We start from the raw sequence: 55,623 nt of genomic DNA on the forward strand, positions 1-55,623 counted from the left end.
CTGTCGCCTTAGCCGGGCTACCGACTGTCGCCTTAGCCGGGCTACCGACTGTCGCTTTAGCCGGGCTACCGACTGTCGCTTTAGCCGGGCTACCGTTCGGGATTATCGTGGTAGCCCGGGGAAGGCGCATCGCGCCGCCCCCGGGACACGGCTAAATCGCCAGGGCCAGCTTCGTGCCCTGGGCAATCGCCCGGCGCGCATCCAGCTCCGCCGCCACGTCGCAGCCGCCGATCAAATGCACCGTTTTCCCCGCCGCGCGCAGCGGATCCGCCAGCTCGCGGCGCGGCTCCTGACCTGCGCAGATCACGACATGATCCACCGCCAGCAGCTGGCGCTCGCCGCCGATCGTCACGTGTAATCCCTCATCATCGATCTTCTCATAGCTGACCGCCGGGATCATTTTCACGCCGCGCGCCAGCAGCGTGGCGCGGTGGATCCAGCCGGTGGTTTTGCCGAGCCCGTCGCCCGGTTTGCTCGCCTTGCGCTGCAGCATCACAATCTGTCGCGGGCTTTGACTCAGCTGCGGGCCTTCAGGACGCAGCCCGCCCGCCGTCCGCAGGCTGGTATCGATACCCCATTCGCGACAGAACTCGCCGATATCCTGGCTGGTGGCCACCCCCGACTGGCTTAAATACATCGCGGTGTCGAAGCCGATGCCGCCGCAGCCGATAATCGCCACCTTCGCGCCAACCGGCGCTTTATCGCGTAAGACATCCAGGTAGCTGAGCACCTTGGGATGATCGATCCCGACGATCGCCGGCAGGCGCGGGGCAATGCCGGTGGCGAGGATCGTCTCATCGAACGCCAGCAGATCGTCTGCCGTGACGCGGGTGTGCAGACGTAGATCGACGCCGTTAAGATCGAGCATTCTACGGTAGTAGCGCAGGGTTTCATGAAACTCCTCTTTGCCGGGGATCTGTTTGGCGATATTAAACTGGCCGCCGATCTCCGGGAGGGCATCGAACAACGTGACGTGATGACCGCGGGCGGCGGCGTTAACCGCGAAGGCCAGACCGGCAGGCCCGGCGCCGACCACCGCCAGCCGCTTAGGGGCGTTGGCAGGCAGGACCGGCATCAGGGTTTCATGGCAGGCGCGCGGGTTGACCAGACAGGAGGTGACTTTGCCGACGAAGATCCGATCGAGACACGCCTGGTTGCAGCCGATGCAGGTGTTGATCTCATCGGCGCGATCGCTCTGTGCTTTCGACATAAATTCGGCATCGGCAAGGAACGGGCGGGCCATTGAGACCATGTCGGCATCGCCGCGGGCGAGGATTGCCTCCGCGACCTGCGGATCGTTGATGCGGTTGGTGGTGATCAGCGGGATCGACACCGCGCCCTTCAGTTTGCGGGTGACCCAGCTAAAGGCGCCGCGCGGTACCGGAGTGGCGATGGTCGGAATGCGCGCTTCGTGCCAGCCGATGCCGGTGTTGATGATCGTCGCCCCCGCCGCCTCGATGGCTTTGGCCAGCGCGGTGACTTCCGCCAGCGTGCTGCCGTCGTTAACCAGATCGAGCATCGACAGACGGTAGATGATAATGAAATCGTGACCGGCGCGCTGGCGCACGGCCTTGACTACTTCAACGGCGAAACGCATCCGGCGCGCGTAATCGCCGCCCCATTGATCGTTGCGCTGGTTAGTGCGCGCGGCGAGGAATTCGTTAATCAGATAGCCCTCAGAGCCCATCACCTCCACGCCGTCATAGCCTGCTTCCCGCGCCAGCTGGGCGCAGTGGGCAAAATCATCGATCAGCGAGAGGATCTCGTCGTGGCTCAGCTCATGAGGGGTGAACCGGTTAATCGGCGCCTGCAGAGGAGAGGGAGCGACCAGCGCGGGCTGGTAGCTGTAGCGCCCGGTGTGCAGGATCTGCAGGGCGATTTTACCGCCTTCCTGATGTACCGCGTCGGTGATCTGGCGATGATGCGCCAGATGGCTGACATCGTTGAGTACCGCGCCGCCGGCCATGGTCACCCCGGACGGGGCGGGCGCGATGCCGCCGGTGACGATCAGCGCCACGCCGTGCCGCGCGCGCTCGGCGTAAAAGGCCGCTAACCGTTGCGCGCCGTCGGGCAGTTCTTCCAGACCGGTATGCATGGAGCCCATCAACACGCGGTTTTTGAGGGTAGTGAAGCCCAGCTCAAGCGGGGCGAAAAGCGACGGATAGCGGCTCATAATGGCTTCCAATGTAAAATTATTGTTATGTGGTCGGATGAGTTACTAATTTAGCCGTCGTGAAGAAAAAGGGAAAAGGGGAGTGCGGTGATTGTGATGGGATTCAAAGAACGGCGAAGCGTTGCCCCTCTCCCAAAGGGAGAGGGGCGAGCGGGCACTGAAAATCAGGCTTCGCGCTGAACGGTCCCCTCTTCCTCAGGGAGAGGTTTAGGGGGAGGGGGAAGACACAGCGCGCTGGCGGCGTTCGAGGCCCGGCGCCTGCCACATCGACGTTGTCAGCCCGCTATCGACAAGACCAAGCTGATCGGCATAGACCGACTGCCATTTACTCATCATCTCCTGATACAGCTCGCGATGCTGCGGATTAGGGGTGAACTCGCGGTGCCAGCTCACTAACTTTTCTCCGGCGCTGGCCATGTCGCCGTACAGCCCGGCGCCAGCGCCGGCGGCGATGGCGCAGCCGAGGGCGGTGGCTTCGCGGACCACCGGCACCCGCACCGGCAGGCCGGTGACGTCGCTGAGGATCTGGCTCCACAGCGCTCCCTTCGAGCCGCCGCCGGCAAACACCAGGCTATCGAAAGTCACCCCGGAAAACTGCGATATCTGCGCCAGGTTGCAGGCGGAGACAATCGCCGCGTTCTCCTCCAGGGCGCGGAACAGAGTGGCTTTATTGCACTTCTCCGGATCGATGGAGAGGTTAATAAACGACGGCGCGGCGTGGTACCACTGCTTAAAGTGCATGGCGTCGGAAAAAATAGGCATCACGCCGTGGGAACCGGCGGGTACGCGGCTGGCCATCTCCTCCAGCAGCGAATAGGCATCGACGCCGAGGCGCTCGGCAATCAGCTTTTCTTCAGCGCAGAAGGCGTCGCGGAACCAGCGCATGGTCAGGCCGGTAAAAAAGCTGATGGACTCCGCCTGCGCCATGCCGGGAATGACGTGAGGGTTAACGCGAATATTCATCTGCGGGTCGGTGCGCACCTGCGGCAGATTCACCACCTGCTGCCAGAAGGTGCCGCCGAGCACTGCGCTTTGTCCGGCGCGCACCACCCCGAGTCCCAGGCAGCCGAGCTGCACGTCGCCGCCGCCCATCACCACCGGCGTCCCGGCGCGCAGGCCGCTCTGCTGGGCTGCCGCTTCGGTGACGGCGCCCAGCAGCGTGCCGGTCTCTTTCACCGGCGACAGCATATCGGCGCGCAGCCCGGCCATATCCAGCAGCGCCGGACGCCAGTCGCGGCTGAACAGATCGAGCATGCCGGTGGTGCCCGCGTTTGACGGGTCGACCGCCAGCTCGCCGGAAAGCTTCGCCGCCAGCCAGTCGCTGATCATGGTGATGGTCGCCGCCTTGCGGTAGATATCGGGCCGATGGTGCGCCAGCCACAGCAGGCGCGGCATCGCGCTGAGCGCCAGCGTTTGCCCGGAGACCTCGTACACCTCGGATTCAAAACGATAGTCGTGGATCTCTTTAAGCTCCGCGACTTCGCGGCTGGCGCGGGCATCAACGTTGGCGCAGGCCCAGATGGCCTCGCCGTTGCGGTCATAGAGGACGATCCCTTCGCGCATCGAACAGCAGGCGACGGACTGAATATCGGCGGGAGAGAGCCGGGCGGCGTCGAGCGCCTGGCGAATGCACTGGCAGGCCAGCTGCCAGTTGGTGGTAAGGTCGAACTCCATCGAGCCGGGGACGTTATCGACGCTCAGGTGTTTCCATTCGGCCTGGCCCACCGCCAGCTGGCGGCCATTGAGATCGAAAATGACCGCCCGAATGCTGCCGGTCCCGGCATCTAACGCTAACAGGTAACTCATGACATGCGCCTCGCTGTTGTCGCGCGGCGCCGGGCCTTCAGGAGGCCAGCGCGAGCACCGCGCGTGCTGTTGTCTCTTCCGTTACCAGGCCATTAATCCGCTTGCCAATCAGAGCGGCATGAATCGCCTGCGCTTTTTGTTCTCCTCCGGCGACGCCGACGATGGTCGGCAGCTGCGCCAGCTCATCCAGGGTCACGCCGAGCAGTTCCCGATGGATCTCCAGCCCCTCTACCGGCCGGCCGTCGGCCTGCAGGAAATAACCTAAAATGTCGCCGACCGCCCCTTTGCGGGCGTACATCAGCTGTTCGCCCTCGCTGATATAGCCGGAGCGCAGAATGGTCGCGTCGCGCCGCTGATCGATAGCGCCAATGCCAACCACCGCCGCGTCCGCCGCCGTCGCCGCCAGCATCACATCGCGCACGCTGGATTCGCGGCGCAGGATTTCGGCGACCTCCGCCGACGAGACCCGCAGCGGCGCCGGAATAATGCTCACGCTGCAGGCGGCATCCAGCTGACCGATGCCGGTCATATAGGGGCCGACGCCGCCGGAGAGGGTCACCAGCCGCACCTGCTGCGAGCCGATAAAGCCGCTGAGATGCTGCAGGCAGCTCATGGTGGCTTCGCCGAAGCCGACCGCCAGCAGCTGTCCCGGTTGCAGAATCCCCATCAGCGACTGCGCCGCGCCTATCCCCAGCCGGGTATTCATCGGCGGGGTGTTGAGCGCCGGCAGCACGCGAGCAATCTTGAGGCCAAAGCGCTGCTGGAGTTCGCTTTCCAGCGCCAGACAGCCTTCATAGCGCGAGTTGATCTGCACGCGGATCACCCCGGACTGGCGACCTTTCTCCAGCAGGCGGGAAATCTTCAGCCGCGGCAGCCCCAAACGCTCGCCGATGTCGTTTTGCGTCAGGCCGTCGTGGTAGTAACACCACGCCACCCGCGCCACCAGCTCTTCCTCGGCTAACGCCAGCCCGGCGTAGCGATGGTCTTCCGTAATGCGTTTTTCGCTCATAAATTGAACTCTTATAAAAATTTAGATCATATGTTCGCTATTGCGCGGCCGGAAAGTGTGAGCCGACTGGCAAAACGGATCTTTCCTCTCTGGCCCCTTTTTTCCGGACGATCTAAAGCGCCAAACTGTGATCTTCGCACGGTTGTAAATATAGTTCACCGTCTACGCTTTTGAACATTATTAAATTTAAAAATCATTTGTTCAAACGAGGCGCGACGATGAAGCCACTGCTTGAAGCTCGCCAGATCCGCAAACAGTTCTCCGGCGTTGCCGTGCTGAAGGGCATCGACTTTACGCTATGCGCGGGCCAGGTGCATGCGCTGATGGGGGGCAACGGCGCGGGTAAATCGACGCTGATGAAGATCATCGCCGGCGTCGAAACCCCGGATAGCGGTGAACTGACGATCGGCGAACGCGCGTTTGCGCGCCTTAACCCGGCGCTGGCCCACCAGCTGGGCATCTATCTGGTGCCGCAGGAGCCGATGCTGTTTCCCAACCTCAGCGTGCGCGAGAACATTCTTTTTCGTCTGCCGAAGCGGGCGGATACCGCCGCGCGGCTGCAGGAAAAACTGCAGCAGCTGAACTGCCAGATCAACCTGGACGCCAGCGCCAGCACGCTTGAGGTAGCCGATCAACAGATGGTCGAGATCCTGCGCGGCCTGATGCGCGAGGCGCGGATCCTGATCCTTGATGAACCCACCGCCTCTTTAACGCCGGGCGAAACGGAAAGGCTGTTTCAGCAGATCCGGGCATTGCAGGGGCTCGGCGTGGGGATCGTCTTTATCTCGCACAAACTGCCGGAAATCCGCCAGCTTGCCAGCCATGTGTCGGTGATGCGCGATGGGGCGGTAGTGCTCAGCGGCGAAACGGCGGGCTACGGCGACCAACAGCTTATCAGCGCCATGACGCCGGCCAGCCGCGACCATGCGCTGAGCGACACGCAAAAGCTGTGGCTGGCGCTGCCGGGCAACCGCCGCACCCAGGCGCAGGATTTTCCCGTTTTGCGGGTGGAGGATCTCACCGGCGAAGGTTTTATCGATCTCAGTCTGGAGATCCGCGCCGGGGAGATCGTCGGCCTCGCCGGGCTGGTGGGATCCGGGCGCACCGAATTTGCCGAAACCTTATACGGCCTGCGTCCGCCGCGCGCCGGGCGGATCTGGCTGGAGAACCGCGAGATTAGTCAGGAGAGCACCCGCGCCAGGCTGGCCAGCGGGCTGGTCTATCTGCCCGAAGACCGCCAGGTCTCCGGGCTGTTTCTCGATGCGCCGGTGCGCTGGAACACGGTGATGTTCAATCAGCCGTCGTGGTGGCAGCAGGGGAAACGGGAGGCGGCGGTGGTCGAACGCTATCACCGGGCGCTGGGGATCAAGCTGGCCGATGGCGATCAGCCGGTGCGTACCCTCTCCGGCGGCAACCAGCAGAAGGTGCTGCTGGCGCGCTGTCTGGAGGCTAACCCGCTGCTGTTGATTGTTGATGAACCGACGCGCGGCGTGGATGTCTCCGCCCGCGCCGATATCTATCAGTTGCTGAAAAGCGTTGCCGCGCAAAATGTGGCGGTGCTGATGATCTCCAGCGATCTGGATGAGTTCGTTGGCCTGGCCGACCGGGTGTTGGTGATGCATCAGGGCCGCTACAGCGGCGAGCTGGCGCGGCAGGCGGTGACCGTCGATCGTATGATGACCCTGGCCTTTGGAGGGCAGGCATGAAAACGTTACTCAAGAATCGCGAACTGAGCGCCTTCTTCGCCATCGTGGCGCTGTTTGCCGTGCTGGTGGCGCTCAATCCGGCCTATTTCAGCCTGCAGACGCTGGCGATGATTTTCGCCAGCTCGCAAATTCTGTGCCTGCTGGCGCTGGGGGCAACGCTGGTGATGCTGACCCGCAATATCGACGTATCGGTGGGCTCCACCGTTGGCCTGAGCGCCATCGCTGTTGGGGTGGCGCTGAACAACGGCTACGGGCTGGCGACGGCGATCGCCTTCGCGCTGGCGATTGGCGCGCTGGCCGGGGCTTTTAACGGCCTGCTGGTGGTGGGGCTGCGCATTCCGGCGATCGTCGCCACCCTCGGCACGCTGGGGTTGTATCGCGGGGTGATGTTGCTGTGGACCGGCGGGAAATGGATCGAAGGCTTGCCCGATAGCCTGAAATCGCTCTCGGAGCCGCTGTTTATCGGCGTCTCGCCGCTGGGCTGGCTGGTGCTGGCGCTGCTGCTGGCGGGAGCATGGCTGCTGTCGCGCACCGCCTCTGGGCGTGATTTCTATGCCGTTGGCGATAACCTCGCCGCTGCCCGCCAGCTGGGCGTGGCGGTCAACCGCACGCGGATGCTGGCCTTTACCCTCAACGGTATGCTGGCGGCCTGCGCCGGGATCGTCTTCGCCGCGCAGATTGGCTTTGTGCCCAATCAGACCGGCAGCGGCCTGGAGATGAAAGCCATCGCCGCCTGCGTGCTGGGCGGGATTTCGCTGCTCGGCGGCACCGGCACCCTGCTCGGCGCGTTTCTCGGCGCCTTCTTCCTCACCCAAATCGACACCGTGCTGGTGCTGTTCCGCCTTCCCGCCTGGTGGAATGACTTTATCGCCGGCCTGGTCCTGCTCGGGGTGCTGGTCCTTGATGGCCGCCTGCGCCAGGCGCTGACCCGCCATCAGCGGGCGCTGAAGTACAGCCGTTTCCAGCCCGGCAACAAAGGGGGCAAACAGGTTGCCCGCTTTCCCGAACGCAAAAGCAAAGAGGTGGCCTAAATGAAGCTGAAGCTTAACTGGGAAAGCGCGCTGCTGGCGTTGTTAGTCGTGGAAATCCTGCTGTTCGGCGCGCTGAATCCGCGCATGCTGGATCTCAATATGCTGCTCTTTAGCACCAGCGACTTTATCTGCATCGGCATCGTCGCGCTGCCGCTGACGCTGGTGATCATCAGCGGCGGGATCGATATTTCGCTGGGCTCGACCATCGGCCTGTGCGCCATCGCCCTCGGGGTGATGACCCAGGCGGGCTGGCCGCTGTGGCTGGCGGTGTCGCTGACGTTGCTGCTGGGGCTGCTGTGCGGGTTAATCAACGCCGCGCTGATCCACTACACCGGCATCAGCCCGCTGGTGATCACCCTCGGGACGCTGTATCTGTACGGCGGCGGCGCGCTGCTGCTTTCCGGCATGGCCGGCGCCACCGGCTATGAAGGGATCGGCGGCTTTCCCGACAGCTTCACCGCCTTCGCCAATTTAACCCTGGGCGGGCTGCCGCTGCCGCTGGTGCTGTTCGCGGTCATCACCTTTCTCTTCTGGCTGCTGGCCCATCGCGGGCGCTTTGGCCGCCATCTTTTTTTACTCGGGCAAAACTCGCGCGCCGCCCGCTATGCCGCGCTGTCGGTCAACGGCATCCCATATGTGCTGTATGGCCTGGTGGGCGTGGCGTCGGCAGTGGCGGCGCTGGTGATGGTCTCCTATTTTGGCTCGGCGCGTTCGGATTTAGGCCGTGACCTGCTGATGCCGGCGCTGACCGCGGCGGTGCTCGGCGGGGCCAATATTTACGGCGGCTCGGGATCGATACTGGGTACCGCGCTGGCGGCATTGCTGGTGGGGTATCTGCAACAGGGTTTACAGATGGTCGGCATCCCCAACCAGGTGTCGAGCGCGCTGTCAGGGGCGCTGTTGGTGGTGGTGGTGATGGGGCGTTCGCTGAGCCTGCACCGTGAATGGGTGCGCGCGACCTGGCGGCGTCTTTTCTCGCGTAAAACAATCGGAGCATAAACATACGATGAAAACCAAACGAATCCTCCAGACGAGCGTCCTGGCGCTGGCGTTAAGCGTGGCAACCGCCCAGGCGGCGGACCGCATCGCCTTTATACCTAAGCTGGTCGGCGTGGGCTTCTTTACCAGCGGCGGCAACGGCGCGAAAGAGGCGGGGAAAGCGCTGGGCGTGGATGTCACCTATGACGGCCCCACCGAGCCCAGCGTTTCCGGCCAGGTGCAGCTGATCAACAACTTCGTCAACCAGGGCTACAACGCGATTATCGTCTCCGCCGTCTCGCCGGACGGCCTGTGTCCGGCGCTGAAGCGGGCGATGCAGCGCGGGGTGAAGGTCCTGACCTGGGATTCCGATACCAAACCGGAGTGCCGCAGCATCTATATCAATCAGGGCACGCCGCAGCAGCTCGGCGGCCTGCTGGTGGAGATGGCGGAAAAGCAGGTGACCAGGCCCGCTGCCAAAGTGGCGTTTTTCTACTCCAGCCCGACGGTGACCGACCAGAACCAGTGGGTGAAGGAAGCCAAAGCCAAAATCGAAAAAGAACATCCGCAGTGGCAAATCGTCACCACCCAGTTCGGCTATAACGATGCCACCAAATCGCTGCAAACCGCCGAGGGGATCTTAAAAGCGTATCCGGATCTTGACGCCATTATCGCGCCGGATGCCAATGCCCTGCCGGCGGCGGCGCAGGCGGCGGAAAACCTCAAGCGCCAGGGCGTGGCGATCGTCGGCTTTAGTACCCCCAACGTGATGCGCCCGTACGTGGAGCGCGGCACGGTGAAAGCCTTTGGCCTGTGGGATGTGGTTCAGCAGGGCAAAATTGCGGTTAACGTCGCCGATCGTCTGCTGAAAAAGGGCGATCTTAACGTCGGCGACAGCGTTGAGGTGAAAGATATCGGCTCGCTGAAGGTCGAACCGAACAGCGTGCAGGGCTACCAGTATGAGGCGAAGGGCAACGGTATCGTGCTGCTGCCGGAGCGCGTGGTGTTCAGCAAAGAGAACATCAATAACTACGACTTCTGACGGAGGATGAGATGGCTGATTTAGACGATATCAAAGAGGGCAAGGACTTCGGCCTCGACCGCCCGCAGCAGAACACGCTGTATACCCTGAAAGGCTGCGGCTCGCTGGACTGGGGCATGCAGTCGCGGCTGGCGCGTATTTTTAATCCGCACAGCAACCGCACGGTCATGCTGGCCTTCGATCACGGTTACTTCCAGGGACCCACCACCGGGCTGGAGCGCATCGATCTGTCGATTGCGCCGCTGTTCGAGGAAACCGACGTGCTGATGTGCACCCGCGGCGTACTGCGCAGTCAGGTGCCGGCCGCGACCAACAAACCGGTGGTGCTGCGCGCCTCCGGCGGCAACTCGATCCTCAGCGAACTTTCCAACGAGTGCGTGGCGGTGGCGATGGAAGATGCGCTGCGCCTGAACGTCTGCGCAGTGGCGGCGCAGGTCTATATCGGCAGCCAATACGAACATCAGTCGATCAACAACATCATCAAACTGGTGGACGCCGGCAACCGCTACGGTATGCCGGTACTGGCGGTGACCGGCGTCGGCAAAGAGATGACCCGCGATGCGCGCTACTTCTCGCTGGCCAGCCGGATTGCCGCCGAAATGGGGGCGCAGTTTGTGAAGACCTATTTCGTTGAGGAAGGCTTTGAAAAAGTGACCGCCAGCTGCCCGGTGCCGATCGTCATCGCCGGGGGGAAAAAGCTGCCGGAGCATGAGGCGCTGGAGATGTGCTGGCGGGCGATCGACCAGGGGGCGTCCGGGGTGGATATGGGGCGCAATATCTTCCAGTCCAGCGCCCCGCGCGCGATGCTGAAGGCGGTGAAAAAGGTGGTGCATGAGAATCTGAACGCGCGCGAAGCGTACCAGTTCTGGCAGGAAGAGAAACAGGGAGAGCGGAAATGAATGTGACGCTGGTGGAGATCAATATCAAACCCGAGCGGGTGGATGAGTTTCTCGAGGTGTTCCGCGCCAACCACGAAGGGGCGCTGCGGGAGCCGGGCAACCTGCGCTTTGATGTTCTGCAGGATCCGGAGGTGAAGACCCGCTTTTTTATCTACGAAGCCTATAAAGACGATGAAGCGGTGCTGGCGCACAAGAAGACCCCGCACTATTTAGCCTGCGTCGAAAAGCTGGAAGAGATGATGTCGCAGCCGCGGCAGAAGCGCAGCTTTATCGGCCTGCTACCGCAGGTGTGAGGGAAATCCAGAGCAGAAGATAACCCCGGTCCTCTTCCATTGGGAGAGGACCGGGGGGAGGGGCAGTTTATTACGCCTCTTCAACCGAGACGCGCAGGGCCGCCAGCGCCTTACGCGCCGCCTTCAGCACCTGCTCGCACTGCTCAAGGGTGAGGGTCAGCGGCGGTTCAACGCGGATCGTCTTGGCGTTATTTAACGTCCCGGCGACCAGCACCCGCTGTCTGAACATCTCGCTGGCAAAGTCGTAGCCAATCTCGTTATCGACAAACTCGATGGCCATCAGCATGCCTTTCCCGCGCACTTCATTCACCAGGTCCGGATACTCCTGCGCCAGCAGGCGGAAACCGTCCAGCAGCATATCGCCTTTCTGCGCCGCCTGCGCCGGCAGGTTTTGCGTCAACAGCACGTTAATGGTCGCCAGCGCCGCCGCACAGGCCAGCGGGTTGCCGCCGAAGGTCGTGGTGTGCAGGAACGGGTTGTCGAACAGCACCGAGAAGACCTCTTCCGTCGCCACCGTCGCGCCGATCGGCATCACGCCGCCGCCGAGCGCTTTCGCCAGACACAGAATGTCGGGCTGAACGTTCTCATGCTCGCAGGCGAACATCTTGCCAGTGCGGCCCATGCCGGTCTGCACTTCATCGAGGATCAGCAGGGCGCCAAACTCGTCGCACAGCTTACGCACCGCCGGCAAATACCCCGTCGGCGGCAGGATCACGCCCCCTTCGCCCTGAATCGGCTCAAGGATCACCGCCGCGACGTCGTCGCCGGTTTTCTTGCACTCGCTCAGCATGGTGCGCATGGCGTTGATATCGCCGAACGGCACATGGCGGAAGCCCGGCAGCAGCGGCATAAACGGTTTGCGGAAAGTCGACTTGGCGGTGGCCGACAGCGCGCCCAGCGATTTGCCGTGGAAGGCGCCGCTGGTGGCGATGAAGGTGAATTTACCGCGCGGCGACTGATAGGCTTTCGCCAGCTTGATGGCCGCCTCTACCGATTCGGTACCGCTGTTGCAGAAGAAGCTGTACTTCAGTTTGCCGGGCGTTAAGGCCGCCAGGGTTTTCGCCAGCATCGCGCGTAGCGGATCCAGCAGTTCCTGACTGTGAAGCGGTTGTTTCGCGAGTTGATTCTCGACGGCGGATACCACAACTGGATTACGGTGCCCTACATTGAAGATGCCAAACCCGCCAAGGCAGTCGATAAACTCCTGTCCCTGGGTGTCGACAAGCGTATTTAACCCTCCCGCTTGCCACTCTACGGCTCCGTAATCCCCGCCGGCTGTGACCGATTTTCGATACTCTAAAAACCCCGGATTCACATGCTCTTTAAAGTATTCTCTGACCTCCTGGTTAAGTGCTTTCATTTCCTCATGGTCAAGCGTGCGCTTTTCAATGAGATTCAGTGCGTGTGCGCTGCAGGCCAGAGCCGATGCGCTGGAAGGTAACCTGTTCAAAATGTGCTCCTGGGGCGGACGTATCACACGATACTGGATTAAGTATTGCAGGGATTACGCCAGTTCGGCAGAAGCGGTGAAAATCGGGATAAATGCAAAGTAAAAGACGAAATGTGTAAAATTTAATCTCATGGCGCCATTATTGGCACGTTTTATTCCTGAGCTGACGAGATTTTCTGCCTGCGGCGTTGAGCGGCACGATCCGTCGTGGTGCGGGCTGCCCCAGCGCGGGGCAGCCGATGGTGAGAAAAGAGGCTTAGTCGAGCTGGGAGATCTCCATCGCCGCCCGGTCGATAATGCCGATGATCTGCTTGAGCTGGGCGGCGCTGCTGGCCTGCTGGTTCACTTTCAGGTCGAGGACCGCTTTGAAATTCTCCAGCGCGCGCTTCATCTGCGGATCGCGGCGCAGCTCACAGCCGACCATCCGCGCCTGCAGACGCTCCTGGATATGGGCCAGATGCTCCTGGTTCTCCGCGTGCAGCTGTTTCCCCTCTTCGCTGATGACGATTTTTTTGCGTCCGTTGTCGTCTTCCACGCTGATGAGACCCTGGTCCTGGAGCAGATCCAGCGTCGGGTAGATCACCCCCGGGCTGGGACTGTAGTTCCCCTGGGTGAGGGTTTCGATCTCTTTGATCAGCTCATAGCCATGGCTGGCGCTGCGGCTGAGGATGTCCAGAATAATCAGCCGCAGTTCGCCGTGGCCAAAGAAACGCTGGCGACGTCCGCCGCCGCGACGGCCATGGTCGCCGTGTTCGCTGGGGTCACCGTGGCGCCCGCGCGGCCCACGCCCGTCTTCATGATGATGTCGCATGGTTACCTCCTGCTATGTTTTGATATATCTAATTTATATCTAAAAAATGAATTCTCGCAATGCTGGTTGTGATTTATTTTTTAATTTGTTGATATTTATGTGTTTATTTTTGGTGCTGGTATTTTAATGCGGTTTGTTTTGACTATATCAAAAAAAGACTTGCATTCTTTTTAGATGGCAATCATTATCATTTGCATCGAGTTTAGATATATCTATTTACTGTTCACGAAGGCGATCGATGATGACAAAAACCAAAGCAGACAAGTACCCGCAGCGTGTCCGCAATGAGCTGCGTTTCCGTGAGCTGACGGTGCTGCGCGTGGAGCGCGCAGGCGCGGCTTTCCAGCGCATCGTGCTGGGAGGCGAGGCGCTGGAAGGTTTCGTTTCCCGCGGCTTTGACGACCACACCAAGCTTTTCTTCCCGGAGCCGGGCGCGGCGTTTGCCCCGCCGCAGGTGACCGAGGAGGGGATTGACTGGGGCGAGGGCGTGCGGCCTGCTACCCGCGACTATACGCCGCTGTACGATGCCGAACGCCATGAGCTGGCGTACGACTTCTTTATCCACGACGGCGGAATCGCCAGCCGCTGGGCGCTGGAGGCAAAAGCGGGCGATAAGCTGGTGATCGGCGGTCCGCGCGGCTCGCTGGTGGTGCCGGAGGATTACGCCTGGCAACTGTATGTCTGCGATGAGTCCGGTATGCCGGCGCTGCGTCGTCGTCTGCTGGGTTTGCGTCAGCTGGCGGTGACGCCGCAGGTGACGGCCATCGTCACTATCGCCGATGCGTCATATAAAGATTATCTGGCGGACCTCGACGGCTTTAACATCGAGTGGGTGGTGGGCCACCATCCGGCGTTCGTCGCCGAGCGTCTGGCGCAGGTGAAGGTGCCGGCGGAGGATTATTTCATCTGGCTGACCGGCGAAGGCGCGGTGGTGAAATCGCTGCTGGCGCGCTTTGAGGATGAGAGCATCGATCAGCAGCTGGTGCGCTCGCAGGCGTACTGGCACAGCAAGTAAAAAGCCATCGTGGTCAAACCCGGATAGCGGCGCGTAGCGCCTTATCCGGGCTACGGTTGGCGCCGATTTGTAGCCCCGGTAAGCACAGCGCCACCGGGGAAGGCTTATCGTTCCGCCAGCGCTTTAAGCACCATCGCTACCGCGTGGGCGCCGGGGTCCATGTTGCCGAGCAGGCTGTCGCTGTTGAGATAGGACGCTCGTCCGGCGCCGGCTTTGCCCGACTGGCAAGTGCGATCCGCGCCGGCCTGCGCCGCGGCAAAAGCGGCCTGCAGGTTCTCCGGTTCGGCGAGCAGCGCCGCCAGCGCTGGCTGCAGCGCGTCGATCATTGTCCGGTCGCCTTCCTCGGCGCCGCCGTAAAATTTCATCTGCTCCAGGCCGGCGTTCAGCGCCTCGGCCACGCTGGCGCCTTGCCCCAGCTTCTGCCCGGCAGCGGTGAAGAAGATCGACATCAATACCCCGCTGGAGCCGCCCATCACCACCGTCAGGCGTTCGCCCGTGAGCGCGAACAGCGTGGGCAGATCGTTCAGCGGCAGCTGCTGGCGCTGCAACAGGTCGGCAATCTCACGCGCCCCGGCGGCGAAGGTGGAGCCGGTATCGCCATCGCCCACTTTGGCATCCAGCGCGTTGAGATGGTCTTCAAGCCCGACGAGGGTGCCGGTCACCTGGGCCACGTAATCGCCCACCTGCGGGTTGGCCGAAGGCGTAAAGTTGACGCGCGGGCTGGCGAGAGTGGACGGCATGATGTTAACCGTCCGCGGCTGCACCGGCCGCGGCCAGCTGGCGGTTTCCACATCCGCCAGCAGCGCTTTCTCAATACTCTCTTCCAACACGATGGCGCTCAGCGAGAAACCCTTCATATCCAGGGCCGTCACCAGCGAGGCCGGGCCAATCAACCAGTCAATGCGCGCCTGCAGCGGCGTGTTGGCCAGTTCGCGGGTCAGGATCGCCATTTCGGCCACCGACACGCCGCCGAGATTATTGAGCATCACCGCCAGACGGCCGGTTTCCGGCAAGGCGGCGGTCAGTTTTTCCACCATCAGATTGACGATGTCCGCACTGTTTTGCGTGGCGATGGTGGAGGCGCCAGGTTCGCCGTGGATGCCCATTCCCAGCTCGGCATGGCCGGCCTGATGGCGCGGCGCGCTGTCCGCCTCCTGCGGCAGATGGCAGCTGGCCAGCGCCACCCCGATGCTGGCGGTGTGGTTGGCGGCATACTGCGCTTCGCGCAGAACGGTGGCGAGATTGCAGCCGCGCTCGGCAAAATAGCCCGCCACCTTATGGACGAACAGCGTACCGGCGATGCCGCGCGGCTGTTTGTTTTCCGGCAGCGAAATGTCGTCGCCGACGATCAGCATTTCCACGTTGTAGCCGAGACGGCGCGCTTTCTCCGCCGCGAGGCCGAAGTTCAGCCGGTCGCCGGTATAGTTTTTTACGATCAGCAGGCAGCCCGCCTCGCCGGTCACCGCCTGAATGGCGGTAAGCACCGCGTCGACGCTCGGCGAGGCGAACAGATCGCCACAAACCGCGGCGGTCAGCATGCCTTTACCAATAAAGCCGACGTGCGCCGGTTCGTGGCCGGCGCCGCCGCCGGCGATCACCGCCACGTTGTTTTTATTCAGGTCGCGACGGACCAACACCCGGATCGCCGGGTCGCTCTCCAGCCGGGCGAGGTTGTTCCACGGACTGGCGATGATGGTCCCCTCAATCACATCGTTGACGAGGCTGGCGCGCTGGTTAAAAAAGAATTGAGACATAGTGGTTCCTGAAGAGTAAGCGAAAACTCACCCTCCGGAGGCAGGCCTCCGGAGCGGTAACGGACAAAGTGGATTTAGTGACGGATAAGGCGCTGGCGGCGCATATCGAGCGCGATGGGCTCGCCGGGCTGCACGCTGTTCAGCGCCTCGCCCTGCTGACACAGCCAGGCGATCCCCGCCGCGCGGGCGATAATCGCGCCGTGGGCCTGTTCGCTGCCGTCGCGCAGGCACAGGCCTTTCACGCGGCTGGCATCCAGTTGCAGGACGGCCGACGGGAACATGTTGTCAGCGATAATAATGGTCGGCTCGCCGGGCGTCGGCAGCGTTTCCTGCACGTCCTGCAGATGGCGCAGGGTGCGCTGCAGAATATCTTCGATATCGATATAGCGCGCCTGGAGATAGGGGTCATCCAGCTGGCGATACTGCTGGCTGAGCTCCATCAGCACCTGATGCCACGCCCATTCCGCCGAGCACGGCTCGGTGAGCAGACGATCGTTGGCGGCATCAAACAGATCCTCATCGTCGAGCAGAGTGTGGTGCCCGGCGAAAATCGCCGCGATATCGGCGTTAAATTTATTCTCCGCCAGCTCGGTCAGGGCAGTGAGATCCGCCAGCGTCTGGTCGATAGCCCGGCGCAGCCGCTGCTGCTCGTGGGCGACATCGGCGGCGGCCGGGCGGACCGGCTGGATCAGGGCCAGCGGATAGCGCAGCGCGATGCCTTCGACGCGCTCGGGGGCGGCCGGGGCCGCTGCCGGTTGCGCCGCAGGCGATTCGCCGAAGTTATCGGCGGCCAGCGCCTGAAACGCCGCCAGCGCCGCATCGGCCTCTGGCCCGCGGGCCAGCAGGCGCAGCTTATCGTTGCGCCGCACCTGCAGCAGGGCGATTTGGTTGAGGCTGTCCGGTTTGACGCACTTCCCGTTTTTCTCCAGCAGCAGATCGGCGTTAAAGCCCGCCAGCGCGGCGACCAGCTTCGACGCCGGACGCACGTGCAGGCCGTTGTGGTTCTGTATGACGACCGCAAGCGACTTGCTGTCGCCATCGTCGGCAAGCGTCGGCGCCGGGGCGGCGTCAGGGGTTGGCGAAGGTAAACCCAGCTGGATCCGTTTGGCCTCCAGGGCGTTCATGGCGTCGGCGATCACTTTGTCGATCCCGGCGCCGGAGGCGGCGCTGACGGTGGCCGCCAGCGTCCCCTCCACCAGCGGCGCGGCGCACAGCCGCACCTTCGCGGCAATCGCCGGATCGAGCAGGTCGAGGGCGGTTTCGGCGCTAAGCAACGCGCTGCCAATATCCATCATCACCAGCACGTGGTCGGTATCGGCGACGGATTCGATCGCTTCCATGACCTTGATCGGATCGGTGCCGATCGGGCTGTCGGGATCGTCGATCCCGGCGGCGATCGCCAGCTTGCAGCCGTCGTTGATTAACATCTGCCGGGCCAGTTCTCCGACACCTTCGCCCAGCCGGGCGCTATGAGAAACAATAACCAGGTTTACCATCGCGATTTCCTTACTCTTTGGCCGCGGCGGCCAGCATCTGCATCATAAACATCACTGACGTGGCGCCCGGATCCTGATGGCCGATGCTGCGTTCGCCAAGGTAGCTGGCGCGGCCTTTGCGCGCCTGCATGGTGATGGTGCTGTGGGCGCCGGCCTCCGCTGCTTTGCAGGCGGCATCCAGCGCGGCGGCGATCGACAGATGCTGCTCGCTGGACTGGCGCAGGGAGTCCACCACCGGCAGCCAGACGTCGCACATGGTTTTATCCCCTGGCTCCGCTTTACCGCGGTTGACGACGCCGTCCGCGCCTTCGCGGATCATCAGGTATAGTTCGTCGAGGGTCAGGCTCTGGTGGGCCTGAGTGACCTGCGCGGCGCGAATGAAGAAGGTGCCGAACAGCGGGCCGCTGGCGCCGCCGACGTTGGAGAGCAGCGTCATGCCGGTGTTTTTGAGGATAAAGCCAATATCTTTATCGGCAATCGACGGCAGCTTTTCCACCACCTTGCTGAACCCGCGGTGCATATTCAGGCCGTGGTCGGCATCGCCGATCTCTTTATCGAGGCCGGTGAGAAAATCGCTCTCTTTGGTGAAGATATCGCCGCAGCGGTACAGCCAGTCGACGATTTGCGTTCTGTTCAGTGACATGTCGTGCTCCTTAGTTTCCCCAGTTCAGCGCCGGGGTATGAACCGGGGCGTCCCATAGCGCCAGCGTCTCATCATCCGCTTTCAGCAGGGTGATGGAGAAGCCCGCCATATCCAGCGAGGTGCAATAGCTGCCGACGAGGTTGCGTTCGATGATGATGCCGGACGCTTCGCAGCGCTGGGCGAGCCGGTGATAGACGCCGTACAGTTCGGACAGCGGCGTGGCGCCGAGGTTATTGACCATGGCGATGACCCGGTCGCCGTTTTGTAGCGCGGTTTTGCTCTGCTTCACTTCCTGCCACGCGCCCTTAACGGTATCCCACTGGCGCAGCGTGCGGCTGTAGGCGCCATTCTCCAGCAGGGTATCGAACATCTCATCGACGGTTTGGTCCAGTGAGCTGAAGCGACGGCGGTCGATGCCCGGCTCGCCGTGAATGCCGACGCCGAACTCCATTTCATCGTCCTGCAGGGTAAAGGAGGGTTGTCCGGCGGCCGGTACGGTGCAGGCGCCGAGGGCGATGCCAATGGAGTGGCCGAGATTATTCAGGCGGCGCCCCAGTTCAGCGCAGGCCTCCAGCGAATCGCCGCGCTCGGCGGCGGCGCCGACCAGTTTTTCGATCAGAACGGTATTGGCGACGCCGCGGCGGCCTGCGGTATAGAGACTGTCTTTCACCGCCACGTCGTCGTCGACCACCACGGTGGTGACTTTAATGCCGCTCTCATGCAGCAGCTCGGTGGCGGTTTCGAAGTTCAGGATGTCGCCGGTGTAGTTTTTGATAATCAGCAGGACGCCTTCGCCGCCGTCAATCTGCATCGCGCATTCGAACATTTTATCCGGCGTCGGCGAGGTGAAGATTTCCCCCGGGCAGGCGCCAGAGAGCATCCCCTGGCCGATATAGCCGCAGTGCATCGGCTCATGGCCGCTGCCGCCGCCGGAGAGGAGGGCGACCTTGCCGGCCACCGGCGCGTCGGCGCGGGTGACGTACAGCGGGTCCTGGTGCAGGGTCAGCTGCGGGTGGGCTTTAGCCAGCCCCTGTAATTGTTCATTCAGTACATCTTCAACACGGTTAATCAGCTTTTTCATTATTCAGTGCTCCGTTGGAGAAGGTTCGATGCGGCCTCTCTGCTGGCGGAGGCGGTCATCGCGTAGGGGTATCGTCTGACGGTGCAGCGTGCCTGGCGATATGATGATTCTGGCTGAGCGGACGAAAAAAAGAATGCCCCGGCGATCGGGTTTCATTACGAAACATCACCTGCTGATTTTGTTTCTTTATGGAACGTTTTTGCTGAGGAAACGGTGAAAATGCGAGCTGGCGCGCTTTTTTTCCTCTGCCTTAAGCGCCGGTCATCGCGGCTGGCGCAGCGGGCTGAAAAAAATTTTTTGCTAAATTTCCCCCGGCTGTGGGGAAAAAGCCTGCCGCTAAAGGGGGATGGTAAGGGAATTATGCGGCAGAGGAGCGGATCGGGATCGCAATCCTGACGAAGACTAGGGTTTTTTGTTCCAATATGGAACGTAAAAATTTAACCTGTGTTTCAAATCAGAACAAAAAGGCGAAAGATTTTTTTGTTCCGTGCCGGCCCTACAGTGATCGCACTGCTCCGGTACATTCCGTTGAGGCCGCGCTTTACCGGCCGGCGCGGATAACGCCAGGGCTCATCATGTCTACATGCGCACTTATTTGAGGGTGAAAGGAATGCTAAAAGTTATTCAATCTCCAGCCAAATATCTTCAGGGTCCTGATGCTGCTGTCCTGTTCGGTCAATATGCCAAAAACCTGGCGGAGAGCTTCTTCGTCATCGCTGACGACTTCGTGATGAAGCTGGCGGGGGAGAAAGTGGTGAATGGCCTGCAGAGTCACGATATTCGCTGCCATGCGGAACGGTTTAACGGCGAATGCAGCCATGCGGAAATTAACCGCCTGATGGCGATTTTGCAAAAACAGGGCTGCCGCGGCGTGGTTGGCATCGGCGGCGGTAAAACCCTCGATACCGCGAAGGCGATCGGTTACTACCAGAAGCTGCCTGTGGTGGTGATCCCGACCATCGCTTCGACCGATGCGCCGACCAGCGCGCTGTCGGTGATCTACACCGAAGCGGGCGAGTTTGAAGAGTATCTGATCTATCCGAAAAACCCGGATATGGTGGTGATGGACACGGCGATTATCGCCAAAGCGCCGGTACGCCTGCTGGTCTCCGGCATGGGCGATGCGCTCTCCACCTGGTTTGAGGCCAAAGCCTGCTACGATGCGCGCGCCACCAGCATGGCCGGGGGGCAGTCCACCGAGGCGGCGCTGAGCCTGGCCCGCCTGTGCTATGATACGCTGCTGGCGGAGGGCGAAAAGGCCCGTCTGGCGGCGCAGGCCGGGGTGGTGACCGAAGCGCTGGAGCGCATCATCGAAGCGAACACCTACCTCAGCGGCATTGGCTTTGAAAGCAGCGGCCTGGCCGCCGCCCACGCGATCCACAACGGTTTCACCATTCTGGAAGAGTGCCATCACCTGTATCACGGCGAGAAAGTGGCCTTCGGCACCCTGGCGCAGCTGGTGCTGCAGAACAGCCCGATGGACGAGATTGAAACCGTGCTGGGCTTCTGCCAGCGCGTCGGCCTGCCGGTGACCCTCGCGCAGATGGGCGTCAAAGAGGGGATCGACGCGAAAATCGCCGCGGTGGCGAAAGCCACCTGCGCGGAAGGGGAAACCATCCACAATATGCCGTTTGCGGTGACCCCGGAGAGCGTGCACGCCGCTATCCTCACCGCCGATCTGTTAGGCCAGCAGTGGCTGGCGCGTTAATTCGCGGTGGCTAAACCGCTGGCGCCGGTCGGCGGTCTTTCTTTCTCCCCTCTGGCAGCGGCTGCCGGAGGGGTTCTCTATGGTAAAACGCGGAAAACAGTATGACTGTTCAGACTCAGGATACCGGGAAGGCGGTCTCTTCCGTCATCGCCCAGTCATGGCATCGCTGCAGCAAGTTTATGCAGCGCGAAACCTGGCAAAAACCGCACCAGGCCCAGGGCCTGACCTTTGACTCGATCTGTCGGCGTAAAACCGCGCTGCTGACCATCGGTCAGGCGGCGCTGGAGGACGCTTGGGAGTTTATGGACGGTCGCCCCTGCGCGCTGTTTATCCTTGATGAGACTGCCTGTATTCTGAGCCGCTGCGGCGAACCGCAAACGCTGGCGCAGCTGGCTGACCTGGGGTTTCGCGACGGCAGCTACTGCGCGGAGAGCATTATCGGCACCTGCGCGCTGTCGCTGGCCGCGATGCAGGGGCAGCCGATCAACACCGCCGGCGATCGGCATTTTAAGCAGGCCCTGCAGCCATGGAGCTTTTGTTCGACGCCGGTGTTCGATAACCACGGGCGGCTGTTCGGCTCTATCTCGCTTTGCTGTCTGATGGAGCACCAGTCCAGCGCCGACCTCTCCCTGACGCTGGCCATCGCCCGCGAGGTGGGCAATTCCCTGCTCACCGACAGCCTGCTGGCGGAATCCAACCGCCACCTCAATCAAATGTACGGCCTGCTGGAGAGCATGGACGACGGGGTGATGGCGTGGAACGAACAGGGGGTACTGCAATTTCTCAATGTTCAGGCGGCGAGACTGCTGCATCTTGATGCCCAGGCCAGCCAGGGAAAAAATATCGCCGATCTGGTGACCCTGCCGGCGCTGCTGCGCCGCGCCATCAAACACGCCCGCGGCCTGAATCACGTTGAAGTCACCTTTGAAAGCCAGCACCAGTTTATCGACGCGGTGATCACCTTAAAACCGATTGTCGAGTCGCAAGGCAACAGCTTTATTCTGCTGCTGCACCCGGTGGAGCAGATGCGTCAGCTGATGACCAGCCAGCTGGGCAAAGTCAGCCACACCTTTGAGCAGATGTCAGCCGACGATCCGGAAACCCGGCGGCTGATCCACTTTGGCCGCCAGGCGGCGCGCGGCGGCTTTCCGGTACTGCTGTGCGGTGAAGAGGGGGTGGGGAAAGAACTGCTGAGCCAGGCCATCCACAATGAAAGCGAGCGGGCGGGCGGCCCCTACATCGCCGTCAACTGCCAGCTGTATGCCGACAGCGTGCTGGGCCAGGACTTTATGGGGAGCGCCCCCACCGATGATGAAAATGGCCGCCTGAGCCGCCTTGAGCTGGCCAACGGCGGCACCCTGTTTCTGGAAAAAATTGAGTATCTGGCGCCGGAGCTGCAGTCCGCCCTGCTGCAGGTGATTAAACAGGGAGTGCTTACCCGCCTCGACGCCCGCCGCCTGATCCCGGTGGATGTGAAGGTGATCGCCACCACCACCGTCGATCTGGCCAACCTGGTGGAACAGAACCGCTTTAGCCGCCAGCTGTACTATGCGCTGCACTCTTTCGAGATCGTCATTCCGCCGCTGCGCGCCCGGCGCAACAGTATCCCGTCGCTGGTGCATAACCGGCTGAAAAGCCTGGAGAAGCGTTTCTCTTCCCGGCTGAAAGTGGACGATGACGCGCTGGCCCAGCTGGTGGCCTACTCGTGGCCGGGAAATGATTTTGAGCTTAACAGCGTGATAGAGAACATCGCCATCAGCAGCGATAACGGCCACATTCGCCTGAGCAACCTGCCGGAATATCTCTTTTCCGATCGGCCGGGGGCCGATAGCGGCTCATCGCTGCTGCCGGCCAGCCTGACCTTTAGCGCCATCGAAAAAGAGGCCATCATCCACGCCGCCCGGGTGACCAGCGGGCGGGTGCAGGAGATGTCGCAACTGCTGAATATCGGCCGCACCACCCTGTGGCGCAAAATGAAGCAGTACGATATCGACGCCAGCCAGTTCAAGCGCAAGCATCAGGCCTAGTCTCCTCGATACGCGCCATGGAGAACAGGGCGTCCGACAGACGATTGCTGTAGCGTTTGAGCGCGTCGCGCAGAGGGTGCGAGCGGTCCATGGCCGTCAGCAGACGTTCCAGCCGACGGGCCAGGGTGCGCGCCACGTGCAGCTGGGCGGAGGCGAGATTCTTCCCCGGGATCACAAACTGTTTCAGGGGGCCGCTTTCGGCCATATTGCGGTCGATAAGTCGCTCCAGGGCGGTGATCTCCTCCTCGCCGATCGTCTGGCTCAGGCGGACCAGGCCCCGCGCATCGCTGGCCAGTTCGGCCCCCAGCGCGAACAGCGTCTCCTGAATCTGATGCAGACTTGCCCGCAGCCCGGCGTCGCGGGTGGTGGCGTAGCAGACGCCCAGCTGGGATATCAGTTCATCGACGGTGCCGTAGGCCTCGACGCGAATATGGTCTTTCTCGATGCGGCTGCCGCCGTACAGGGCGGTGGTGCCTTTATCTCCGGTGCGGGTATAGATACGGTACATTCAGCTTCTCTCACTTAACGGCAGGACTTTCACCAGCTGCCCGGCGTTGGCGCCGAGCGTACGCAGATGATCGCGGCTATCGGTGACGTGCCCGGTCGCCAGCGGCGCGTCCGCCGGCAGCTGGGCATGGGTTAGCGCGATCTCGCCGGCTGCGCTGAGCCCAATGCCCACCCGCAGCGTCGAGCTTCTGGCCGCCAGGGCGCTCAGCGTATCGGCGTCACCGCCTTCGTCGCAGGATACGGTCTGGCAGGGGACCCCCTGCTCCTCCAGCCCCCAGCACAGCTCATTGATGGCGCAGGCATGGTGCCCGCGCGGATCGTAAAACAGGCGTACGCCCGGCGGTGAAAGCGACATGACGGTCCCCTCGTTAACACTCAGAATGCCTGGCGGAAAATCGCGGCAATCTCCTGCTCGTTGCCCTTACGCGGGTTCGAGAACGCGTTGCCGTCTTTCAGGGCCATCTCCGCCATGTAAGGGAAGTCGGCCTCTTTCACCCCCAGATCGCGCAGATGCTGCGGAATCCCGATATCCATCGACAGACGCGCGATGGCGGCGATAGCTTTTTCCGCCGCGTCGAGGGTCGACAGTCCGGCGATATTTTCGCCCATCAGTTCGGCGATATCGGCGAATTTTTCCGGGTTGGCTATCAGGTTATAGCGAGCCACGTGCGGCAGCAGGACGGCGTTGGCCACGCCGTGCGGCATGTCGTACAGCCCGCCCAGCTGATGCGCCATGGCGTGCACATAACCGAGGTTGGCGTTATTGAAGGCCATCCCGGCCAGCAGAGAGGCGTAGGCCATGTTTTCCCGCGCCTGAAGATTGCTGCCGAGGGCGACGGCCTGGCGCAGGTTGCGGGCGATGAGGCGGATCGCCTGCATGGCGGCGGCGTCAGTCACCGGGTTGGCGTCTTTAGAGATATAGGCCTCTACGGCGTGGGTCAGGGCATCCATCCCGGTCGCCGCGGTCAGGGCGGCCGGTTTGCCGATCATTAGCAGCGGATCGTTGATGGAGACCGACGGCAGGTTGCGCCAGCTGACGATCACAAACTTCACTTTGGTTTGGGTGTTGGTCAGGACGCAGTGGCGGGTGACCTCGCTGGCGGTGCCGGCGGTGGTGTTGACCGCGACGATGGGCGGCAGCGGGTTGGTCAGGGTCTCAATCCCGGCATACTGATAAAGATCGCCCTCATGGGTGGCGGCGATACCGATGCCTTTGCCGCAGTCGTGCGGGCTGCCGCCGCCCACGGTGACGATAAGATCGCACTGCTCGCGGCGAAACACGGCGAGACCGTCGCGCACGTTGGTGTCTTTCGGGTTCGGCTCGACGCCGTCAAAGATCGCCACCTCGATGCCGGCCTCCCGCAGATAATGCAGAGTTTTATCCACCGCGCCATCTTTTATCGCCCGCAGGCCTTTGTCGGTAACCAGCAGGGCTTTTTTACCCCCCAGCAGCTTGCAGCGGTCACCGACCACGGAAATAGCGTTGGGACCAAAAAAGTTAACGTTTGGCACCAGATAATCAAACATACGATAGCTCATAATATACCTTCTCGCTTCAGGTTATAATGCGGAAAAACAATCCAGGGCGCACTGGGCTAATAATTGATCCTGTTCGACCGTACCGCCGCTAACGCCGACGGCACCAATTATCTGCTGGTTTAAAATAACCGGCAGGCCGCCGCCAAAAATAATGATTCGCTGTTGATTGGTCAGTTGCAGACCATACAGAGATTGTCCGGGCTGAACCGCTGGCGTAATTTCATGGGTGCCTTGTTTCAGGCTGCAGGCGCTCCAGGCTTTATTCAACGAAATATCGCAGCTGGAGACAAAGGCCTCGTCCATCCGCTGGACAAGCAGCGTGTTGCCGCCGCGGTCAACCACGGAAAATACCACCGCTACGTTGATCTCATTAGCTTTTTTCTCCACTGCCGCCGCCATTTTCTGGGCGGCGGCCAGGGTGATAGTCTGAATGTGTTGGCTCTTGTTCATGATTATCTCCCGCGCCAGGGTAATGCTGACGCGAATAGTCAGTAGGGGGCGAAAGTAAAAAAACTATCGCCACGCGGTTGGCTTAATTTATTTTTCTCAGCGTTATTTTGTCGCCCGCCATGATTTAGTCAACAGGTCTAAAAAGGCTTCGGAAAAACGCGGTGGCGGGCTTTTTTTATTAATTGATTTATATCAATGCTGGCGATCACATTTTTTATTTTAGCCGTTGCGGCGGGGTTTCATAGTGAAACTGTTTGCCGATTTAACGTGCCAGATTGAAACAAAATTAATTTTATTTTTTTCACCAGTGGCTCCTTTAAAGTTCCGCTATTGCCGGTAATGGCCGGGCGGGCAGCGACGCTGGCCCGGCGTGTTCGCTACCGTCTGCGGATTTCACCTTTTGAGCCCATGAACAATGAAAAGATCAAAACGATTTGCAGTACTGGCCCAGCGCCCCGTCAATCAGGACGGGCTGATTGGCGAGTGGCCTGAAGAGGGACTGATCGCCATGGAAAGCCCCTTTGACCCGGTCTCGTCGGTCAAAGTGGAAAACGGTCGGATCGTCGAGCTGGACGGCAAGCGCCGGGACCAGTTTGATATGATCGACCGGTTTATCGCCGACTACGCGATCAACATTGAGCGCACGGAGCAGGCGATGCGTCTGGAGGCGCTGGAGATAGCCCGCATGCTGGTGGATATCCACGTCAGCCGGGAGGAGATCATCGCCATCACCACCGCCATCACGCCGGCCAAAGCGGTTGAAGTCATGGCGCAGATGAACGTGGTGGAGATGATGATGGCGCTGCAAAAGATGCGCGCCCGCCGAACGCCCTCCAACCAGTGCCATGTCACCAACCTGAAGGATAATCCGGTGCAGATTGCCGCCGACGCCGCCGAGGCCGGGATCCGCGGCTTCTCCGAGCAGGAGACCACGGTCGGTATTGCGCGCTATGCCCCGTTTAACGCCCTGGCGCTGCTGGTCGGCTCGCAGTGCGGCCGCCCCGGCGTGTTGACGCAATGCTCGGTGGAAGAGGCCACCGAGCTGGAGCTGGGCATGCGTGGCTTAACCAGTTACGCCGAGACGGTGTCAGTCTACGGCACCGAGGCGGTATTTACCGACGGCGATGACACCCCATGGTCAAAGGCGTTCCTCGCCTCGGCCTACGCCTCTCGGGGGCTGAAAATGCGCTACACCTCCGGCACCGGCTCCGAAGCGCTGATGGGCTATTCGGAGAGCAAGTCGATGCTCTACCTCGAATCGCGTTGCATCTTCATTACCAAAGGCGCCGGGGTGCAGGGTCTACAGAACGGGGCGGTGAGCTGCATCGGCATGACCGGCGCCGTGCCCTCGGGCATTCGGGCGGTGCTGGCGGAAAATCTGATCGCCTCCATGCTCGACCTCGAAGTGGCCTCGGCCAACGACCAGACCTTCTCCCACTCGGATATCCGCCGCACCGCGCGCACCCTGATGCAGATGCTGCCGGGCACCGACTTTATTTTCTCCGGCTACAGCGCGGTGCCGAACTACGACAACATGTTCGCCGGCTCGAACTTCGATGCGGAAGATTTTGATGATTACAACATCCTGCAGCGCGACCTGATGGTTGACGGTGGACTGCGTCCAGTGACCGAGGCGGAAACCATCGCCATTCGCCAGAAAGCGGCGCGGGCGATCCAGGCGGTCTTTCGCGAGCTGGGGCTGCCGCCGATCGCCGACGAGGAGGTGGAGGCCGCCACCTACGCGCACGGCAGCAACGAGATGCCGCCGCGTAACGTGGTGGAGGACCTGAGCGCGGTGGAAGAGATGATGAAGCGCAATATTACCGGCCTCGATATTGTCGGCGCGCTGAGCCGCAGCGGCTTTGAGGATATCGCCAGCAATATTCTCAATATGCTGCGCCAGCGGGTCACCGGGGATTACCTGCAGACCTCGGCCATTCTCGATCGACAGTTCGAGGTGGTGAGCGCGGTCAACGACATCAATGACTATCAGGGGCCGGGCACCGGCTATCGCATCTCCGCCGAACGCTGGGCGGAGATCAAAAATATTCCGGGCGTGGTCCAGCCCGACACCATTGAATAAGGCGGTATTCCTGTGCAACAGACAACCCAAATTCAGCCCTCTTTTACCCTGAAAACCCGCGAGGGCGGGGCGGCTTCTGCCGATGAACGCGCCGATGAAGTGGTGATCGGCGTCGGCCCCGCCTTCGATAAACACCAGCATCACACCCTGATCGATATGCCCCATGGCGCGATCCTTAAAGAGCTGATTGCCGGGGTGGAGGAAGAGGGACTTCACGCCCGAGTGGTGCGCATTTTGCGCACGTCCGACGTCTCCTTTATGGCCTGGGATGCGGCGAACCTGAGCGGCTCGGGGATCGGCATCGGTATCCAGTCGAAGGGGACCACGGTCATCCATCAGCGCGATCTGCTGCCGCTCAGCAACCTGGAGCTGTTCTCCCAGGCGCCGCTGCTGACGCTGGAGACCTACCGGCAGATTGGCAAAAACGCCGCGCGCTATGCGCGCAACGAGTCACCTTCGCCGGTGCCGGTGGTGAACGACCAGATGGTGCGGCCGAAATTTATGGCCAAAGCCGCCCTGTTTCATATCAAAGAGACCAAACATGTGGTGCAGGACGCCGAGCCCGTCACCCTGCACGTCGACTTAGTAAGGGAGTGACCATGAGCGAGAAAACCATGCGCGTGCAGGATTATCCGTTAGCCACCCGCTGCCCGGAGCATATCCTGACGCCCACCGGCAAACCATTGACCGACATCACCCTCGAGAAAGTGCTCTCTGGCGAGGTGGGCCCGCAGGATGTGCGGATCTCCCGGCAAACCCTTGAGTACCAGGCGCAGATTGCCGAGCAGATGCAGCGCCATGCGGTGGCGCGCAATTTTCGCCGCGCGGCGGAGCTTATCGCCATCCCTGACGAGCGCATTCTGGCTATCTATAACGCGCTGCGCCCGTTCCGCTCCTCGCAGGCGGAGCTGCTGGCGATCGCCGACGAGCTGGAGCACACCTGGCATGCGACGGTGAATGCCGCCTTTGTCCGGGAGGCGGCGGAAGTGTATCAGCAGCGGCATAAGCTGCGTAAAGGAAGCTAAGCGGAGGTCAGCATGCCGTTAATAGCCGGGATTGATATCGGCAACGCCACCACCGAGGTGGCGCTGGCGTCCGACGACCCGCAGGCGAGGACGTTTGTTGCCAGCGGGATCGTCGCGACGACGGGCATGAAAGGGACGCGGGACAATATCGCCGGGACCCTCGCCGCGCTGGAGCAGGCTCTGGCGAAAACGCCATGGTCAATGCGCGATGTGTCTCGCATCTATCTTAACGAAGCCGCGCCGGTCATTGGCGATGTGGCGATGGAGACCATCACCGAGACCATTATCACCGAGTCAACCATGATCGGTCATAACCCGCAGACCCCGGGCGGGGTGGGCGTCGGCGTGGGGACGACCATCGCCCTCGGCCGGCTGGCGACGCTGCCGGCGGCGCAGTATGCCGAGGGGTGGATCGCGCTGATTGACGACGCCGTCGATTTCCTTGACGCCGTGTGGTGGCTCAATGAGGCGATCGACCGCGGGATCAACGTGGTGGCGGCGATCCTCAAAAAGGACGACGGCGTGCTGGTGAACAACCGCCTGCGCAAAACCCTGCCGGTGGTGGATGAAGTGACGCTCCTGGAGCACGTGCCCGAGGGGGTGATGGCGGCAGTGGAGGTAGCCGCGCCGGGGCAGGTGGTGCGGATCCTGTCGAATCCCTACGGCATCGCCACCTTCTTTGGGCTGAGCCCGGAGGAGACCCAGGCCATCGTCCCCATCGCCCGCGCGCTGATTGGCAACCGCTCAGCGGTGGTGCTCAAGACCCCCCAGGGCGACGTGCAGTCGCGGGTGATCCCGGCGGGCAAGATCTACATCAGCGGCGAAAAGCGCCGTGGAGAAGCCGATGTCGCCGAGGGCGCGGAGGCGATCATGCAGGCGATAAGCGCCTGCGCTCCGGTACGCGACATCCGCGGCGAACCGGGCACCCACGCCGGCGGCATGCTCGAGCGGGTGCGCAAGGTGATGGCGTCCCTGACCGGCCATGAGATGAGCGCGATCTACATCCAGGATCTGCTGGCGGTGGATACATTTGTTCCGCGCAAGGTGCAGGGCGGGATGGCTGGGGAGTGCGCCATGGAGAATGCCGTCGGGATAGCGGCGATGGTGAAATCGGATCGTCTGCAGATGCAGGTTATCGCCCGTGAGCTGAGCGCCCGACTCCAGACTGAGGTGGTCGTGGGCGGCGTGGAAGCCAACATGGCCATCGCCGGGGCGTTAACCACGCCGGGCTGTGCGGCGCCGCTGGCGATCCTCGACCTCGGCGCTGGTTCGACGGATGCGGCGATCGTCAGCGCGGAGGGGCAGATCGCCGCGGTGCATCTCGCCGGGGCGGGAAATATGGTCAGCCTGCTGATTAAAACCGAGCTGGGTCTCGAGGATCTTTCGCAGGCGGAAGCGATAAAAAAATACCCGCTGGCCAAAGTGGAAAGCCTGTTCAGTATCCGCCACGAGAATGGCGCAGTGGAGTTCTTCCGGGAAGCCCTCAGCCCGGCGGTGTTCGCCAAAGTGGTGTACATCAAGGAGGGCGAACTGGTGCCGATCGATAACGCCAGCCCGCTGGAAAAAATTCGTCTTGTGCGCCGCCAGGCGAAGGAGAAAGTGTTTGTTACCAACTGCCTGCGCGCGCTGCGCCAGGTCTCCCCCGGCGGTTCCATTCGCGATATCGCCTTTGTGGTGCTGGTGGGCGGCTCATCGCTGGATTTTGAGATCCCGCAGCTTATCACCGACGCCCTGTCGCACTACGGCGTGGTCGCCGGGCAGGGCAACATTCGGGGAACAGAAGGGCCGCGCAATGCGGTCGCCACCGGGCTGGTGCTGGCCGGACATGCCGATTAAGCCGGCGCTCGCGCCAGCCTCTCTCTATAACGTGCTATTTCAGGATGCCAATGATGAACCAGACTTCTAGCTTAACCGGGCAGTGCGTGGCCGAGTTTCTTGGCACCGGACTGCTCATTTTCTTCGGCGCGGGCTGTGTTGCTGCGCTGCGGGTCGCCGGAGCCAGCTTTGGCCAGTGGGAAATCAGTATTATCTGGGGCCTCGGCGTCGCCATGGCCATCTATCTGACGGCTGGCGTCTCCGGCGCGCACCTTAATCCGGCCGTCACTATTGCCCTGTGGCTGTTCGCCTGTTTTGAACGCCGTAAAGTACTGCCGTTTATTGTCGCCCAGACGGCCGGGGCGTTCTGCGCCGCCGCCCTGGTGTACGGGCTCTATCGTCAGCTGTTTCTCGATCTTGAACAGAGCCAGCATATCGTTCGCGGTACCGTCGCCAGCCTTAACCTGGCCGGGGTCTTTTCCACCTACCCGCATCCGCATATCACCTTTTGGCAGGCGTTTGCCGTAGAGACCACCATCACGGCGATCCTGATGGCGATGATCATGGCTCTGACCGACGACGGCAATGGCATCCCGCGCGGGCCGCTGGCGCCGTTGCTGATTGGCTTGCTGATCGCCGTGATCGGCGCGTCGATGGGGCCGCTAACCGGCTTTGCGCTGAATCCGGCGCGTGATTTCGGCCCTAAACTGTTTACCAGTCTGGCCGGCTGGGGCGCGATCGCCTTTACCGGCGGGCAGTCGATACCCTACTTTTGGGTGCCGCTGCTGGCGCCGGTGGTGGGGGCGATTATGGGAGCGTTTTTATACCGCAAGCTTATCGGCCACCATCTGCCGTGCGAATGCGCTAGCGATGAGTGAGACGGGGCCCGCCGCATCTCGGCGGGCAACGAGGTTAACTTCCCCCGGCGAGTCGCCGGGGATCAGGGTTATTTCTTGATGACCGCATTGAGCTCGCCGAGTTTGGCGGCGGGGTTCTTGTGGCACTGCTGCAACATTTTCGGCACCGAGACGGTCTCGACTTCATGCCAGTCGACGTAGTCCCCGCCGCTGAAGTCGGTGTTGCGGTTCACCACCCAGAAGGCCACCGGGGTCATGCTTTTTGGGTTCATATCTATAAACTCCTGACAGGTCATATTCTGCGGTGTGGTTTCCAGAACCGCGAACGCCGGGCTGGTCATCAGACAGAATGTGGTGGCCGCTACGGTCAGTACGAGTGCTTTAGGCAAATTCATTTTCTTCTCCAGTGACAAAATAGGGCTTAAGCCTGGGCGTGCTTCATTTTATTGCGCAGGACCAGCAAGCCGATGGCGCTAAATATCATTTCAACGCCGATAAAGGCGGTAATAAATATCCAGCTTTGCTGCGGATTCATGGCCAGCCACAGGCAGGCGATAAGTAAATCCAACAGGCCGATAAAAATATTCCAGCCGGCGCCGCTTTGTTTTCGGGTTTGACACCCGTTGACGATGCGGGAAATACCGCCGAGAACAAATAAAAAGCCGAATAAGAGGGCCAGGCTGCTCATGCCGTTAAGAGGATTAACGACAAAGCTCAGGCCGAGCACGATCCAGGCGATGGCGAAGATCAGCGCCACCAGGCGTGATTTCCAGTGCTGCTGGCGGAAGACGATCAGGCTGTACAGTGAGTAGAAGCCGCAGATCATCAACAACATGCCGGTCACCGTGGCGAGATACCAGCCGGCGACCAGCGGCCAGGCCAGGCAACAGGCCCCGCAGATAAACAGCAGCGCGGCCATCAAGCCGGCATGCCGTTTATATCGAATCAAGACGCGTGGGTTAAACGCATTTAAGGTGTAATGGCTAAACATAAACATAATTGCTCCGCAGATCCCGGTTGCCGGCCTGACGCTGAATAAAATGCGTCATGCTTTATTCAGCGGGCCAAAAGAAAGGTCTGAGGAAAATAGTAGGCCGCGCTATCGGCAGGCGTAAATAAGAGCGCTGAGGTGACTTTATACGCCTTGTCTGACAGCTGTCAGACAAGGCCCGCAATATTCCTTCCGGGCTCTGATTCTCAATGCCCATGATATTTTTTAAGCTGGCTGCGTTTGGTGATGCTTACCGATTTTAATCAGGAGTTAACGATGAAAAAAGTCATTCTGGCGAGCCTGCTGGCAACCATGATGGGTACCTCTCCGGTGTGGGCAGCAGATAGCGCGACGGCAGCGCCATCCACGGCAGCCACAGCGCAGGTGCAGAAAGAAGCCGCCGATGTGCTGCAGGTGGCAGTGCAGGGCGCGAACGCGATGCGCGATGTCCAGTTCGCCCGTCTGGCGCTGTTCCATGGCCAGCCGGATAGCGCGAAAAAACTGACTGACGACGCCGCCGCGCTGCTGGCCGCCGATGACGCCAGCTGGGCGAAGTTTGTGAAAACCGATGCTAAAGCCAAAATGATCGCCGATCGCTATGTGGTCATTAACGCCTCTATCGCTCTGTCTGAAGACTATATAGCCACGCCGGAAAAAGAGAGTGCCATTAAATCCGCTAACGAAAAACTGGCGAAAGGCGATCAGAAAGGGGCTATCGATACCCTCCGTCTGGCCGGTATTGGCGTAATTGAGAACCAGTATCTGATGCCGCTCAACCAGACCCGTAAGGCGGTGGCGCAGGCGCAAGACCTGCTGAAAGCTGGAAAATATTACGAAGCGAATCTGGTGCTGAAAGGCGCTGAAGAGGGCATCGTGGTGGACAGCGAGATGCTGGTGGCAGGCAACTGATACCTGTTCCACCCTGAGAGAGCGCAGAGGAAGAAACTGACAAGGATGTCCCCTTAACGGTCGGGCAGGCGGACTGCCCGACCGGAACGGCTAGCGGCCGATCAGGGCATCGATTTCGCCATCGATCTCACGCATGACGCCGGTGATGCGCTGTACCACCTCCAGACAGCTTGCCGGCGTTAGCGAGTCAGGCCGCTTCGCCTCAAAAGGGGCGCACAGCGCTTGCAGCGCAGTAATCCCCAGAATTTGCGCTGAACCGTGCAGACGGTGCAGCGCTCGCAGAAAGATCTGCGGCTCATGCCGGGCGATTGCCTGTCCGGCAGCCTGTAAATCCGCGGCCGACGCATCGCGGAACGTCTCCAGCATCTCAGTCATCAGCGCCTGGTCTCCCCCGGTATTTCCGGTCAGTACGCTGAGCCGCAGGTGTCGGGCGACGTTTGGCGATGCGTGGCCCACCGCTAAACGGCTCAGCTCGTGGCTCAGCGTCTGTACCGACACCGGCTTAAACAGACACATATTCATGCCGCTGGCCAGACAGGCCTCCCGCGACTGCGGCAGCGCGCTGGCGGTCACCCCCCAAATCATCAGGTCCGGGTAGCGCCGACGTAGCGACGCCGCCAGCGTCAGGCCATCTTTCTTCGGCATATTGAGGTCCGTGATCAGCAGATCGTAATGTTTGCCAGCGAGCTTATTCTCCGCCTCTTCACCGTCGCAGGCTTCATCGACGCTATAGCCGATAGTGCTGAGCTGGCGCTTGAGCAGCAGCCGGTTGGTGGGATGGTCGTCGGCTATCAATATCGACAGCCCGGGCAAGGCCTGCTGCCTGGCCGGCAACGCCTTCGGCGCGCGAACGGCGCAGCGACTCACCTTGACTGGCAGGATGATGGTGAAGGTGGTCCCCACGCCAGGATGGCTAACCATCTCCAGTCGGCCCTGCATGAGTGCGACCAGCTCCTGGCAAATGACCAGACCCAGGCCGGAACCGGTCTGTTTGCGCCCCTGGCGCGCCTGGGCATAACGGTGAAAGAGAGTGGTCTGCTCTTCTTCGCCGATCCCGCAGCCGCTGTCGCTAATGATGAGGGTCAGCTCCCCCTGCGTCTCATCCGCTTGCGTCAGCTGGCAGTCGACCTGAATCGCGCCCTCGGTGGTAAACTTCAGCGCATTGCCGATGAGATTATTGAGGATTTGCCGCAGCGCCTGCGGGTCGATCCACAGCATGGTCCCCTCCTGTAGCGCGTTATGGTCGTGGAGCGCGATCCCCTTTTGCTGCGCCAGCGCGCCGAAGGTGTGACACTGCTGCGACACGACCTGTGCGACCTCGCTCCACTGCGGGGTGATCTGGTATTTTCCCGACTCAATCTTGTCGATATCGAGAATATTACCGATCAGCCCCAGCAGGGTTTGCGCCGTCGACCCCGCCAGCTCGATCGCCTCTTTACGCTGACCGACGTTCAGCTCCGGTTTCGCCAGCAGTTCCAGAAAGCCGACGATGGCGCTCACCGGCGTGCGCAGCTCGTGGCTCATGCTGGCCAGAAAGCGACTCTTGGCTTTTGTCGCCTGAATCGCTTTGTCTTTTTCCCGCTCCAGGGCGCAGGAGAGGGCCTCCTTCTGCGCCAGCTCCTCCTCCAGCCGCTGCTGAGAGTCTTTGCGTTTGCGCACTTCCCGGCACAGGGAGAGTCCCCACCCGAGGCTGATGGCGATCAGCACCAGCGCGAAGGCGATCAGCTGGTAAAACTGGCGGCTGTACTGGCTCCAGTTCTCTATTTGCTGGCTGGAAATTTTCGACCACTTCTCGGTCATCTGCAGAATATCCCGCGGCGGAATGGCCTGCAGCGCTTTGCTGAGGATGGCGGCCAGCACCGGCTCATCGCGCGGGATCGCCAGCCGAATGGCGGCGACCGGGAGTCCGTCGATGCGGGCGTAGTGCAGACCCTGTGGATAATAGTGGTCGATCATATAGCGGGCGGAAAGCTCCGACGCTACCGCGGCATCCACCTCGCCTTCCTCCACCATCTTCATCGCGACGCCAACGTTATCCGTCTCCACCCAGTCAACCTGTGGAAAGCGCGCTTTCAGGTCGTGGGCGGCGATTGGCCCCACTGGCAGGGCGATCCGCGCCGGGCGGGTCAGCAGATGTGGGTCGGGGGCGCTGCCGCGGGCGACCAGCACAAAAGCCACGTTAATCAGCGGGTCGCTGAGGGTGACGTAGGCCTGCGGCTGTGGGGTCAGAGTCGCGGCGGGCATGATCGCCCAGTCCTCTTTTTCCATCCGCTTTGCCAGATCCTGACGGTTGCGCACCAGGATGGGGTCAAACTGCAGCCCGGTCTGTAGCGAGAAAATATTCAGCATATCGGCCATAATGCCGCGCAGCTCGTCCTCGTCATCCACCAGAGTAAAAGGCGGAAAGTAGGGGTTGACCAGCAGGCGGACGCGACGATGCTTCTGTAGCCAGCGCTGCTCTTCGGCGCTAAAGGATAGCGGCGTATTGAGAAATGACAGATCGCCGCGGTTGAGCCAGTTTTGCATGATCCGCATCGCGGTATCGCTGTCGATAGCGTGGATAAAACGGTCAAGGAGCTGGTGCAGCGCCGGTCGATCCTCGCGGGTGACAAAGCGGTTGTGCTGCTCCTGCTGACGAAAATAGTGCGCGATGACCAGCGATTGCGAGAAATATTTCGAGATGCAGTGGCCGGTGGTGATGTTATTGCCGATGAAATACTGATTCTCGCCGCTGACCACCGAGGCGAGAGCCTGATAGTCGCTATCGTAAAGGGTGATTTTGGCGTTGGGAAACGCCTGCTGAATGATATCGAAAAAGGCGCAATCGCGGGTGCAGGCCAGCGTGACGCGGCGGTCGGTGGTCAGCGGCGGCAGGGGGGATTTTAGCGAGGTGACCAGCGTCGGCCAGGTTTTGATCAGCGGTGCGGTGTGCGTCAGTCCCGGGGCGAGCGCATCCCGGTGCGCCACCTGAGTGAGCAGGGTATCCACCTGGCGGTCGGCCAGGGCGGCCAGCGCCTGCTGCTCGGTGTCATATTGGCGGATAACCACCTTCAACCCGAGGCTGTGCGCCATTAGCGCCAGATAGTCGGCGTTAATTCCCTGATAGCTCTCCTCGTCGCTGTCGTAGACGATAGGCGTCATCTCAGGCAGCCAGGTGCCGACGGTCAGCGTCGGCCGGGCGGCCAGCCAGACCTTTTCCGTATCGTTAAGCGGAATGTCGATTGCCGCAATGTGGGCATGGCTTTTCAGCTCCAGTTGCTTCATGGCAAACGCGGCGGGGGAGTGGCTTAGCGCCAGTCCGACAATCAGGGATAAAATAAGACGAACGACCATGGCATCACCCTATTTTATTGCGTTGCGCAAAGTCATAAAGCTCAAGCAGGGAGCTGCAGCCTAATTTATCCATCAGACGGACCTTATAGGTGCTGACCGTCTTATTGCTGATATTCATTTTGCTGCCGATGGTGGTGTAGTCGACGCCGCTGAGGATATAGCGGAAGACTTTCATCTCCTGCGTTGACAGCGTATCCAGCCGGTCCTGATCGGTGATGCCGTGGGTGCAGAAGCGCTCCAGTGAAAAGGGGAAATAGCTGTAGCCATTATTGGCCGCCTCGATCGCGGCGAGGATATTATTCATTCCCTCTTTTTTACTCACAAAACCATTGGCCCCGCAGTCGGCGCTGCGTTTGCCGTAGAACCGTTCATTTTTGGCGGAAATGACGATAATTTTTCCCTGGTAGCGGCGTTTGCGCAGTTGCTCAAGAACGTCGATGCCGCTGAGCTCCGGAATATCGACGTCAACGATCAGCAGGTCAGGCTGCATCGTTTCGGCGGCCTGCACCGCATGAGCGCCGCTGTCGAGCTCTGCCGCGACGGTAATACCGTTGGTATCGAGTAGGTTGCGAATGGCGATACGTGCCAATGGATGATCGTCAATGATTATCGCATTCATGGGGGCGTAAATCCTGATATGAAAAAGAAGGGCGATGTCTGGTGCAGGTGCGGCGGGGGTTATTTTTATCGATGCCGTAATAAGGCGCAATTGTAACACAAATCGTTTTCGCCCGGGGAAGATATTCTGGGCGAACCCTCGCTGAATATATTTGCATATCTGGATGACAGCTGTAGGAACAGGCGTTCGCTTACTTCAGCGCTGTCTGGTATTAAAAAAAATGCAAACGATTAATCTGCTCTTTTTAAGGTGAGTTGCCGGGAATATCGTCCGGTGACAACTGGCAGGTAAAATAATAACAATGGCAAAAGTGAAGCTCGCCCTTTGGCAAAAATGGGTTTGGAAACGTCTAATGGCAGGAATAATACTCGTGGCAATGAGTAGCGCCGCGGTGGGAAAGGACGCCTCGCCCGCAGAGGCGCGGACGCGCGATATGATGCGCTGTCAGGATTATCTGCAGCTGGATCCGCGCACCTGGACGCCGATGGTGATCTGGCTGATGAACGATCCTTTTTCCCTGCAGCCGCCGGAGTGGACCGACTTCCATGAAGCCGAGCTGGTGCTGACGCCGATCCTCACCGAAATCTGCCGTCAGGAGCCAGATGCCTGGCTGACTTCGCTGCGTGAGCGGCTCAATTCCTACCAGCAGGTGCGGTCGCTAAATTAAGCGACCGCGATAAAGCGGCAGAAAAAGTGACTAAATGTGCAGTTAGCAGCCCATTCCTGCGCCGGGGATCGGCAGCGGTCCGCTTTTTGCGACAGGGCGTCGCAGGCCTTGCTCGCTGGCGTCGGGTTGGCGCCGGCGCAGATGGCATCCAGAGGCGCTGTCATCTGCGCGCTTTCACATTTATTTCCCGGCGGCAGAAAAATTCAGCGTTAATCCAACGCCGACCTCGTTAATTTTGATAAAACGCGCCAGGCTAACCTTCGCCGCAAGATCGGTACAATGGCATGGATAGACGGAGCCCGGGGACAATGCTTTAAGGTAATCCCCTGTCTGTGTGAGGCGATCTTCATCAGCATTTTGCAAATGGAACCCGCCAATGACCGAAACAATGTGATGTTCTCCGGTAACCTGTTTCGCATATTCAATAATGTTAGCTATTCCCGCGTGAGAACAGCCTGTGACTACCACCAGTCCATCTTCTGTCTTTATTGCCAGCGCAGAATCATCCATAACGTAATCATCAGTGATTTCGCCTTTCTCATCCACCGTTTGGCCTACCGGTGTCAGCATCTCGAATTTATTGTCCCTTGGTATTTGACCAAGGAAGATGATGTTTTCAGTGAGTGGATAAGGTTTTTGGCTGCAAATTTTGTTGAAGAAGAGATCATTTTTATCGAATCTGTAGTTTATCCCTATAGATTTTTCATCAAAATACTTTGGGCTTAATGCATCTGGATGGCAGATTAAGTTTATCTTTTTCTCGGGAGTGAAGTTGAGTCGATCATAATATTGGGTTAAATGATTGAGTCCCCAGGTATGATCGTTATGGCCATGGGATAACACGATACTATCGATACTGGTCAAATCTATTTTCAACGTTTGCGCATTTTGCAGGAAAACATCTGAATATCCCGTATCGAAAAGGATTTTTTGACCATCATACTCAATCAGATAAGACACACCAGGTTCACCGATAAGGTACCTGTCAATGAATGTATTATTATCAACCAGAACCGTTAATTGCATCAATAAATCCTCGATGTGGCGCCAACAATATAAAAAACGGCATCTTTCTATTCTGGACTGGTGTTATGCCACACTCATTGCGGATAAGCAATTCACCAACATTTGTCATGCATGCCAGGGCTGACCTGATGCCGCCGGGAAAAAGGATGAGCTTAACTAAAAAATTTGCATAGTGCCGTTTCTCGCTTGCGTTAGCCATTTATGCAATCGCGGCCATGCTCATCGCAAGGGAGACAGTAGTTATGCAATCGCTGTTTTTTATCCCTGACAACACAACCGGTCTATGGGGATACCGATATCGCGCCACGCCCTGATGGTCGACCAATCGAACGCTACCGTAAAGTCGGGCCGTTCGACATGAACGATCCTGAGGGCAGCAGGGATAGGAATGCGCAGTTGCCCGCATCGCTGACCTGACTTGAGAAACGTCGTATCCAGTAGCATTGCTAATATTGATATATCTTATTTCTATTTGTTATTAATGAATCATTGACAGTATTTAGCTGAACTGATTCAGCTAATGATTCACAGGATAATATTTTGTAAAAATTATGTGATTAAAATTTAAAGGTTTGTAGTCAGCGCTAAAGATAGAAAGATCGTCTGGATTTTATCCGCTACCTTGAAGGGATTAATAAATCTGCGTTATAAATTAACCGCACTATTTAGAATGAAATGGAAATATCTGAATGAACAATTCAGAGAAATAGTGAAATAAATCTTATTATACTGGTAGCTTCAGGACAGGGTATGTTTATGAAGAATGGAATTATTCTATCAATCGCCGACCGTATCAAAGATGCGCTTCCCATACCAACAGACGAATTCAGGAAAAGGCTTGAAGAGGACTGTTATGTAATATGGAAATTGCCACACTTTGATGCACAAGAAATCACTCAAACCCCCGTCGTTCCCTCTTATGCTGATTATGTCGAGTCAAAAAATGCAGCGTTACATGGCGCTTATCTTTCTGCACATTTTCAGGCCGGCCTATGGCCCGTCGTCTATCAGGGCGAAAATAACGGACATCTTATAAGGCATGTCTGCCCGATGCTCCAGGCAGAAGAGAAAATAAGTTCTCAGGGGGCTAAGTATGACTTTTACCCGCATGTCGATAATCCCGATCTGTACATTACCGGCGAGACGCCGTCTAACCGACTTGGCGGCTGTCCTGACACTCTGAGTTTATTGTGTCTCAGGAAAGAGGAAGGCGTTCACACCAGTCTGTTAAAACTGGATCAGATTCTGAAGAGACTTTCTGATAAGGATATCGCTATTCTTGCCAGCCCCGCCTTCAGGATTAAACGGCCAGCCAGCTTTACAGAGGGATCCAGTATTGAGAAGGTGCCGATTATTGTGAGCGACAACGGTGTCTGGTATTCACGATTTGACTGGCACAATACTCAAGGTATGACTCTCGAAGCCGAAGCCGCGCTGGAAAAAATGCGATTTATCACCCTGGAACATGACCTGTGGTTCAATGTTCCGCTGGAGCCAGGGTATGCAGTGACTTTTTTAAACCAAAGAACAATGCATACCAGAAATGCTTTTGAACCTCGTTTTGATGGCACGGACAGGTGGTTATTGCGGGTTTTTACTATGAAACACAGACCAACTGATACGCAGCTTGTCGATTCTTCACTTTGTCTTCACCACCTGCGCACACTATAACGGAACAAAAAATGTCAGATTTAGTTAATCACTCAATGTTCATTGAGGGAAGCGTTATTGCTCATTACCTTGTTCTCGGGGTGATCCTGCTGGTTATTGCATCATTTATCGCGGGCTATATTGATGCGATTGCGGGCGGTGCTGGACTCGTGTTAATTCCAGCCTTTATCCTGACAGGGCTACCACCTCAGCTTGCGCTGGGACAGGAAAAACTGGTCAGTACTATAGGCACCATCGCTGCCATTAAGAACTTTGTTAAAAATAAGTCTGTTATCTGGCGCGTTATCCCTGCGGGATTAATTTCTGCCCTGGCGGGAGCCTATGTGGGCGCGAAGGTGATATTACTTTTGCCTGTGGAGACCTTATCGATCGTCATTGTGGTGCTATTACCCGTTGGTTTACTCGCAGCAACGATTAAGGGAAAAATTAAAGAGTCCGTAGACGACTCTGCCAGGACTAACTTTCTGGCAATCTTTGTAGTGTGTTTTATCGTGGGTTTTTATGATGGTTTTTTTGGCCCTGGGACCGGTAGCCTTTTCATCATTGCCTTAACGGTTATTAATAAGTTTGGACTGCTGCAGGCATCCGCGACCAGCAAAATCTTTAATTTTGCATCCAATATAGGGGCGTTTGTTGCCTTTGCGATTGCCGGTAAGATGGCTTATTTAATCGGCATTCCAATGATTATTGCCAGCCTGGCTGGTAATCACATTGGCAGTCTGCATGCCATTAAAACCAATGGTGAAATTATCCGTAAAGTTCTCTTTGTCACCGTGGGTGCGATGATGGTGACGCTTTCAGTAAAATATTTTACAGGAGTATGAAATGGCAATGGGCAATGAAAATATCGTCGTGCGGCTGGCGCAAGACTCTGACATTCCAGAGGTGAAACAACTGCTGGAGCGCTATCACGCAAAAAATCTTGCGGGAGAGCAACGGGCGAATGGATTTGTCACCACCGATATGACGGAGCAGCAGTTAAATGAACTGCGTTCAGCCGAAAGTGGTGTGGTGATTGCGGTTGATAGTACATGCGACAAGGTCATTGGCCTGTTGCTTGGTGGATCGTGGGAATTTCTCAGCCCCTGGCCCATGTTTAAATACATGGCAAGTATTCTCAATGAATATCACTACCAGGGAAAAAATCTGGATGCGGTTAGCTCATACCAGTATGGCCCCATCTGTGTCGCAGAAGAGTATCGTGGCCAGGGCGTAGGCGAGATGCTGCTTGAGTATCAACGCAAGGTGTTTGCACCGCGTTATCCCGTCATCGTTACCTTTGTCAATGTGCTGAACCCGCGTTCGTATGCATTTCATACCCGCAACCAGTTTGAGGACGTCGGTTTCTTTAACTTCAATGGCAATAAGTACCACATGATGGCGTTACCGACCTCCTGAGAGGTGGGCTGATTCATTGCGGCAGACCCGGCGGGCGTCTTCGGCGCCTGCCGGCATAAGCGAAGGTCCAGGTTTGGCCGGCGGCTAACAGAATTCTGCTCTTTTCAGGGGCGTCTGGAAAAGGAAAAGGGCCTACGTTTTCACGTAAGCCCTTGATATCTGGTGGCCCCTGTTGGGTTTGAACCAACGACCAAGCGATTATGAGTCGCCTGCTCTAACCACTGAGCTAAGGGGCCGTGGCGAGGGATTATAAAGTAACTGACGGTTGCAATCCAGCGTAAAGCGCGCAGCTGCTGTTTTTATAAACAATGCATTTTCAATCCTTTATAATCATGTTTTAGCCATACAGCCGGAGAAAACATGATTAGCGATATCCTTGCGCCGGGCCTGCGCGTTGTCTTTTGCGGTATCAACCCGGGGAAGTCCTCCGCCCATACCGGCTTTCATTTTGCCCATCCTGGCAATCGCTTCTGGAAGGTTATCCATCAGGCCGGGTTTACCGACCGACAGCTCAGGCCGGAAGAGGAGCTGCAGCTGCTGGATACGCGCTGCGGCATCACCATGCTGGTTGAGCGTCCGACGGTGCAGGCCAGCGAGGTCGCCCTGCAGGAGCTGCGCAGCGGCGGCCGTGAGCTGGTGAGGAAGATTGAGGAGTATCAGCCGCAGGCGCTGGCGGTGCTCGGCAAGCAGGCCTTCGAGCTGGCCTTTAACCAGCGCGGCGCGAAGTGGGGGAAACAGGCCATGACCATCGGCACGACCCAGGTGTGGGTGCTGCCCAATCCCAGCGGCTTAAACCGGGCGACGCTCGATAAGCTGGTGGCGGCCTATCGTGAACTGGATGATGCCCTGGCGACCCGCGGCCAGTAGCGGAGAGGGGCGACTTTCCCCGAGCGACCAGCGAAACGCCATAAAAAAAGCTCCCCGCAGGGAGCTTTTTAACAGGCTGTAGACGATGCCCCGCGACGATTAATCGTCGAGGAAGCTACGCAGCACTTCAGAACGGCTCGGGTGGCGCAGTTTACGCAGCGCCTTCGCTTCGATCTGACGGATACGTTCGCGAGTAACGTCGAACTGTTTACCCACTTCTTCCAGCGTGTGGTCGGTGTTCATGTCGATACCGAAACGCATACGCAGGACTTTCGCTTCACGAGCGGTAAGGCCGGCCAGCACGTCGTGCGTTGCCGCGCGCAGGCTCTCGGTGGTCGCGGAATCCAGCGGCAGCTCGAGGGTGGTATCCTCGATGAAATCCCCCAGATGCGAATCTTCATCGTCGCCGATCGGCGTTTCCATGGAGATAGGCTCTTTGGCGATCTTCAGCACTTTACGGATCTTGTCTTCCGGCATCAGCATGCGCTCAGCCAGCTCTTCCGGGGTCGGTTCACGGCCCATCTCCTGCAGCATCTGACGGGAGATACGGTTGAGCTTGTTGATGGTCTCAATCATATGCACCGGAATACGGATGGTGCGCGCCTGATCCGCGATGGAGCGGGTAATGGCCTGACGGATCCACCAGGTGGCGTAGGTCGAGAACTTATAGCCGCGACGGTATTCGAACTTATCAACCGCTTTCATCAGACCGATGTTGCCTTCCTGAATCAGGTCGAGGAACTGCAGACCGCGGTTGGTGTATTTCTTGGCGATCGAGATAACCAGACGCAGGTTCGCTTCCACCATCTCTTTCTTCGCCCGGCGGGCTTTCGCTTCACCGATAGACATGCGACGGTTGATATCCTTCACCTGCTCGATGGTCAGGCCGGTCTCTTCTTCGATCTGCTGCAGCTTCTGCAGGCCGCGCTGCACGTCTTCTTTCACTTCCAGCAGCTTCTCGGACCACGGCTTGTTCATCGCCACCGCGGCGTTGAACCAGGTTTCGCTGGTTTCGTTGCCGGTGAACAGGGTGATGAAGTTTTTCTTCGGCATTTTGCACTGCTCAACGCACAGCTTCATGATGATACGTTCCTGAGTACGAACGCGATCCATCATGCTGCGCATGCTGTTGACCAGGTAATCGAACTGCTTCGGCACCAGGCGGAACTGCTTGAAGACTTCAGACAGCTTCAGGATCTCTTCCTGGGCGGCGGCATGGCTACGACCTTTGGCTTTGATGGTGTCGCGCGTCAGCTCGTACTGTGTACGCAGCTCGGCGAACTTCTCACGGGCCAGCTCAGGGTCGATGCTGTTGTCGTCATCGCTGTTGTCGTCGGCGTCTTCATCTTCGTCTTCGTCTTCGTCGTCATCCATCTCTTCCTGAGACAGCTCGGAGCCAACGTGGGTGGCGGTCGGCGCCATATCTTCTTCGGCGTTCGGATCGACGAAACCGGTGATCAGATCGGACAGACGGGCTTCTTCCGCTTCAACGCGGTCGTACTGCTCAAGCAGGTAGGTGATCGCTTCCGGATATTCGGCAACGGAGCACTGCACCTGGTTGATGCCGTCTTCGATGCGTTTGGCGATGTCGATTTCGCCTTCACGGGTCAGCAGCTCTACGGTACCCATTTCACGCATGTACATGCGCACCGGGTCGGTCGTGCGCCCGATTTCGGATTCCACGCTGGAGAGCACCTGCGCGGCGGCTTCGGCAGCATCTTCATCCGCGGTGTTTTCGGCAAGCATCAGATCATCGGCATCCGGTGCTTCTTCCATCACCTGAATGCCCATGTCGTTGATCATTTGGATGATGTCTTCGATCTGATCGGAATCGACGATATCTTCCGGCAGATGGTCATTGACCTCGGCATAGGTCAGATAGCCTTGCTCCTTACCACGTTGGACAAGAAGCTTCAGCTGTGACTGCGGGTTTTGCTCCATAAGACGGTATCCACACTTAATTCGTTTGATTGGTGTCGGCAGGCGGGCTGTCGACATTTAAAGCGAGGGCGTACTTATATTATTGCCGCTGCGCCTCTGCGCGGCTGTCGGGGGCTTCCCGATCGATACTCGGCACTTAAGCCGTTAAATACGGTGTCCTTCACGTTGCTCTGCGTTCTGCTGCTGCATCAATGCAACGTGAATGACTGAGTCTGTCATTTATTTCTTCGCCAGCTCCTGGCTGATGGTCCAGAGCTCCCGGCGTTCCTCACTGCTTAAACCGTGTGTGCGATCGCGAGCTATCAACTCTTCCTGTCGCAGTTCCAGCAGTGAATCAAACATATGGTTGAGCGAGTCGGTGAAGGTTTGTTCAGCGATATCTTTATCTGCTATATCGTCCCACATCGACAGTTTTTCAAGGGTTGCGGCCTCTTTTGTGCCGCGATATTGCTCTAAAAGTTGCCCGGTTGTCAGACCAGGCTGCGCCAGACAGCTTTTCACCAGCTCACCGAACAGGCTCAGCCCCGGCATTTTGCGCGAGTCCAGCCCTTCCAGCGGTGGGACTAACGGCGCCAGATCCGGGTTTTGCACCAGCAGTCCTATCAGTATACGCATGGTCGTGCGTTTTAGCTGTGGTGCGGGGCGCGGCGCGCCATTTTCCGCCTGTTTTGGCATTAAACGTTCAAGCTGGGCGTCATCTAAAATGCCCAGCTTGTTGCCCAGCTCCTGACGCAAATAGATGCGCAGGGTTTCGCCCGGCACCTGGGTTATCAGCGGCAGCGCCAGCGTGCTCAGCTGCGCGCGCCCGTCCGGCGTGCTGAGGTCGACCTGCGGCAGCAGGCTGTTAAACAAGAACGTGGAGAGCGGCTGAGCCTGCTCCATCCGCGCCTCGAACGCCGCTTTGCCCTCTTTACGCACCAGCGTATCCGGGTCTTCGCCGTCAGGCAGAAACATAAAGCGCAGCTGGCGACCATCGGTCATGTACGGCAGCGCCGTCTCCAGCGCGCGCCAGGCGGCATCGCGGCCGGCCCGGTCGCCGTCGTAGCAGCAGATGACGTTATTGGTCACCCGGAACAGCAGCTGGATATGGTCGGCCGTGGTCGAGGTACCCAGCGAGGCGACAGCATAGTTGATGTCGTACTGCGCCAGCGCCACGACGTCCATATAGCCTTCGACAACCAGCAACCGCGGTGGTTCGGGGTTGTCCTGCTGCGCTTCATACAGGCCATACAGCTGACGGCCTTTATGGAATATGTCGGTTTCCGGGGAGTTGAGATACTTCGGCAGGGCATCGCCCAGCACCCGTCCGCCAAACCCAATCACCCGGCCTCGCTTATCGCGGATGGGAAACATTACCCGTTCGCGGAAGCGATCGTAACTGCGTCCCTGATCGTTGGTGACCAGCATGCCGGCATCAATAAGCGACTGGCGGTTTTCCTGATTGCCGCCAAAACGTTTTAAAACGTTATCCCAACCTGGGGGAGCATAGCCGATGGCAAAGCGCGTAATCACCTCGCTGCTTAACCCCCGTTTTGCCAGGTACTGGCGCGCAGGGTCGGCGGCGGGCTGCATCAGAGACTGTTGATAAAACGTATTCAGACCATCCAGTAACTGGTAGAGGTTCTGCCGTTGATGGCGCTCTATCTGGCTGGGTCCGTTGCCTGCTTCATAAGGCACTTCGAGGTTGTGCATGGCGGCCAGCTCTTCGACCGTTTCCACGAACTCGAGCTTGTCGTAGTTCATCAGGAAATCGATAGCATTGCCGTGCGCCCCGCAGCCGAAGCAGTGGTAAAACTGTTTTTCACCGTTGACGGTGAAAGAGGGGGTTTTTTCGTTATGGAACGGACAGCACGCGTGAAAATTTTTGCCCTGCTTTTTCAGCTTTACCCGCGCATCGATCAGATCGACGATGTCGGTTCTGGCAAGCAGATCGCTAATAAATACACGTGGAATTCGTCCAGCCATAAGCCCCGTTATTTCTGATGACTATAAACGAAAATAAGCCGCGCATTCCTTTCGGAAGCACGGCCTTACAACTACAACTCGGTCTGAATTGAGAGCGTCGCTCTCAACAGATTAGTACAGACGAGTACGGCGTGCGTTTTCGCGAGCCAGTTTCTTCGCGTGACGTTTCACTGCAGAAGCTTTAGCGCGCTTACGTTCGGTAGTCGGTTTTTCATAGAACTCACGACGACGAACTTCCGCCAGAACACCTGCTTTTTCGCAGGAACGCTTGAAGCGACGCAGAGCTACGTCGAACGGCTCGTTTTCACGTACTTTAATTACCGGCATGTGCCTCTCACCTTTGATTAATTCGGTTTGCCGCTGGCCGCAATGCCAGCTTATTTCAAAATGGTGCGGAATTTTACTGCAACTACTGCTGCTTTGTAAAGCACCGGCGCCTTTTTTGAAAGGGACTTTTATAAGGGTGAGGAGTATACACGAAGAGAGCACCAGGGGTGAGCAAAGTTTTACATCGTCGGTCATTGGACCTACACTGCGCGGTATTGAAGCGAGGTAAAACAACTCATGCGTGTACTGGGCATTGAAACATCCTGCGATGAAACCGGCATCGCGATTTATGACGACCAGCAAGGTCTGTTAGCCAACCAACTGTATAGTCAGGTGAAACTGCATGCGGACTACGGCGGCGTGGTGCCGGAGCTGGCATCGCGCGACCACGTGCGCAAAACGGTGCCGCTTATCCAGGCGGCGCTGAAAGAGGCCGGTCTGACGGCGAAAGATATCGATGCCGTCGCCTATACGGCGGGTCCTGGCCTGGTGGGGGCGCTGCTGGTCGGCGCCACCGTGGGCCGGTCGCTGGCCTTCGCCTGGAACGTGCCGGCGATTCCGGTACACCATATGGAAGGGCACCTGCTGGCGCCGATGCTGGAAGATAACCCGCCAGCGTTCCCGTTCGTCGCGCTGCTGGTCTCCGGCGGTCATACTCAGCTGATCAGCGTCACCGGCATCGGCCAGTACGAGCTGCTGGGCGAGTCGATTGACGATGCGGCGGGCGAAGCCTTTGATAAAACCGCGAAACTGCTGGGGCTGGATTATCCCGGCGGGCCGATGCTGTCGAAAATGGCGTCCCAGGGTACTGAAGGCCGCTTCGTCTTCCCGCGTCCGATGACCGACCGTCCGGGGCTGGACTTCAGCTTCTCCGGTCTGAAAACCTTCGCCGCCAATACCATTCGCAGCAACGGCGACGATGAGCAAACCCGCGCCGACATCGCCCGCGCGTTTGAGGATGCGGTCGTCGATACGCTAATGATTAAATGTCGCCGCGCGCTGGAGCAAACCGGCTTTAAGCGTCTGGTGATGGCGGGAGGCGTGAGCGCCAACCGCACCCTGCGGGCGAAGCTGGCGGAGATGATGCAAAAACGCGGCGGCGAGGTGTTCTACGCCCGCCCTGAGTTCTGTACCGATAACGGCGCGATGATCGCCTACGCCGGCATGGTGCGTCTGCAAACCGGCGCCAAAGCCGAGCTCGGCGTGACGGTCCGCCCGCGCTGGCCGCTGGCCGAGCTGCCTGCCGCCTAAAGCGTCCTGACACAGGCCGACGTTACGTCGGCCTGCCTTCCTGACTACTCCATACTTTTACACAGCGAGCAGATGGCGCCCTGATGCTTATGCGAGTGCATCACGTCCGGGCGCTCGTACTCTTCCTCACAGCTAACGCATTGATACACGGTGGTCGAGGCGTTCCCCGCCGCGTCATAGCGCGGTTCGGCGATCCCGTCATCTCTCTGCTTAATGTAGTAGCGCCCGCGGGTGAGGATCCCCATCAGCGGGGTCATGACAAAGGCGACGACCAGCGCAATCAGCGGCGAGAAGGGCGCGAGCGTCGCCCCCAGCAGGCCGAAGAAGGCGCAGATCGACAGCCCGGCGGCCAGGCCAAAGGAGACTACGCCCACCGGGTTCACGTTGTAGATCATGCCGCGACGATACTCCGGCTGCGCCGGCGCCAGCTTGAGCAAGCCTTTATTAAAGGTGATGTCGGTCGCCACCACCACGACCCAGGCGATGGCGAAGTTGGAGTAAAAGCCGAGGATCCACGACAGGGCGCTGAACATATCGCCTTCCATCAGCGCCAGGGCAATCGCCAGGTTGACCACCACAAAAATAATCCGCCCCGGATAGCGTTTGGTGGTGCGGGTCCAGGCGCTGGTCCACGCCAGCGAGCCGGAATAGGCATTGGTGACGTTAATTTTGATCTGCGAGATCACCACCAGCACCACCGCCAGCGTCAGAGCCAGCCAGCCGGGCACCAGGTTATCGAAGACGCTGACGAACTGCTGCACCGGTTCGGTATTGTGTACCGCCGGGAAACGGGTCAACAGATAGAAGCCGAGGAAAGCGCCGATAATCTGTTTGATCGCGCCTAGCACCACCCAGCCCGGGCCGGCGGAAAAGACCGCCAGCCACCAGGCTTTACGGTTCTCAGCGGTTTTAGGCGGCATAAAGCGCAGGTAATCAATTTGCTCGCCAATCTGCATGATCAGCGACAGGCATACCCCGGCGCCGAGCATGATGGCGGTGATATCCACCGTCGACGCGCTGTTTTTACCGGCGAAATGCAGGAAGCCGTCCACCAGCTGCGGATCCTTGACAATCAGCCACACCACCGGCACCACCATCAGCACCAGCCACAGCGGAGTGGTCCACACCTGCAGGCGGGTCAGGGCTTTCATGCCATAGACCACCAGCGGGAGCACCATCAGGGTGGCGATCAGATACCCCATCCACAGCGGGATCCCGAGGCCCACCAGCAGCCCCTGGGCCATGATCGAGCCTTCGAGGGCGAAGAAGATAAAGGTGAAGCCGGCAAAAATAATGCTGGTGATCACCGAGCCGAAATAGCCGAAGCCGGCGCTGCGGGTGATCAGGTCAAGGTCAATGTTGTAGCGCGCGGCGGTGATCGCCAGCGGAATGCCGGTGAGGAAGATCACCAGCGCCGCCACCAGGATCGAATAGATGGCGTTGCTGGTGCCCCAGGCCATACCGATGCTGGCGCCGATGGAAAAGTCCGCCAGATAGGCGATGCCGCCCAGCGCCGTGACCGCGACGACGCCCGGTCCCCAGCGGCGGAAGCTCAGCGGGGCGTAACGTAAGGTGTAATCTTCTAAGGTTTCCCGGGAGCCGGAAGTCCGCGCGGTCGCGGGTAATTCAGGGTTGAGATCCAGTGATGACATAGTCATTCCTTAATGGTTAGGCATGACTTGAATTAGCAAACCTTATGCCATATTGCAGGGCAGGCGTGGCGGGGAGGGTGGTGCAGGGTGACAGAAGAGAGGGCAGGAGCTGCACCATCCGGACGCGCTTGCGCCCGGCTGGTGCAAAAGGCCTATTTGCCGAGCATGCCTTTGTCTTCGAGGAAGGCAATAATGGTGCTCAGGCCGTCGCCACGCTTCAGGTTGGTGAAGGTCCATGGGCGATCGCCGCGCATACGCTGGGTATCGCTCGCCATCACCTCCAGTGAAGCGCCCACATAGGGGGCAAGGTCGGTTTTATTGATCACCAGAAAATCGGATTTGGTGATCCCCGGCCCGCCTTTGCGCGGGATCTTCTCCCCTTCGGCCACGTCGATAACATAGATGGTCAGATCCGCCAGCTCCGGGCTGAAGGTGGCGCTCAGGTTATCGCCGCCGCTTTCCACGAAGATAAGGTCGAGGTTACCGAACTTTTCACTCAGCGCTTCCACCGCGGCGAGGTTCATCGAGGCATCTTCACGGATCGCCGTGTGCGGGCAGCCGCCGGTTTCCACCCCGACAATGCGTTCAGGCGCCAGCGCGCCCGCTTCAGTGAGGATGCGCTGATCTTCTTTGGTGTAGATGTCGTTGGTGACCACCGCCAGCTGCCAGGTATCGCGCATCGCTTTGCACAGCGCTTCCAGCAGGGCGGTTTTACCGGAGCCGACCGGGCCGCCAACGCCGACGCGCAGCGGGTGTTTATAAGAATTCATGGCTTCTCCTAGGAACGGAATAATCGGGAGTATTGGGTTTCATGCCGGGCAGAGGCGATGGCGGCGAGCGGCGTGGCCGATCCGATATCGCCGTCCGGCGCGGCCAGCGCGCGGGGCATCGCCGCCGCGTAGTGGTCGCAAAGACGTAAAATCAGCTGTTGAGCGGCCTGCTGGCCGAAGGGCACCAGCTTAACGCCGGCCATCACGGCGCTCTCAATCCAGCTGTAGCCCAGGCTTAGGGCCATCTCGGGCAGCGCGATGCGCCAGCGCACGCCGAGCCAGGCCATCCCGGCGAGCTGGCTTTGCTGGCACAGCGTGCGCCACGGCGGTGGACAGTCCGGCTGCCAGTCGCCAAGCAGGCGGGCAAACGCCGCGCCGCGGTTGCGCTCTTCCTCCCGCAGTTCACGGGTCTCCCGGCAGGCCAGCAGATAAGCCGTCCAGCGCCGGGCCGCGGCGATATCGCCTTGTTCGCAGGCGCGGTACAGGCGGGCGAACAGCGGCAGGTCGACGGTAAAAAAGCCTTCCGTCATCTGCCGTCGCTGCCAGCGCTCGAAGGCCGCGACGTCCGGCACCCAGCCGGCTTCCACAGCCCACTCCAGCCCCTGGGACCAGCTGTAACCCCCTACCGGCAGGTTGCTGCTGGCCAGCTGCATCAGCCGCAGACGTTGTTCCGCTGTCGACATGCTAGTGGCTGTGAGCGTGGTGGTCATGATGAGCATGATGATGACCGTGGCTTTCGCTGGCGTAAGCGCCGGCTTCCGGCTCGAACGGCAGCTGGCCAAAGGTCACCGTCAGGCCGAACTGGCGCAGCATATCGTCCAGCACGTGATCGTGATGGTAGCGCAGCTCGCCCGGCATGATCTGCAGCGGTACGTGACGATTGCCGAGGTGGTAGCAGGCCTTCGCCAGCATAAACGGATCGTCGCAGCGCACCACCGACACCCCTTCATCAGCGGCAATCACCTGCACAAATTCGGTGCCGTCTTCGTTGCTGAGCACATCGCCGCCGCGCAGCAGCAGCCCGCGGGGCAGCAGCAGGCCGGCTTCCCGGCCATCGTTGAGGGTGACTTTTACCCGGCTTTTGACGCGAACATCAATCGGCAGCGTAACGCTGGCGGTCGCGGCGGCGGGGGTCTCCAGACGTTGAGTTAAATAAAGCATCCGCTCTCCTTAAAACAGAAAATAACGTTGCGCCATCGGCAGAACCTCTGCCGGCTCGCTGGTGATGAGTTCGCCATCCACCCGCACCTCATAAGTCTGCGCGTCGACGGTGATGTTAGGCTGCAGGCTGTTGTGCACCATGTCGGCTTTCTGCACCGTACGGCAGCCTTTCACCACGGCGATCGCGCTGCGCAGGTTCAGCCGCTCGGCAACGCCGTTGTCCGCCGCCGCCTGCGACAGGAAGGTGAGGCGGCAGTGATGGCGGGCGCTGCCCAGCGCGCCAAACATCGGACGGTAGTGCACCGGCTGCGGGGTTGGAATTGAGGCATTGATATCGCCCATCGGCGCGATGGCAATCATGCCGCCTTTGATCACGGTGGCCGGTTTCACGCCGAAGAAGGCAGGCGACCAGACCACAAGGTCCGCCAGCTTACCCACCTCAATGGAGCCGACTTCGTGTGCGATGCCGTGGGTCAGCGCCGGGTTGATGGTGTATTTGGCGATGTAGCGCTTCACGCGGAAGTTGTCGTTATCCCCGGTCTCCTCCGCCAGCGCTCCGCGCTGCACCTTCATGCGGTGCGCCACCTGCCAGGTGCGGAGAACCACTTCCCCGACGCGGCCCATGGCCTGCGAATCCGAGGAGGTGAGCGAGAAGGCGCCAAGGTCGTGCAGCACGTCTTCCGCAGCGATGGTTTCCCGGCGAATGCGAGACTCGGCAAAGGCCACGTCCTCGGCGATGTCCGGGTCCAGATGGTGGCAGACCATCAGCATATCGAGATGTTCATCGATGGTGTTAAGGGTGTAGGGCAGCGTTGGGTTGGTGGAGGACGGCAAAATGTTCGGGTGGGCGCAGGCGGTGATGATATCCGGCGCATGGCCGCCGCCGGCCCCTTCGGTATGGAAGGTGTGAATGGTGCGCCCGCCGATGGCGGCGAGGGTATCTTCCACAAAACCGGACTCATTGAGCGTGTCGCTGTGCAGCGCGACCTGAATATCCATCTCATCGGCGACGGTTAACGCGCAGTCGATCGCCGCCGGGGTGGCGCCCCAGTCCTCATGGATCTTCAGGCCAATAACGCCCGCCGCCACCTGCTCGCGCAGAGCGTCCGGCTGAGAAACGTTGCCCTTGCCCAGCAGGCCGATATTGACCGGCAGGCTGTCGGCCGCCTGCAGCATGCGTGAGATATACCATGGCCCCGGGGTGCAGGTGGTGGCATGGGTACCCGCCGCCGGGCCGGTGCCGCCGCCGACCATGGTGGTCACGCCGGAGACCAGCGCCTCTTCCGCCTGCTGCGGACAGATCCAGTGAATATGGGTATCGATCCCGCCGGCGGTGACGATTTTTCCTTCGGCGGCAATGACTTCCGTCGCGGCGCCGATGGGGATGGTGACGTTGGGCTGGATGTCGGGGTTGCCGGCTTTGCCGATGGCGAAGATCCGACCGTCCTTCACGCCGATATCGGCCTTAACGATCCCCCAGTGATCGACGATCAGCGCATTGGTGAGCACCAGGTCGACACAGTCGGCGGCCAGCATCTGTCCCTGACCCATCCCGTCGCGGATCACTTTGCCGCCGCCGAATTTGACCTCTTCCCCGTAGGTGGTCAAATCGTCCTCCACCTCTATCCACAGCTCGGTATCGGCCAGGCGCACCTTGTCGCCGATGGTGGGGCCGAACATGTCGGCATAGGCCTGGCGTGAAATATTACTCATTGTTTGCCTCCAGAGGGCCCATGACCTCGCCGCGGAAGCCGAAAACGGCGCGGTGACCGGCGAAGGCCACCAGCTCAACCTCGCGTTTCTGGCCAGGTTCAAAGCGTACCGCCGTGCCGGCCGGGATATTCAGGCGATAGCCGGTGGCCTGCTGACGGTTGAACTTCAGCGCCGGGTTGACCTCGGCGAAATGGTAGTGCGAACCGACCTGAATCGGCCGGTCGCCGTGGTTTTCAACGACCACGCGACAGGTCGCCCGGCCGGTGTTGAGGGCTATCTGGCCGGGCTTAACGTGATATTCACCGGGGATCATGGCGCTACCTCAGATAATCGGGTTGTGAACGGTGACCAGCTTTGAGCCGTCCGGGAAGGTGGCTTCGACCTGGATATCCGGGATCATTTCCGGGACGCCCTCCATCACCTGCTCGCGGGTCAGGACGTGACGGCCTTCCTCCATCAGCGAGGCCACGCTTTTGCCGTCGCGAGCGCCTTCCATAATAAAGGCGCTGATCAGGGCCACGGACTCCGGATAGTTGAGCTTCAGGCCGCGGGCCAGGCGGCGTTCCGCCACCAGCGCGGCGGTAAACAGCAACAGCTTGTCTTTTTCTCGGGGGGTCAGTTCCATAACGTTCTCTTAAGTCAGCCAGATTCGGGGAAGTACGGGGGATTTGCCGGTGAGATGAGGGCGCAGAAACTGCCAGACGTCGCGCATCACCTGCTGGCAAACCAGATTATCGTCACTGAGGAAGCGCACCGTCAGCAGGCGGTCGGTCAGGCTGGCGCCGGCGTAGAGGCCGAGCGGCGCCAGCGCGTCGCGCACCCCGTCGAGCAGGGCATCGGTTGCCGGATAGCACAGCAGCGTGCCGACCCAGGGGCGTCCGGCGACGCTGGACAGCTCTCCCTCCTGCAGGCGCAGGCGCTCGACCAGCAGCGGCTCATCGTCCACCCATACCTCCAGCCGGTTGCTGAGGGTGCCGTGGCTGAAGGTTTCGCCAATCACCGGGCGGCCAAGGCAGAGCAGATCCCAGGCCAGCAGCGTGCTGGAGGCACAAAGGTGAAAGGTGGTGGACAGCCGGGCGTTCGCCCCGGGAAAGAAGATGGCATCCTGCGGGAGCCACTCCAGGGTCGCCTGCGGGGCGAGGGTCAACCGCTGGCGCAAAAGCGCTTGCGCGCCGCTGCTGCGGTAAAACTTGCTGGCGCCAGGCATGGTTATCAGGGTATGGCAGCCGGGATCAAGGTAGGCGCTAATCGTCAGCTCATCACCGCCGACGATGCCGCCGGGGGGATGAAGCAGATAGAGATGACAGGTCTCTTCTTCCGGGTAAAACGGGCGCTGGACGGTCAGCGGGCCGACGTGTTGGGCGCTGGCGAGAACGGTCTTGCCGCCGGCCTGCTGAAAGCGCAGATCCAGCGTGGCCTGCCAGCCTTTTTTGAGTGGTGGTAACACGGTGCCGTGCAATGTTGCGCCCCTGCAAAATCAAGATAAAACAGCAGCAATGAGTATTGATCGGCGGGAGATTATCCCGGTCATACGAAACGCTTATGTCATCTGTTACCCGGAGCGTCGCATCGGGCGCGAGGGGAAAGCGGCATAACCGCTCCGGATTATTCACCCGGATAATCATTGCCGTCAATATCCTGAACCGTTGCCTGGCCGCGGCGGAAAAGGCGTCAGCGCGGTTCACGCCGCGCCGCCGGTCGCTGGCGGGAATTTTGCTGTGGGTCGCCGCTAACGCATTGTTACAAAAGGGGGATGTGGCGATGATCGCCAATCATGATGACGTAAGGCGAAAGAGCGGGTGAGACCGCTAAATAGAATCGGGGATCCCTCCGGCTGGCGTGGCCGGGAAGGGAGATTACTTCTCTTCTGGCGTTTTTTTCTTCTTCACCCGCGTCCAGATTTTGCTCTCCTGGCGGCGCCACAGACGCTGAATGTTGTCGTGATGGCGCAGCAGGATCAGGCAGGAGAGCATCGACACCGGGAAGGTGTACTGTGGTTTGAACCACCAGACGTAGAACGGAGCGATCAGCGCGCTGACGATAGCGCCAAGGGAAGAGTAACCGCTGAGCAGGATGGTCAGCAGCCAGGTCCCGGCCATCACGCCGGTCAGGTCGAGGCCGATGGGGGCGATAGCCCCGAAGGCCGTGGCGACGCCTTTACCGC

At 59.7% G+C, this 55,623-nt stretch carries 53 protein-coding genes, 1 tRNA gene and 2 pseudogenes (1 of these 56 only partly in view); 22 read left to right on the top strand and 34 right to left on the bottom strand.

Annotated features, from left to right (window positions below; translation table 11 throughout):
- Positions 1 to 151: 151 nt before the first annotated feature.
- The 3 genes from ABLV52_RS15330 to lsrR form a co-directional block, all read right to left on the bottom strand.
- Entirely contained in the window at positions 152 to 2,173 is a 2,022-nt protein-coding gene (locus ABLV52_RS15330; protein ID WP_102005545.1) for an NADPH-dependent 2,4-dienoyl-CoA reductase, read from the bottom strand.
- Positions 2,174 to 2,380: 207 nt separating this feature from the next.
- Entirely contained in the window at positions 2,381 to 3,979 is a 1,599-nt protein-coding gene (gene lsrK, locus ABLV52_RS15335) for an autoinducer-2 kinase (RefSeq protein WP_023291078.1), read from the bottom strand.
- A 37-nt stretch (positions 3,980 to 4,016) separates the two neighbouring features.
- Positions 4,017 to 4,988: a transcriptional regulator LsrR gene (gene lsrR / locus ABLV52_RS15340; protein ID WP_004206105.1), complete on the bottom strand. Its 972-nt coding sequence runs from the start codon at positions 4,986 to 4,988 to the stop codon at positions 4,017 to 4,019.
- Positions 4,989 to 5,206: 218 nt separating this feature from the next.
- On the opposite strand from lsrR, the gene lsrA reads away from it, so the two are divergent.
- From lsrA to lsrG, 6 genes are read left to right on the top strand one after another with little or no spacing between them, the layout of a single operon-like run.
- On the top strand, positions 5,207 to 6,694 hold the full coding sequence (gene lsrA / locus ABLV52_RS15345; RefSeq protein ID WP_023291076.1) for an autoinducer 2 ABC transporter ATP-binding protein LsrA: 1,488 nt from the start codon (positions 5,207 to 5,209) through the stop codon (positions 6,692 to 6,694).
- Complete coding sequence (gene lsrC, locus ABLV52_RS15350; RefSeq protein ID WP_023291075.1) at positions 6,691 to 7,725, top strand: autoinducer 2 ABC transporter permease LsrC; 1,035 nt, start codon at positions 6,691 to 6,693, stop codon at positions 7,723 to 7,725. Before lsrA ends, lsrC begins: the two co-directional genes overlap by 4 nt.
- Positions 7,726 to 8,724: an autoinducer 2 ABC transporter permease LsrD gene (lsrD, locus tag ABLV52_RS15355; RefSeq protein WP_072413577.1), complete on the top strand. Its 999-nt coding sequence runs from the start codon at positions 7,726 to 7,728 to the stop codon at positions 8,722 to 8,724.
- A 7-nt stretch (positions 8,725 to 8,731) separates the two neighbouring features.
- On the top strand, positions 8,732 to 9,745 hold the full coding sequence (gene lsrB, locus ABLV52_RS15360; protein ID WP_064155346.1) for an autoinducer 2 ABC transporter substrate-binding protein LsrB: 1,014 nt from the start codon (positions 8,732 to 8,734) through the stop codon (positions 9,743 to 9,745).
- Positions 9,746 to 9,756: 11 nt separating this feature from the next.
- Entirely contained in the window at positions 9,757 to 10,644 is an 888-nt protein-coding gene (lsrF, locus tag ABLV52_RS15365) for a 3-hydroxy-5-phosphonooxypentane-2,4-dione thiolase (RefSeq protein ID WP_023291072.1), read from the top strand.
- Positions 10,641 to 10,937 (top strand): (4S)-4-hydroxy-5-phosphonooxypentane-2,3-dione isomerase, encoded by a 297-nt coding sequence (gene lsrG / locus ABLV52_RS15370; protein WP_004181386.1) that lies wholly within the window; start codon positions 10,641 to 10,643, stop codon positions 10,935 to 10,937. Before lsrF ends, lsrG begins: the two co-directional genes overlap by 4 nt.
- A gap of 70 nt (positions 10,938 to 11,007) precedes the next feature.
- Here lsrG and ygjG read toward each other — a convergent pair whose 3' ends face one another.
- Together ygjG and ABLV52_RS15380 are read right to left on the bottom strand one after the other, a co-directional pair.
- Complete coding sequence (gene ygjG, locus ABLV52_RS15375) at positions 11,008 to 12,387, bottom strand: putrescine aminotransferase (protein ID WP_023291071.1); 1,380 nt, start codon at positions 12,385 to 12,387, stop codon at positions 11,008 to 11,010.
- Between the two features lie 256 nt (positions 12,388 to 12,643).
- A complete protein-coding gene (locus tag ABLV52_RS15380) occupies positions 12,644 to 13,198 on the bottom strand; it encodes a PadR family transcriptional regulator (protein ID WP_023291070.1) in 555 nt (184 codons plus the stop codon).
- A gap of 238 nt (positions 13,199 to 13,436) precedes the next feature.
- Between ABLV52_RS15380 and ABLV52_RS15385 the strand changes: the two genes are divergently transcribed.
- Complete coding sequence (locus ABLV52_RS15385) at positions 13,437 to 14,213, top strand: siderophore-interacting protein (protein WP_023291069.1); 777 nt, start codon at positions 13,437 to 13,439, stop codon at positions 14,211 to 14,213.
- 104 nt (positions 14,214 to 14,317) lie between these two features.
- Here ABLV52_RS15385 and ABLV52_RS15390 read toward each other — a convergent pair whose 3' ends face one another.
- The 5 genes from ABLV52_RS15390 to ABLV52_RS15410 form a co-directional block, all read right to left on the bottom strand.
- Entirely contained in the window at positions 14,318 to 15,967 is a 1,650-nt protein-coding gene (locus ABLV52_RS15390) for a glycerone kinase (protein ID WP_348890575.1), read from the bottom strand.
- 74 nt (positions 15,968 to 16,041) lie between these two features.
- Positions 16,042 to 17,463 (bottom strand): dihydroxyacetone kinase phosphoryl donor subunit DhaM, encoded by a 1,422-nt coding sequence (gene dhaM / locus ABLV52_RS15395; protein ID WP_322355514.1) that lies wholly within the window; start codon positions 17,461 to 17,463, stop codon positions 16,042 to 16,044.
- Positions 17,464 to 17,473: 10 nt separating this feature from the next.
- Complete coding sequence (dhaL, locus tag ABLV52_RS15400; protein ID WP_017899726.1) at positions 17,474 to 18,106, bottom strand: dihydroxyacetone kinase subunit DhaL; 633 nt, start codon at positions 18,104 to 18,106, stop codon at positions 17,474 to 17,476.
- A gap of 10 nt (positions 18,107 to 18,116) precedes the next feature.
- Entirely contained in the window at positions 18,117 to 19,187 is a 1,071-nt protein-coding gene (gene dhaK / locus ABLV52_RS15405; RefSeq protein WP_032454135.1) for a dihydroxyacetone kinase subunit DhaK, read from the bottom strand.
- A 155-nt stretch (positions 19,188 to 19,342) separates the two neighbouring features.
- Positions 19,343 to 19,546, bottom strand: coding sequence for a hypothetical protein (locus ABLV52_RS15410; RefSeq protein ID WP_048298715.1), 204 nt, complete (start codon positions 19,544 to 19,546; stop codon positions 19,343 to 19,345).
- A gap of 251 nt (positions 19,547 to 19,797) precedes the next feature.
- Here ABLV52_RS15410 and ABLV52_RS15415 point away from each other — a divergent pair, with 251 nt between their 5' ends.
- Together ABLV52_RS15415 and dhaR are read left to right on the top strand one after the other, a co-directional pair.
- The gene (locus tag ABLV52_RS15415; RefSeq protein ID WP_008806556.1) at positions 19,798 to 20,895 is read left to right on the top strand and encodes a glycerol dehydrogenase; all 1,098 of its coding nucleotides are present in this window, start codon (positions 19,798 to 19,800) and stop codon (positions 20,893 to 20,895) included.
- A 101-nt stretch (positions 20,896 to 20,996) separates the two neighbouring features.
- A complete protein-coding gene (dhaR, locus tag ABLV52_RS15420) occupies positions 20,997 to 22,922 on the top strand; it encodes a dihydroxyacetone kinase operon transcriptional regulator DhaR (RefSeq protein WP_023291064.1) in 1,926 nt (641 codons plus the stop codon).
- Here dhaR and ABLV52_RS15425 read toward each other — a convergent pair.
- Genes ABLV52_RS15425 through ABLV52_RS15440 form a run of 4 tightly spaced genes read right to left on the bottom strand, consistent with a single transcriptional unit; the run spans position 22,900 to position 25,418 of the window.
- Entirely contained in the window at positions 22,900 to 23,430 is a 531-nt protein-coding gene (locus ABLV52_RS15425; protein WP_044524805.1) for a cob(I)yrinic acid a,c-diamide adenosyltransferase, read from the bottom strand. The two genes, dhaR and ABLV52_RS15425, sit on opposite strands and share 23 nt — an antisense overlap.
- Positions 23,431 to 23,784: a glycerol dehydratase reactivase beta/small subunit family protein gene (locus ABLV52_RS15430; protein WP_023291062.1), complete on the bottom strand. Its 354-nt coding sequence runs from the start codon at positions 23,782 to 23,784 to the stop codon at positions 23,431 to 23,433. It lies immediately after the preceding gene.
- 20 nt (positions 23,785 to 23,804) lie between these two features.
- Positions 23,805 to 24,968 (bottom strand): 1,3-propanediol dehydrogenase, encoded by a 1,164-nt coding sequence (gene dhaT, locus ABLV52_RS15435; protein WP_044524803.1) that lies wholly within the window; start codon positions 24,966 to 24,968, stop codon positions 23,805 to 23,807.
- 21 nt (positions 24,969 to 24,989) lie between these two features.
- The gene (locus tag ABLV52_RS15440) at positions 24,990 to 25,418 is read right to left on the bottom strand and encodes a heme-binding protein (RefSeq protein ID WP_032454130.1); all 429 of its coding nucleotides are present in this window, start codon (positions 25,416 to 25,418) and stop codon (positions 24,990 to 24,992) included.
- Positions 25,419 to 25,833: 415 nt separating this feature from the next.
- Between ABLV52_RS15440 and ABLV52_RS15445 the strand changes: the two genes are divergently transcribed.
- The 5 genes from ABLV52_RS15445 to ABLV52_RS15465 are packed head-to-tail and all read left to right on the top strand — an operon-like array spanning position 25,834 to position 31,219.
- A complete protein-coding gene (locus ABLV52_RS15445; protein ID WP_023291059.1) occupies positions 25,834 to 27,501 on the top strand; it encodes a propanediol/glycerol family dehydratase large subunit in 1,668 nt (555 codons plus the stop codon).
- 12 nt (positions 27,502 to 27,513) lie between these two features.
- Positions 27,514 to 28,098, top strand: a complete 585-nt coding sequence (locus ABLV52_RS15450) for a propanediol/glycerol family dehydratase medium subunit (RefSeq protein ID WP_023291058.1) — start codon at positions 27,514 to 27,516, stop codon at positions 28,096 to 28,098.
- Between the two features lie 2 nt (positions 28,099 to 28,100).
- A complete protein-coding gene (locus ABLV52_RS15455; protein ID WP_023291057.1) occupies positions 28,101 to 28,526 on the top strand; it encodes a glycerol dehydratase small subunit DhaB3 in 426 nt (141 codons plus the stop codon).
- Between the two features lie 12 nt (positions 28,527 to 28,538).
- Positions 28,539 to 30,362 carry a diol dehydratase reactivase subunit alpha gene (locus ABLV52_RS15460; RefSeq protein ID WP_060590413.1) on the top strand — a complete coding sequence of 608 codons (1,824 nt, stop codon included), beginning with the start codon at positions 28,539 to 28,541 and terminating at the stop codon, positions 30,360 to 30,362.
- A 53-nt stretch (positions 30,363 to 30,415) separates the two neighbouring features.
- Positions 30,416 to 31,219 (top strand): MIP/aquaporin family protein, encoded by an 804-nt coding sequence (locus tag ABLV52_RS15465; RefSeq protein WP_032428996.1) that lies wholly within the window; start codon positions 30,416 to 30,418, stop codon positions 31,217 to 31,219.
- A 68-nt stretch (positions 31,220 to 31,287) separates the two neighbouring features.
- Here the strand turns inward: ABLV52_RS15465 and hdeB are convergent, their stop codons facing one another.
- Positions 31,288 to 31,593, bottom strand: coding sequence for an acid-activated periplasmic chaperone HdeB (hdeB, locus tag ABLV52_RS15470; RefSeq protein ID WP_348890577.1), 306 nt, complete (start codon positions 31,591 to 31,593; stop codon positions 31,288 to 31,290).
- Between the two features lie 26 nt (positions 31,594 to 31,619).
- The gene (locus ABLV52_RS15475) at positions 31,620 to 32,195 is read right to left on the bottom strand and encodes an HdeD family acid-resistance protein (protein WP_064155339.1); all 576 of its coding nucleotides are present in this window, start codon (positions 32,193 to 32,195) and stop codon (positions 31,620 to 31,622) included.
- A gap of 240 nt (positions 32,196 to 32,435) precedes the next feature.
- Between ABLV52_RS15475 and ABLV52_RS15480 the strand changes: the two genes are divergently transcribed.
- The gene (locus ABLV52_RS15480) at positions 32,436 to 33,098 is read left to right on the top strand and encodes a YfdX family protein (protein WP_348890650.1); all 663 of its coding nucleotides are present in this window, start codon (positions 32,436 to 32,438) and stop codon (positions 33,096 to 33,098) included.
- 90 nt (positions 33,099 to 33,188) lie between these two features.
- Here ABLV52_RS15480 and ABLV52_RS15485 read toward each other — a convergent pair whose 3' ends face one another.
- Together ABLV52_RS15485 and evgA are read right to left on the bottom strand one after the other, a co-directional pair.
- Positions 33,189 to 36,431, bottom strand: a complete 3,243-nt coding sequence (locus ABLV52_RS15485) for a transporter substrate-binding domain-containing protein (protein WP_348890578.1) — start codon at positions 36,429 to 36,431, stop codon at positions 33,189 to 33,191.
- 4 nt (positions 36,432 to 36,435) lie between these two features.
- Complete coding sequence (gene evgA, locus ABLV52_RS15490; protein ID WP_023291050.1) at positions 36,436 to 37,050, bottom strand: acid-sensing system DNA-binding response regulator EvgA; 615 nt, start codon at positions 37,048 to 37,050, stop codon at positions 36,436 to 36,438.
- A 301-nt stretch (positions 37,051 to 37,351) separates the two neighbouring features.
- Between evgA and ABLV52_RS15495 the strand changes: the two genes are divergently transcribed.
- Positions 37,352 to 37,717, top strand: coding sequence for an HdeA/HdeB family chaperone (locus ABLV52_RS15495; RefSeq protein WP_072096603.1), 366 nt, complete (start codon positions 37,352 to 37,354; stop codon positions 37,715 to 37,717).
- 71 nt (positions 37,718 to 37,788) lie between these two features.
- Here ABLV52_RS15495 and ABLV52_RS15500 read toward each other — a convergent pair.
- Positions 37,789 to 37,866 (bottom strand): annotated as a pseudogene (locus ABLV52_RS15500) (hypothetical protein); the annotation flags it as partial.
- A 31-nt stretch (positions 37,867 to 37,897) separates the two neighbouring features.
- Positions 37,898 to 38,743: an MBL fold metallo-hydrolase gene (locus tag ABLV52_RS15505; RefSeq protein WP_109547582.1), complete on the bottom strand. Its 846-nt coding sequence runs from the start codon at positions 38,741 to 38,743 to the stop codon at positions 37,898 to 37,900.
- Positions 38,744 to 39,493: 750 nt separating this feature from the next.
- On the opposite strand from ABLV52_RS15505, the gene ABLV52_RS15510 reads away from it, so the two are divergent.
- Genes ABLV52_RS15510 through ABLV52_RS15520 form a run of 3 tightly spaced genes read left to right on the top strand, consistent with a single transcriptional unit; the run spans position 39,494 to position 41,812 of the window.
- Positions 39,494 to 40,414, top strand: coding sequence for a hypothetical protein (locus ABLV52_RS15510; protein ID WP_348890580.1), 921 nt, complete (start codon positions 39,494 to 39,496; stop codon positions 40,412 to 40,414).
- A gap of 11 nt (positions 40,415 to 40,425) precedes the next feature.
- Complete coding sequence (locus ABLV52_RS15515; RefSeq protein WP_023291046.1) at positions 40,426 to 41,238, top strand: TSUP family transporter; 813 nt, start codon at positions 40,426 to 40,428, stop codon at positions 41,236 to 41,238.
- Between the two features lies 1 nt (position 41,239).
- A complete protein-coding gene (locus tag ABLV52_RS15520) occupies positions 41,240 to 41,812 on the top strand; it encodes a GNAT family N-acetyltransferase (protein WP_023291045.1) in 573 nt (190 codons plus the stop codon).
- 160 nt (positions 41,813 to 41,972) lie between these two features.
- Here ABLV52_RS15520 and ABLV52_RS15525 read toward each other — a convergent pair.
- Positions 41,973 to 42,048 (bottom strand) — tRNA-Ile (locus ABLV52_RS15525).
- A gap of 124 nt (positions 42,049 to 42,172) precedes the next feature.
- On the opposite strand from ABLV52_RS15525, the gene mug reads away from it, so the two are divergent.
- Positions 42,173 to 42,679 carry a G/U mismatch-specific DNA glycosylase gene (gene mug / locus ABLV52_RS15530; protein ID WP_002917636.1) on the top strand — a complete coding sequence of 169 codons (507 nt, stop codon included), beginning with the start codon at positions 42,173 to 42,175 and terminating at the stop codon, positions 42,677 to 42,679.
- Positions 42,680 to 42,778: 99 nt separating this feature from the next.
- Here mug and rpoD read toward each other — a convergent pair whose 3' ends face one another.
- The 3 genes from rpoD to rpsU all read right to left on the bottom strand — a co-directional run bounded on the left by rpoD (position 42,779) and on the right by rpsU (position 46,912).
- Positions 42,779 to 44,620, bottom strand: a complete 1,842-nt coding sequence (gene rpoD / locus ABLV52_RS15535; protein ID WP_004174339.1) for an RNA polymerase sigma factor RpoD — start codon at positions 44,618 to 44,620, stop codon at positions 42,779 to 42,781.
- Positions 44,621 to 44,839: 219 nt separating this feature from the next.
- On the bottom strand, positions 44,840 to 46,585 hold the full coding sequence (gene dnaG / locus ABLV52_RS15540; protein WP_017899733.1) for a DNA primase: 1,746 nt from the start codon (positions 46,583 to 46,585) through the stop codon (positions 44,840 to 44,842).
- A gap of 111 nt (positions 46,586 to 46,696) precedes the next feature.
- Positions 46,697 to 46,912, bottom strand: coding sequence for a 30S ribosomal protein S21 (rpsU, locus tag ABLV52_RS15545; protein WP_001144069.1), 216 nt, complete (start codon positions 46,910 to 46,912; stop codon positions 46,697 to 46,699).
- Between the two features lie 237 nt (positions 46,913 to 47,149).
- On the opposite strand from rpsU, the gene tsaD reads away from it, so the two are divergent.
- On the top strand, positions 47,150 to 48,163 hold the full coding sequence (gene tsaD, locus ABLV52_RS15550; protein ID WP_002916879.1) for a tRNA (adenosine(37)-N6)-threonylcarbamoyltransferase complex transferase subunit TsaD: 1,014 nt from the start codon (positions 47,150 to 47,152) through the stop codon (positions 48,161 to 48,163).
- 44 nt (positions 48,164 to 48,207) lie between these two features.
- On the opposite strand, the gene ABLV52_RS15555 is transcribed toward tsaD, so the two are convergent.
- From ABLV52_RS15555 to ABLV52_RS15590, 8 genes are all read right to left on the bottom strand, one after another.
- Complete coding sequence (locus ABLV52_RS15555) at positions 48,208 to 49,815, bottom strand: cytosine permease (RefSeq protein WP_072413563.1); 1,608 nt, start codon at positions 49,813 to 49,815, stop codon at positions 48,208 to 48,210.
- 152 nt (positions 49,816 to 49,967) lie between these two features.
- Complete coding sequence (gene ureG / locus ABLV52_RS15560) at positions 49,968 to 50,585, bottom strand: urease accessory protein UreG (protein ID WP_023291043.1); 618 nt, start codon at positions 50,583 to 50,585, stop codon at positions 49,968 to 49,970.
- A gap of 8 nt (positions 50,586 to 50,593) precedes the next feature.
- The gene (locus ABLV52_RS15565; RefSeq protein ID WP_032428994.1) at positions 50,594 to 51,268 is read right to left on the bottom strand and encodes an urease accessory protein UreF; all 675 of its coding nucleotides are present in this window, start codon (positions 51,266 to 51,268) and stop codon (positions 50,594 to 50,596) included.
- A 1-nt stretch (position 51,269) separates the two neighbouring features.
- The gene (gene ureE, locus ABLV52_RS15570) at positions 51,270 to 51,746 is read right to left on the bottom strand and encodes an urease accessory protein UreE (RefSeq protein ID WP_017899736.1); all 477 of its coding nucleotides are present in this window, start codon (positions 51,744 to 51,746) and stop codon (positions 51,270 to 51,272) included.
- A 9-nt stretch (positions 51,747 to 51,755) separates the two neighbouring features.
- A complete protein-coding gene (gene ureC, locus ABLV52_RS15575; protein ID WP_023291041.1) occupies positions 51,756 to 53,459 on the bottom strand; it encodes an urease subunit alpha in 1,704 nt (567 codons plus the stop codon).
- A complete protein-coding gene (locus ABLV52_RS15580; RefSeq protein ID WP_348890583.1) occupies positions 53,452 to 53,772 on the bottom strand; it encodes an urease subunit beta in 321 nt (106 codons plus the stop codon). The genes ureC and ABLV52_RS15580 overlap by 8 nt, the downstream gene beginning before the upstream one ends.
- Before the next feature lie 9 nt (positions 53,773 to 53,781).
- Positions 53,782 to 54,084 carry an urease subunit gamma gene (locus ABLV52_RS15585; RefSeq protein WP_002916871.1) on the bottom strand — a complete coding sequence of 101 codons (303 nt, stop codon included), beginning with the start codon at positions 54,082 to 54,084 and terminating at the stop codon, positions 53,782 to 53,784.
- 9 nt (positions 54,085 to 54,093) lie between these two features.
- A complete protein-coding gene (locus ABLV52_RS15590; RefSeq protein WP_348890584.1) occupies positions 54,094 to 54,918 on the bottom strand; it encodes an urease accessory protein UreD in 825 nt (274 codons plus the stop codon).
- Here ABLV52_RS15590 and ABLV52_RS15595 point away from each other — a divergent pair.
- Positions 54,908 to 55,054 carry a hypothetical protein gene (locus ABLV52_RS15595; RefSeq protein WP_032428993.1) on the top strand — a complete coding sequence of 49 codons (147 nt, stop codon included), beginning with the start codon at positions 54,908 to 54,910 and terminating at the stop codon, positions 55,052 to 55,054. The two genes, ABLV52_RS15590 and ABLV52_RS15595, sit on opposite strands and share 11 nt — an antisense overlap.
- A 10-nt stretch (positions 55,055 to 55,064) precedes the next feature.
- Here ABLV52_RS15595 and ABLV52_RS15600 read toward each other — a convergent pair.
- Positions 55,065 to 55,166, bottom strand: a pseudogene (locus tag ABLV52_RS15600) (hypothetical protein); the annotation flags it as partial.
- Positions 55,167 to 55,315: 149 nt separating this feature from the next.
- A protein-coding gene (gene plsY, locus ABLV52_RS15605) for a glycerol-3-phosphate 1-O-acyltransferase PlsY (RefSeq protein WP_004205257.1) crosses the window boundary here: on the bottom strand, positions 55,316 to 55,623 show its 3' portion. The gene runs 310 nt beyond the window's last position; 308 of the gene's 618 nt are visible here — the last part of the coding sequence; its start codon lies off the right edge, out of view; its stop codon occupies positions 55,316 to 55,318.

It is taken from the genome of Klebsiella sp. GB_Kp056 (assembly GCF_040064755.1).
Lineage (GTDB): Bacteria > Pseudomonadota > Gammaproteobacteria > Enterobacterales > Enterobacteriaceae > Klebsiella > Klebsiella quasipneumoniae.

Excerpts from the sequence above, each read along its gene's own strand:
- ABLV52_RS15515 (WP_023291046.1), top strand. The coding sequence starts at position 40,426 with ATGTCAGATTTAGTTAATCACTCAATGTTCATTGAGGGAAGCGTTATT.
- ABLV52_RS15390 (WP_348890575.1), bottom strand. The coding sequence starts at position 15,967 with ATGTCTCAATTCTTTTTTAACCAGCGCGCCAGCCTCGTCAACGATGTG.
- ABLV52_RS15455 (WP_023291057.1), top strand. The coding sequence starts at position 28,101 with ATGAGCGAGAAAACCATGCGCGTGCAGGATTATCCGTTAGCCACCCGC.
- mug (WP_002917636.1), top strand. The coding sequence starts at position 42,173 with ATGATTAGCGATATCCTTGCGCCGGGCCTGCGCGTTGTCTTTTGCGGT.
- lsrC (WP_023291075.1), top strand. The coding sequence starts at position 6,691 with ATGAAAACGTTACTCAAGAATCGCGAACTGAGCGCCTTCTTCGCCATC.
- lsrA (WP_023291076.1), top strand. The coding sequence starts at position 5,207 with ATGAAGCCACTGCTTGAAGCTCGCCAGATCCGCAAACAGTTCTCCGGC.
- dhaL (WP_017899726.1), bottom strand. The coding sequence starts at position 18,106 with ATGTCACTGAACAGAACGCAAATCGTCGACTGGCTGTACCGCTGCGGC.
- lsrD (WP_072413577.1), top strand. The coding sequence starts at position 7,726 with ATGAAGCTGAAGCTTAACTGGGAAAGCGCGCTGCTGGCGTTGTTAGTC.
- ABLV52_RS15425 (WP_044524805.1), bottom strand. The coding sequence starts at position 23,430 with ATGTACCGTATCTATACCCGCACCGGAGATAAAGGCACCACCGCCCTG.
- ABLV52_RS15585 (WP_002916871.1), bottom strand. The coding sequence starts at position 54,084 with ATGGAACTGACCCCCCGAGAAAAAGACAAGCTGTTGCTGTTTACCGCC.
- ABLV52_RS15380 (WP_023291070.1), bottom strand. The coding sequence starts at position 13,198 with ATGCGACATCATCATGAAGACGGGCGTGGGCCGCGCGGGCGCCACGGT.
- dhaR (WP_023291064.1), top strand. The coding sequence starts at position 20,997 with ATGACTGTTCAGACTCAGGATACCGGGAAGGCGGTCTCTTCCGTCATC.
- dnaG (WP_017899733.1), bottom strand. The coding sequence starts at position 46,585 with ATGGCTGGACGAATTCCACGTGTATTTATTAGCGATCTGCTTGCCAGA.
- ABLV52_RS15580 (WP_348890583.1), bottom strand. The coding sequence starts at position 53,772 with ATGATCCCCGGTGAATATCACGTTAAGCCCGGCCAGATAGCCCTCAAC.
- lsrR (WP_004206105.1), bottom strand. The coding sequence starts at position 4,988 with ATGAGCGAAAAACGCATTACGGAAGACCATCGCTACGCCGGGCTGGCG.
- lsrK (WP_023291078.1), bottom strand. The coding sequence starts at position 3,979 with ATGAGTTACCTGTTAGCGTTAGATGCCGGGACCGGCAGCATTCGGGCG.
- lsrB (WP_064155346.1), top strand. The coding sequence starts at position 8,732 with ATGAAAACCAAACGAATCCTCCAGACGAGCGTCCTGGCGCTGGCGTTA.
- ABLV52_RS15445 (WP_023291059.1), top strand. The coding sequence starts at position 25,834 with ATGAAAAGATCAAAACGATTTGCAGTACTGGCCCAGCGCCCCGTCAAT.
- ABLV52_RS15520 (WP_023291045.1), top strand. The coding sequence starts at position 41,240 with ATGGCAATGGGCAATGAAAATATCGTCGTGCGGCTGGCGCAAGACTCT.
- ABLV52_RS15385 (WP_023291069.1), top strand. The coding sequence starts at position 13,437 with ATGATGACAAAAACCAAAGCAGACAAGTACCCGCAGCGTGTCCGCAAT.
- hdeB (WP_348890577.1), bottom strand. The coding sequence starts at position 31,593 with ATGAATTTGCCTAAAGCACTCGTACTGACCGTAGCGGCCACCACATTC.
- ABLV52_RS15555 (WP_072413563.1), bottom strand. The coding sequence starts at position 49,815 with ATGTCATCACTGGATCTCAACCCTGAATTACCCGCGACCGCGCGGACT.
- ABLV52_RS15430 (WP_023291062.1), bottom strand. The coding sequence starts at position 23,784 with ATGTCGCTTTCACCGCCGGGCGTACGCCTGTTTTACGATCCGCGCGGG.
- dhaT (WP_044524803.1), bottom strand. The coding sequence starts at position 24,968 with ATGAGCTATCGTATGTTTGATTATCTGGTGCCAAACGTTAACTTTTTT.
- ABLV52_RS15465 (WP_032428996.1), top strand. The coding sequence starts at position 30,416 with ATGAACCAGACTTCTAGCTTAACCGGGCAGTGCGTGGCCGAGTTTCTT.
- lsrG (WP_004181386.1), top strand. The coding sequence starts at position 10,641 with ATGAATGTGACGCTGGTGGAGATCAATATCAAACCCGAGCGGGTGGAT.
- ABLV52_RS15565 (WP_032428994.1), bottom strand. The coding sequence starts at position 51,268 with ATGTCGACAGCGGAACAACGTCTGCGGCTGATGCAGCTGGCCAGCAGC.
- ABLV52_RS15330 (WP_102005545.1), bottom strand. The coding sequence starts at position 2,173 with ATGAGCCGCTATCCGTCGCTTTTCGCCCCGCTTGAGCTGGGCTTCACT.
- ABLV52_RS15460 (WP_060590413.1), top strand. The coding sequence starts at position 28,539 with ATGCCGTTAATAGCCGGGATTGATATCGGCAACGCCACCACCGAGGTG.
- ureG (WP_023291043.1), bottom strand. The coding sequence starts at position 50,585 with ATGAATTCTTATAAACACCCGCTGCGCGTCGGCGTTGGCGGCCCGGTC.
- lsrF (WP_023291072.1), top strand. The coding sequence starts at position 9,757 with ATGGCTGATTTAGACGATATCAAAGAGGGCAAGGACTTCGGCCTCGAC.
- dhaK (WP_032454135.1), bottom strand. The coding sequence starts at position 19,187 with ATGAAAAAGCTGATTAACCGTGTTGAAGATGTACTGAATGAACAATTA.
- ABLV52_RS15505 (WP_109547582.1), bottom strand. The coding sequence starts at position 38,743 with ATGCAATTAACGGTTCTGGTTGATAATAATACATTCATTGACAGGTAC.
- ureC (WP_023291041.1), bottom strand. The coding sequence starts at position 53,459 with ATGAGTAATATTTCACGCCAGGCCTATGCCGACATGTTCGGCCCCACC.
- ABLV52_RS15510 (WP_348890580.1), top strand. The coding sequence starts at position 39,494 with ATGTTTATGAAGAATGGAATTATTCTATCAATCGCCGACCGTATCAAA.
- ABLV52_RS15415 (WP_008806556.1), top strand. The coding sequence starts at position 19,798 with ATGCTAAAAGTTATTCAATCTCCAGCCAAATATCTTCAGGGTCCTGAT.
- rpoD (WP_004174339.1), bottom strand. The coding sequence starts at position 44,620 with ATGGAGCAAAACCCGCAGTCACAGCTGAAGCTTCTTGTCCAACGTGGT.
- ABLV52_RS15495 (WP_072096603.1), top strand. The coding sequence starts at position 37,352 with ATGGCAAAAGTGAAGCTCGCCCTTTGGCAAAAATGGGTTTGGAAACGT.
- evgA (WP_023291050.1), bottom strand. The coding sequence starts at position 37,050 with ATGAATGCGATAATCATTGACGATCATCCATTGGCACGTATCGCCATT.
- ureE (WP_017899736.1), bottom strand. The coding sequence starts at position 51,746 with ATGCTTTATTTAACTCAACGTCTGGAGACCCCCGCCGCCGCGACCGCC.
- ABLV52_RS15480 (WP_348890650.1), top strand. The coding sequence starts at position 32,436 with ATGCTTACCGATTTTAATCAGGAGTTAACGATGAAAAAAGTCATTCTG.
- ABLV52_RS15485 (WP_348890578.1), bottom strand. The coding sequence starts at position 36,431 with ATGGTCGTTCGTCTTATTTTATCCCTGATTGTCGGACTGGCGCTAAGC.
- ABLV52_RS15440 (WP_032454130.1), bottom strand. The coding sequence starts at position 25,418 with ATGAACAAGAGCCAACACATTCAGACTATCACCCTGGCCGCCGCCCAG.
- dhaM (WP_322355514.1), bottom strand. The coding sequence starts at position 17,463 with ATGGTAAACCTGGTTATTGTTTCTCATAGCGCCCGGCTGGGCGAAGGT.
- rpsU (WP_001144069.1), bottom strand. The coding sequence starts at position 46,912 with ATGCCGGTAATTAAAGTACGTGAAAACGAGCCGTTCGACGTAGCTCTG.
- ABLV52_RS15475 (WP_064155339.1), bottom strand. The coding sequence starts at position 32,195 with ATGTTTATGTTTAGCCATTACACCTTAAATGCGTTTAACCCACGCGTC.
- tsaD (WP_002916879.1), top strand. The coding sequence starts at position 47,150 with ATGCGTGTACTGGGCATTGAAACATCCTGCGATGAAACCGGCATCGCG.